General features: G+C 43.4%; 59 protein-coding genes, 1 tRNA gene and 1 pseudogene (2 of these 61 running past the window's edge). 39 read left to right on the forward strand and 22 right to left on the reverse strand.

Features of this window, described 5'->3' with window-relative positions:
* Both V6D41_RS13570 and V6D41_RS13575 read right to left on the reverse strand, forming a co-directional pair.
* Window positions 1–68 carry the beginning of a Na(+)/H(+) antiporter subunit B gene (locus V6D41_RS13570; RefSeq protein WP_148963957.1) on the reverse strand. The gene continues 364 nt to the left of window position 1, outside the view, so the window shows 68 of its 432 coding nt (coding positions 1–68); it begins with the start codon at window positions 66–68; its stop codon lies off the left edge, out of view.
* A complete protein-coding gene (locus tag V6D41_RS13575) occupies window positions 61–2,466 on the reverse strand; it encodes a Na+/H+ antiporter subunit A (protein WP_333518535.1) in 2,406 nt (801 codons plus the stop codon). Before V6D41_RS13575 ends, V6D41_RS13570 begins: the two co-directional genes overlap by 8 nt.
* Before the next feature lie 229 nt (window positions 2,467–2,695).
* Here V6D41_RS13575 and V6D41_RS13580 point away from each other — a divergent pair, with 229 nt between their 5' ends.
* Complete coding sequence (locus tag V6D41_RS13580; RefSeq protein WP_333518536.1) at window positions 2,696–2,911, forward strand: hypothetical protein; 216 nt, start codon at window positions 2,696–2,698, stop codon at window positions 2,909–2,911.
* 204 nt (window positions 2,912–3,115) lie between these two features.
* Here the strand turns inward: V6D41_RS13580 and maeN are convergent, their stop codons facing one another.
* The 3 genes from maeN to maeL all read right to left on the reverse strand — a co-directional run bounded on the left by maeN (window position 3,116) and on the right by maeL (window position 7,063).
* Window positions 3,116–4,462, reverse strand: a complete 1,347-nt coding sequence (maeN, locus tag V6D41_RS13585; protein WP_333518537.1) for a sodium/malate symporter MaeN — start codon at window positions 4,460–4,462, stop codon at window positions 3,116–3,118.
* Window positions 4,463–4,761: 299 nt separating this feature from the next.
* Window positions 4,762–5,469, reverse strand: a complete 708-nt coding sequence (gene maeM / locus V6D41_RS13590; RefSeq protein WP_087993397.1) for a two-component system response regulator MaeM — start codon at window positions 5,467–5,469, stop codon at window positions 4,762–4,764.
* The gene (gene maeL, locus V6D41_RS13595) at window positions 5,462–7,063 is read right to left on the reverse strand and encodes a two-component system sensor histidine kinase MaeL (protein ID WP_333518538.1); all 1,602 of its coding nucleotides are present in this window, start codon (window positions 7,061–7,063) and stop codon (window positions 5,462–5,464) included. Before maeL ends, maeM begins: the two co-directional genes overlap by 8 nt.
* 177 nt (window positions 7,064–7,240) lie before the next feature.
* Here maeL and V6D41_RS13600 point away from each other — a divergent pair, with 177 nt between their 5' ends.
* Window positions 7,241–7,798 carry a YufK family protein gene (locus V6D41_RS13600; protein WP_087993395.1) on the forward strand — a complete coding sequence of 186 codons (558 nt, stop codon included), beginning with the start codon at window positions 7,241–7,243 and terminating at the stop codon, window positions 7,796–7,798.
* A gap of 17 nt (window positions 7,799–7,815) precedes the next feature.
* Here the strand turns inward: V6D41_RS13600 and V6D41_RS13605 are convergent, their stop codons facing one another.
* From V6D41_RS13605 to V6D41_RS13615, 3 genes are all read right to left on the reverse strand, one after another.
* Window positions 7,816–8,229 (reverse strand): thiol-disulfide oxidoreductase DCC family protein, encoded by a 414-nt coding sequence (locus V6D41_RS13605; protein ID WP_333518539.1) that lies wholly within the window; start codon window positions 8,227–8,229, stop codon window positions 7,816–7,818.
* A gap of 20 nt (window positions 8,230–8,249) precedes the next feature.
* Window positions 8,250–10,124, reverse strand: coding sequence for a transglycosylase domain-containing protein (locus V6D41_RS13610; protein ID WP_333518540.1), 1,875 nt, complete (start codon window positions 10,122–10,124; stop codon window positions 8,250–8,252).
* 92 nt (window positions 10,125–10,216) lie between these two features.
* Window positions 10,217–11,425 (reverse strand): multidrug efflux MFS transporter, encoded by a 1,209-nt coding sequence (locus V6D41_RS13615; RefSeq protein WP_333518632.1) that lies wholly within the window; start codon window positions 11,423–11,425, stop codon window positions 10,217–10,219.
* Here V6D41_RS13615 and V6D41_RS13620 point away from each other — a divergent pair.
* Complete coding sequence (locus V6D41_RS13620; RefSeq protein ID WP_333518541.1) at window positions 11,328–11,531, forward strand: hypothetical protein; 204 nt, start codon at window positions 11,328–11,330, stop codon at window positions 11,529–11,531. The genes V6D41_RS13615 and V6D41_RS13620 overlap by 98 nt on opposite strands.
* 75 nt (window positions 11,532–11,606) lie before the next feature.
* Complete coding sequence (gene kapD / locus V6D41_RS13625; protein WP_333518542.1) at window positions 11,607–12,224, forward strand: 3'-5' exonuclease KapD; 618 nt, start codon at window positions 11,607–11,609, stop codon at window positions 12,222–12,224.
* A gap of 26 nt (window positions 12,225–12,250) precedes the next feature.
* Here kapD and kapB read toward each other — a convergent pair whose 3' ends face one another.
* The 3 genes from kapB to patB all read right to left on the reverse strand — a co-directional run bounded on the left by kapB (window position 12,251) and on the right by patB (window position 15,260).
* Window positions 12,251–12,637, reverse strand: coding sequence for a kinase-associated lipoprotein KapB (gene kapB, locus V6D41_RS13630; protein ID WP_333518543.1), 387 nt, complete (start codon window positions 12,635–12,637; stop codon window positions 12,251–12,253).
* A 45-nt stretch (window positions 12,638–12,682) separates the two neighbouring features.
* Window positions 12,683–13,969 carry a HAMP domain-containing sensor histidine kinase gene (locus V6D41_RS13635; protein WP_333518544.1) on the reverse strand — a complete coding sequence of 429 codons (1,287 nt, stop codon included), beginning with the start codon at window positions 13,967–13,969 and terminating at the stop codon, window positions 12,683–12,685.
* Window positions 13,970–14,096: 127 nt separating this feature from the next.
* Entirely contained in the window at window positions 14,097–15,260 is a 1,164-nt protein-coding gene (patB, locus tag V6D41_RS13640) for a cystathionine beta-lyase PatB (protein WP_333518545.1), read from the reverse strand.
* Between the two features lie 86 nt (window positions 15,261–15,346).
* On the opposite strand from patB, the gene V6D41_RS13645 reads away from it, so the two are divergent.
* Complete coding sequence (locus tag V6D41_RS13645; RefSeq protein WP_148963945.1) at window positions 15,347–15,607, forward strand: YugE family protein; 261 nt, start codon at window positions 15,347–15,349, stop codon at window positions 15,605–15,607.
* Window positions 15,608–15,633: 26 nt separating this feature from the next.
* Here V6D41_RS13645 and V6D41_RS13650 read toward each other — a convergent pair whose 3' ends face one another.
* Entirely contained in the window at window positions 15,634–16,455 is an 822-nt protein-coding gene (locus V6D41_RS13650; protein WP_333518546.1) for an alpha/beta fold hydrolase, read from the reverse strand.
* Between the two features lie 149 nt (window positions 16,456–16,604).
* On the opposite strand from V6D41_RS13650, the gene V6D41_RS13655 reads away from it, so the two are divergent.
* The 3 genes and pseudogenes from V6D41_RS13655 to yugI all read left to right on the forward strand — a co-directional run bounded on the left by V6D41_RS13655 (window position 16,605) and on the right by yugI (window position 18,798).
* Window positions 16,605–17,105, forward strand: a complete 501-nt coding sequence (locus V6D41_RS13655) for an Lrp/AsnC family transcriptional regulator (protein WP_148963943.1) — start codon at window positions 16,605–16,607, stop codon at window positions 17,103–17,105.
* Window positions 17,106–18,205, forward strand: a pseudogene (gene alaT, locus V6D41_RS13660) (alanine transaminase AlaT).
* Window positions 18,206–18,405: 200 nt separating this feature from the next.
* Entirely contained in the window at window positions 18,406–18,798 is a 393-nt protein-coding gene (gene yugI / locus V6D41_RS13665) for a S1 domain-containing post-transcriptional regulator GSP13 (RefSeq protein WP_087993383.1), read from the forward strand.
* Window positions 18,799–19,039: 241 nt separating this feature from the next.
* Here the strand turns inward: yugI and V6D41_RS13670 are convergent, their stop codons facing one another.
* Window positions 19,040–19,276, reverse strand: coding sequence for a DUF378 domain-containing protein (locus V6D41_RS13670; RefSeq protein ID WP_010329881.1), 237 nt, complete (start codon window positions 19,274–19,276; stop codon window positions 19,040–19,042).
* Window positions 19,277–19,506: 230 nt separating this feature from the next.
* On the opposite strand from V6D41_RS13670, the gene V6D41_RS13675 reads away from it, so the two are divergent.
* From V6D41_RS13675 to V6D41_RS13695, 5 genes are all read left to right on the forward strand, one after another.
* On the forward strand, window positions 19,507–20,670 hold the full coding sequence (locus tag V6D41_RS13675; RefSeq protein ID WP_333518547.1) for an iron-containing alcohol dehydrogenase: 1,164 nt from the start codon (window positions 19,507–19,509) through the stop codon (window positions 20,668–20,670).
* Between the two features lie 102 nt (window positions 20,671–20,772).
* Window positions 20,773–21,945, forward strand: coding sequence for an iron-containing alcohol dehydrogenase (locus V6D41_RS13680; protein WP_333518548.1), 1,173 nt, complete (start codon window positions 20,773–20,775; stop codon window positions 21,943–21,945).
* Between the two features lie 111 nt (window positions 21,946–22,056).
* Window positions 22,057–23,409, forward strand: a complete 1,353-nt coding sequence (locus V6D41_RS13685) for a glucose-6-phosphate isomerase (protein ID WP_148963938.1) — start codon at window positions 22,057–22,059, stop codon at window positions 23,407–23,409.
* Between the two features lie 58 nt (window positions 23,410–23,467).
* Complete coding sequence (locus V6D41_RS13690) at window positions 23,468–23,842, forward strand: hypothetical protein (RefSeq protein ID WP_333518633.1); 375 nt, start codon at window positions 23,468–23,470, stop codon at window positions 23,840–23,842.
* Window positions 23,843–23,902: 60 nt separating this feature from the next.
* Entirely contained in the window at window positions 23,903–24,307 is a 405-nt protein-coding gene (locus tag V6D41_RS13695) for a YugN-like family protein (RefSeq protein WP_333518549.1), read from the forward strand.
* On the opposite strand, the gene V6D41_RS13700 is transcribed toward V6D41_RS13695, so the two are convergent.
* Together V6D41_RS13700 and mstX are read right to left on the reverse strand one after the other, a co-directional pair.
* Window positions 24,304–25,287 (reverse strand): potassium channel family protein, encoded by a 984-nt coding sequence (locus V6D41_RS13700; protein WP_333518550.1) that lies wholly within the window; start codon window positions 25,285–25,287, stop codon window positions 24,304–24,306. The genes V6D41_RS13695 and V6D41_RS13700 overlap by 4 nt on opposite strands.
* Complete coding sequence (mstX, locus tag V6D41_RS13705) at window positions 25,284–25,616, reverse strand: biofilm formation protein MstX (protein WP_087993377.1); 333 nt, start codon at window positions 25,614–25,616, stop codon at window positions 25,284–25,286. The genes V6D41_RS13700 and mstX overlap by 4 nt, the downstream gene beginning before the upstream one ends.
* A gap of 46 nt (window positions 25,617–25,662) precedes the next feature.
* Between mstX and V6D41_RS13710 the strand changes: the two genes are divergently transcribed.
* The 7 genes from V6D41_RS13710 to V6D41_RS13740 all read left to right on the forward strand — a co-directional run bounded on the left by V6D41_RS13710 (window position 25,663) and on the right by V6D41_RS13740 (window position 31,616).
* On the forward strand, window positions 25,663–25,926 hold the full coding sequence (locus V6D41_RS13710; protein ID WP_087993376.1) for a hypothetical protein: 264 nt from the start codon (window positions 25,663–25,665) through the stop codon (window positions 25,924–25,926).
* Between the two features lie 44 nt (window positions 25,927–25,970).
* Complete coding sequence (locus tag V6D41_RS13715; RefSeq protein WP_148963934.1) at window positions 25,971–26,648, forward strand: zinc metallopeptidase; 678 nt, start codon at window positions 25,971–25,973, stop codon at window positions 26,646–26,648.
* Window positions 26,649–26,691: 43 nt separating this feature from the next.
* Window positions 26,692–27,984, forward strand: a complete 1,293-nt coding sequence (locus V6D41_RS13720; protein ID WP_148963933.1) for a hemolysin family protein — start codon at window positions 26,692–26,694, stop codon at window positions 27,982–27,984.
* 126 nt (window positions 27,985–28,110) lie between these two features.
* The gene (locus V6D41_RS13725; protein ID WP_333518551.1) at window positions 28,111–29,775 is read left to right on the forward strand and encodes a glycoside hydrolase family 13 protein; all 1,665 of its coding nucleotides are present in this window, start codon (window positions 28,111–28,113) and stop codon (window positions 29,773–29,775) included.
* Between the two features lie 118 nt (window positions 29,776–29,893).
* Window positions 29,894–30,292 carry a secondary thiamine-phosphate synthase enzyme YjbQ gene (locus tag V6D41_RS13730; RefSeq protein ID WP_087993372.1) on the forward strand — a complete coding sequence of 133 codons (399 nt, stop codon included), beginning with the start codon at window positions 29,894–29,896 and terminating at the stop codon, window positions 30,290–30,292.
* Between the two features lie 13 nt (window positions 30,293–30,305).
* The gene (locus V6D41_RS13735) at window positions 30,306–31,337 is read left to right on the forward strand and encodes a nitronate monooxygenase (RefSeq protein ID WP_333518553.1); all 1,032 of its coding nucleotides are present in this window, start codon (window positions 30,306–30,308) and stop codon (window positions 31,335–31,337) included.
* A 24-nt stretch (window positions 31,338–31,361) separates the two neighbouring features.
* Complete coding sequence (locus V6D41_RS13740) at window positions 31,362–31,616, forward strand: hypothetical protein (RefSeq protein ID WP_148963929.1); 255 nt, start codon at window positions 31,362–31,364, stop codon at window positions 31,614–31,616.
* Between the two features lie 13 nt (window positions 31,617–31,629).
* On the opposite strand, the gene V6D41_RS13745 is transcribed toward V6D41_RS13740, so the two are convergent.
* Entirely contained in the window at window positions 31,630–32,367 is a 738-nt protein-coding gene (locus tag V6D41_RS13745) for a protein-glutamine gamma-glutamyltransferase (RefSeq protein WP_333518554.1), read from the reverse strand.
* 156 nt (window positions 32,368–32,523) lie between these two features.
* Between V6D41_RS13745 and mcpB the strand changes: the two genes are divergently transcribed.
* The 9 genes from mcpB to rhaA all read left to right on the forward strand — a co-directional run bounded on the left by mcpB (window position 32,524) and on the right by rhaA (window position 47,027).
* Window positions 32,524–34,512 carry a methyl-accepting chemotaxis protein McpB gene (gene mcpB / locus V6D41_RS13750; protein ID WP_333518555.1) on the forward strand — a complete coding sequence of 663 codons (1,989 nt, stop codon included), beginning with the start codon at window positions 32,524–32,526 and terminating at the stop codon, window positions 34,510–34,512.
* Between the two features lie 177 nt (window positions 34,513–34,689).
* Window positions 34,690–36,687, forward strand: a complete 1,998-nt coding sequence (tlpB, locus tag V6D41_RS13755) for a methyl-accepting chemotaxis protein TlpB (protein ID WP_333518556.1) — start codon at window positions 34,690–34,692, stop codon at window positions 36,685–36,687.
* A 115-nt stretch (window positions 36,688–36,802) separates the two neighbouring features.
* Window positions 36,803–38,788 (forward strand): methyl-accepting chemotaxis protein, encoded by a 1,986-nt coding sequence (mcpA, locus tag V6D41_RS13760; protein ID WP_333518557.1) that lies wholly within the window; start codon window positions 36,803–36,805, stop codon window positions 38,786–38,788.
* 116 nt (window positions 38,789–38,904) lie between these two features.
* Window positions 38,905–40,890: a methyl-accepting chemotaxis protein TlpB gene (gene tlpB / locus V6D41_RS13765; RefSeq protein ID WP_333518558.1), complete on the forward strand. Its 1,986-nt coding sequence runs from the start codon at window positions 38,905–38,907 to the stop codon at window positions 40,888–40,890.
* Window positions 40,891–41,030: 140 nt separating this feature from the next.
* Complete coding sequence (locus tag V6D41_RS13770) at window positions 41,031–43,100, forward strand: bifunctional aldolase/short-chain dehydrogenase (protein WP_333518559.1); 2,070 nt, start codon at window positions 41,031–41,033, stop codon at window positions 43,098–43,100.
* 59 nt (window positions 43,101–43,159) lie between these two features.
* On the forward strand, window positions 43,160–43,936 hold the full coding sequence (gene rhaR, locus V6D41_RS13775; protein WP_333518560.1) for a rhamnose catabolism operon transcriptional regulator RhaR: 777 nt from the start codon (window positions 43,160–43,162) through the stop codon (window positions 43,934–43,936).
* A gap of 4 nt (window positions 43,937–43,940) precedes the next feature.
* On the forward strand, window positions 43,941–45,401 hold the full coding sequence (gene rhaB, locus V6D41_RS13780) for a rhamnulokinase (protein WP_333518561.1): 1,461 nt from the start codon (window positions 43,941–43,943) through the stop codon (window positions 45,399–45,401).
* Between the two features lie 14 nt (window positions 45,402–45,415).
* The gene (gene rhaM / locus V6D41_RS13785; RefSeq protein WP_333518562.1) at window positions 45,416–45,730 is read left to right on the forward strand and encodes an L-rhamnose mutarotase; all 315 of its coding nucleotides are present in this window, start codon (window positions 45,416–45,418) and stop codon (window positions 45,728–45,730) included.
* Between the two features lie 22 nt (window positions 45,731–45,752).
* Complete coding sequence (rhaA, locus tag V6D41_RS13790) at window positions 45,753–47,027, forward strand: L-rhamnose isomerase (protein WP_333518563.1); 1,275 nt, start codon at window positions 45,753–45,755, stop codon at window positions 47,025–47,027.
* A gap of 40 nt (window positions 47,028–47,067) precedes the next feature.
* On the opposite strand, the gene V6D41_RS13795 is transcribed toward rhaA, so the two are convergent.
* Window positions 47,068–48,054, reverse strand: a complete 987-nt coding sequence (locus V6D41_RS13795) for a Gfo/Idh/MocA family protein (protein ID WP_333518564.1) — start codon at window positions 48,052–48,054, stop codon at window positions 47,068–47,070.
* A gap of 180 nt (window positions 48,055–48,234) precedes the next feature.
* On the opposite strand from V6D41_RS13795, the gene V6D41_RS13800 reads away from it, so the two are divergent.
* The 3 genes from V6D41_RS13800 (at window position 48,235) to V6D41_RS13810 (ending at window position 50,503) form a co-directional block, all read left to right on the forward strand.
* Window positions 48,235–49,401 carry an AI-2E family transporter gene (locus tag V6D41_RS13800; RefSeq protein ID WP_333518565.1) on the forward strand — a complete coding sequence of 389 codons (1,167 nt, stop codon included), beginning with the start codon at window positions 48,235–48,237 and terminating at the stop codon, window positions 49,399–49,401.
* Window positions 49,402–49,492: 91 nt separating this feature from the next.
* Complete coding sequence (locus tag V6D41_RS13805; protein WP_333518566.1) at window positions 49,493–50,323, forward strand: undecaprenyl-diphosphate phosphatase; 831 nt, start codon at window positions 49,493–49,495, stop codon at window positions 50,321–50,323.
* 107 nt (window positions 50,324–50,430) lie between these two features.
* Window positions 50,431–50,503 (forward strand) — tRNA-Ala (locus V6D41_RS13810).
* Between the two features lie 112 nt (window positions 50,504–50,615).
* On the opposite strand, the gene V6D41_RS13815 is transcribed toward V6D41_RS13810, so the two are convergent.
* The 4 genes from V6D41_RS13815 to V6D41_RS13830 form a co-directional block, all read right to left on the reverse strand.
* The gene (locus tag V6D41_RS13815) at window positions 50,616–51,842 is read right to left on the reverse strand and encodes a tyrosine-type recombinase/integrase (protein WP_333518567.1); all 1,227 of its coding nucleotides are present in this window, start codon (window positions 51,840–51,842) and stop codon (window positions 50,616–50,618) included.
* A gap of 17 nt (window positions 51,843–51,859) precedes the next feature.
* Window positions 51,860–52,366 carry an ImmA/IrrE family metallo-endopeptidase gene (locus V6D41_RS13820; protein WP_333518568.1) on the reverse strand — a complete coding sequence of 169 codons (507 nt, stop codon included), beginning with the start codon at window positions 52,364–52,366 and terminating at the stop codon, window positions 51,860–51,862.
* Window positions 52,367–52,438: 72 nt separating this feature from the next.
* On the reverse strand, window positions 52,439–53,464 hold the full coding sequence (locus V6D41_RS13825; RefSeq protein ID WP_333518569.1) for an SHOCT domain-containing protein: 1,026 nt from the start codon (window positions 53,462–53,464) through the stop codon (window positions 52,439–52,441).
* Window positions 53,465–53,765: 301 nt separating this feature from the next.
* On the reverse strand, window positions 53,766–54,146 hold the full coding sequence (locus V6D41_RS13830; RefSeq protein WP_333518570.1) for a helix-turn-helix domain-containing protein: 381 nt from the start codon (window positions 54,144–54,146) through the stop codon (window positions 53,766–53,768).
* A gap of 153 nt (window positions 54,147–54,299) precedes the next feature.
* On the opposite strand from V6D41_RS13830, the gene V6D41_RS13835 reads away from it, so the two are divergent.
* Window positions 54,300–54,518, forward strand: a complete 219-nt coding sequence (locus tag V6D41_RS13835; RefSeq protein ID WP_024713922.1) for a helix-turn-helix transcriptional regulator — start codon at window positions 54,300–54,302, stop codon at window positions 54,516–54,518.
* 195 nt (window positions 54,519–54,713) lie between these two features.
* Here the strand turns inward: V6D41_RS13835 and V6D41_RS13840 are convergent, their stop codons facing one another.
* Window positions 54,714–55,097 (reverse strand): hypothetical protein, encoded by a 384-nt coding sequence (locus V6D41_RS13840; RefSeq protein WP_333518571.1) that lies wholly within the window; start codon window positions 55,095–55,097, stop codon window positions 54,714–54,716.
* A 78-nt stretch (window positions 55,098–55,175) separates the two neighbouring features.
* Here V6D41_RS13840 and V6D41_RS13845 point away from each other — a divergent pair, with 78 nt between their 5' ends.
* The 6 genes from V6D41_RS13845 to V6D41_RS13870 form a co-directional block, all read left to right on the forward strand.
* Window positions 55,176–55,367 (forward strand): helix-turn-helix domain-containing protein, encoded by a 192-nt coding sequence (locus tag V6D41_RS13845; protein ID WP_333518572.1) that lies wholly within the window; start codon window positions 55,176–55,178, stop codon window positions 55,365–55,367.
* A gap of 65 nt (window positions 55,368–55,432) precedes the next feature.
* Complete coding sequence (locus tag V6D41_RS13850) at window positions 55,433–56,206, forward strand: phage antirepressor (RefSeq protein ID WP_333518573.1); 774 nt, start codon at window positions 55,433–55,435, stop codon at window positions 56,204–56,206.
* Window positions 56,207–56,346: 140 nt separating this feature from the next.
* Window positions 56,347–56,916 carry a helix-turn-helix domain-containing protein gene (locus V6D41_RS13855; protein WP_333518574.1) on the forward strand — a complete coding sequence of 190 codons (570 nt, stop codon included), beginning with the start codon at window positions 56,347–56,349 and terminating at the stop codon, window positions 56,914–56,916.
* Window positions 56,913–57,170: a YqaH family protein gene (locus tag V6D41_RS13860; RefSeq protein ID WP_333518575.1), complete on the forward strand. Its 258-nt coding sequence runs from the start codon at window positions 56,913–56,915 to the stop codon at window positions 57,168–57,170. Before V6D41_RS13855 ends, V6D41_RS13860 begins: the two co-directional genes overlap by 4 nt.
* Before the next feature lie 129 nt (window positions 57,171–57,299).
* Entirely contained in the window at window positions 57,300–57,500 is a 201-nt protein-coding gene (locus V6D41_RS13865; protein ID WP_333518576.1) for a YqaI family protein, read from the forward strand.
* 102 nt (window positions 57,501–57,602) lie between these two features.
* Window positions 57,603–57,671, forward strand: the 5' portion of a protein-coding gene (locus tag V6D41_RS13870) for a hypothetical protein (protein WP_041339356.1). 123 nt of this gene lie beyond the right edge of the window; the window shows 69 of its 192 coding nt (coding positions 1–69); it begins with the start codon at window positions 57,603–57,605; the stop codon falls past the right edge of the window.

Genomic DNA, 57,671 nt, shown 5'->3' on the forward strand with positions numbered 1-57,671 from the left:
AAAATGATAAAGGATACAAGTTTTGTCACGGTTTGAAGAATTAAGTCATTTGTTTTTTGTTCATTCACCGCTTCTCCCCTCCTCTTTTACTTTTGTTTTAATCATGCTGTAGATGCCGAGAGCGGCAACGGCCAGCACCGTTATTTCAAACATTGTATCAAAGCCCCTGAAATCAACGAGGATGACGTTGACAACATTATCCCCTCCGCCGAGATCATGGCTGTGTTTTAAGAAGAAGGATGAAATGCTGTCTTTTGTCCGCTGGCTTGAAGATGCGATGCCAAGCAGAGTAACGATAATGCCGACTCCTAAAGCAATGATAAAGTTCGTCAATCGGAACGTTCTTGTTTTCCTTTTCAGCCTCAATTGCGGCAGATGGTAGAAACAAAGCAGGAACAGCGCCACAGAAATGGTTTCAATGACAAGCTGAGTCAATGCTAAGTCCGGCGCTCTGAAAATCACAAAAAACAATGCGAGCGTATAACCGACCACACCAAGAGAGATAATCGCTGTCAATCTTGAACGGGCAAAAACAGTCGCCGCTGTGGCGCTGATCATGACAAGCGTCAGAATCATTTCGTATCCGCCGATTTCAGCCATGCCTTCTGTTGTAAATGAAAATCCGCCTTTGATCATCATAACTCCGCCCATCAGAATGATGAAACCAGCGAAGATATACAGCAAATAATCCCTTAAAAACCCAGTCATATATTGTCTAGTGACTCGGTAAGAGCCTTTTTCCATGACGGCCAGAAGCTTATCGTATAACCGATTGAGTGTTAGTTTCGAAGGAAACAGTTTATAGAATCCTTTCCACTTATTCAATGTCACATATCCAAGGATGCCGAGAATAATGATGCCGGCTGTCATTTTCAATTCTGTTGTCGGCCCATGCCATTGTGTAATGTGCACATGGAATTTCTCGTGGCTGTCCAGCAGCGTCGGATAGATTGAGTTCATCGCCGGCTCAATCAAGCTGTACGACAATATATTCGGGAAAAAGAAGAGACTGACAACCAAAGCGGCAAGAATGACAGGTGCTACGAGCATGCCCGCAGGCGCTTCATGAGCCGGCTTTTTAAGCTGCTCAGGCTGGTATTTTCCCCTGAACGTTTTAAACAGCAATTTCATGCTGTAGATAAATGTAAAGACGCTTCCGACCCAGGCGAGAACAGGGAATAGAATGCCCCATGTCTGCACGTTGAACAGATCGAAATGTGTCACGCGAAGCATGCTTGTGAAAAACATTTCTTTACTCAAAAATCCGTTAAACGGCGGAAGGCCGGCCATTGAAAATGTCCCGATTAAGGAAATGGTAAACGTAATCGGCATAATCGCCATCAAGCCGCCGAGCTTCCGGATATCCCGTGTGCCTGTTTCGTGATCGATAATGCCGACTGCCATAAACAAGCTTCCTTTAAAGGTAGCGTGGTTGATTAAATGGAAAATGGCAGCCATGGCGGCAACTGTATAATATTCTGTATGGCCGTAATGAAGAGCCGCGGCACTGGCACCAAGCATGGAGATGATCATGCCGAGCTGGCTGACGGTTGAAAACGCCAAAATCGATTTTAAATCGGTTTGTTTCACGGCTTGGAAAGAACTCCAGACCATCGTAATGAGCCCGACGAGGGAAACGATCCAAAACCATTGAGCTGAAAAGGCGAAAATAGGACTGAACCTCGCAATGATATAAATGCCGGCTTTCACCATTGTAGCTGAATGAAGATAAGCGCTGACAGGCGTCGGAGCTTCCATTGCGTCAGGCAGCCAGATATAAAAAGGGAATTGCGCAGATTTCGTAAATGCCCCTAATAAAATGAGAATCATCGCCGGAATAAACAAGTCGTGGCCGGCAATTAATTGAACTTGATGGATCATCTCTCTAATACTGAAGGAATCCGTTATCAGATAGAGGAGAATAAATCCGCCGAGCATGCACAGCCCGCCGCTGACCGTAATCAAAAGTGATTTGGCTGCGCCGTAGCGCGACTTTTCACGCTTATACCAATAGCCGATCAGCAAAAAGGATGAAAGGCTGGTAAGCTCCCAAAACATATAGAGAACCATGACATTGTCTACAAGAACGACACCAAGCATAGCGCCCATGAACATCAATAAATAGACATAAAAGGGCCCAAGCTGTTCTGTTTCTTTCGATAAATAAAAAATGCTGTAAAGAGTGACCAAAGAGCCGATGCCTGTGATCAGCAAGGCGAATAACAATCCGAGACCGTCTATATAAACGGTGAAATTAATCCCAAGTGAAGGAATCCACTCCAATACCGACCGCAATGTTTCTCCCGATTGTGTCATCCTGATCATTGGGAGAAAGTATATAAACAGCAAGACGGGCAGGATCAACACAAACCAGCCCGTGTGCACTCTTTTTGCGTATTTTGCCAAGATGGGAATGAAAAGAGCAAATAAAAAAGGCGATAAAATAGCAAAATGTAAGAGCTGCAAAGATAAGACCTCCTTTTTCTTGTTCTCAATTAAAAAATGCGCTATGTATCAATATACGGTCAAACGACCTAGTCCAAATTATATCGCACTTTTCTGCAAGCCGCCATGCTTCGAACTGCAATATGGGATTTTATAAGTTCTTTTGACCTTAAAATAAGTCTAACAAAAATAAACCTATTTGTATATTTAAAATCATTCCTGCTCAAGCTGAATGTAAGGAGCTGGTCATGTGAAGAGAAAGGTTTTGATATGTTCGGGTTTATTCTGCACAGTATTTGCGGGTGCATTCATTTTAAATCAATATGACGGGCGCAACGGTACGGCGGTTAGTGATGAGTGGGAGCTGTATTTACTGGAGCACCACCTGTCAGCCAGAATGAGTGAGATGGAATCAAAGGATATGCCGTTTGCTCCCCGAGAGTATATTCGGATTGTGAACAGATAAAAATGACAAAGTCCTAAAACGGTTTTCGTTTTAGGACTTTGTCATCTTGTCAGCGTGATTGAAAACCCTTGAAGTCTAGGAAGGGCGAGCATCGGAGCACAGCGAATGTAGGGATTCGTGAGCACCGACGCGCAGGCCTGACAACGAATGCGAGGGGTTGTCGACACGCTGACAGTTCCGCATAGAACGGAACTCTTTCTCTGTTTATGAAGTGAAAAAACGAAGCAGAACTGTCGCGCAAATGACTGTGCCTGCACCGCCGAGACGGGTGGAAATTTGGGCGAACGGCATAAGGCCCATTCTTCCTGACGCTGATAAAATCGCAACATCACCCGTTCCGCCGAGACCGCTGTGGCAGCAGGTAACGATTGCGGATTCAACCGGGTACATGTTCATCAGCTTGCCCACAAAATATCCAGAAGCAATCATTGCGACAACAACTGAAATACATATGATGACAAACGGAACAGAAATCACAGCCGCCACGTCATCTAACGGAATAAAGAGGATCCCGAGACCGACCATCAGCGGCCATGTAAAGCTGGACGAAACAAATTTATAAAGCTGGTAAGCGCCATCTTCCATTTTTTTCGGAAGAATATTCGCATACTTGACAGCCGCAGCTGAAATAATCATCAAGATCGCGCCCGGAATGAAGATAAATTTCTCCAATAACCCGCCGAAAATAAAGAATGTACACGCGAGCAGAACACCGGCACCCATCAGTTTAAAATCAATTTTTGCTTCGGCTTCTTTTTGATTGAAAATTTCATTTGCTTTTTTAGATTTGACAAGCCGTCCGTTTCCATTTAGATCTGGACGTTTATCGCCAAGCTTTTTCATTAAAGCTGCGCAGATGATCGCAAAAACGTTTCCGATAATAGCGGCGGGAACCAGCTGAGACACATACACATCAGCGGATGAACCGAGTATTTGTGAATAGGCGATCGAGAGCGGCAAAATGCCTTCACCTATTCCCCCGGCAATAATCGGAACAACGACAAAGAAAAAGGAATCATAGGCGCTGTAGCCAAAAATAAATCCGACAAGAATACCGGCTGTAACCGCCGCGACCGTTCCCGCAACGAGTGGAACGAACATTCTGATAAAACCTTGTATTAAAACAGTTCTGTTCATTCCGAGAATACTTCCCACAACAAGACAAGCGATATAGAAATAAAGGAAGTTAGACGTTTTCATCAAATTGGTTACAGCGTCTAAAGATGTTGGATTCAGCACATTGTAAAAGACTAAAAATGAAGGGACAAACAAAGATAAAATGGCAGGGCCGCCAATATCCTTCAATATCGGAATGCGCTGGCCGATGTCTCCAAGAAACACACCCAGAATCATGATGATGGCAAACCCGCCAAGCATATTTGCGGGCAGCTCATTGTAATACGCTGAAAGAATAATAATAACAGCTAATACTGTGTATAATGGCAAAGGAATCACACCGATTTCCCAAGTCCATATTTTTTGAAACAGGTTTTTCTCCTGTAGGTCTTTTTGCTCAGGTGAATTTACTCCTGATTTTGGAATTGCTCCCATGTCATACACCCCCATGTATTGTTTGTTACAGTCTACAAGAAAGCGTTAACACTTCATATTTTTTTAAGTTAAAAAACTGATAAACAATTAAATTAATGAGGACGTTTGGATTAGAAAAAATCCCTGAGAAGCGTCTTCCCAGGGAGAATGTTTTATCGTTTTCCTTTTATGCGAGGCATGCCCGGCATTAGCCAAGCGAGAATTGTTAAGAGATCAGAGTCATAGATATGTCTTTAGAGTGAGCCGTTGCTTTTATAACTGTTTAGTTAACAGCGCTCCAGAGTGAACAGTGCGTTTTCTTATAGATATTGCTTAATTCCGTTAAAGTTTCCTGTGTTGACGTTGTACTGAAACACAGGTCTTCCGATTGTTCCGTACGCCATTTCTACATTCAGAACCTGTATATCTTCAAGAAATTTCAAGTATTTTCGTATGGATACTTGAGAGATTTCTGTATGCTTTGCTAAGTCTTCTGTTGTAAAAGATTCATTTTCAAATGATTGGATACTGGACCAAATCAGATTCAGCGTGCTTTTTGTCAGGCCTTTAGGAAGCTGTACTTTTTCTGTTGCTTCTTTCTTTTGAAAAAGCTCGGCGTCCAGTTCTTTTTGGCTCATGTTGCGATGGGTTGAATAAACCTTTTGTTTCCGCCTGTAATCAGACAGGGCTGTTTGGAAACGTTCAAATTCAAACGGTTTGATTAAATAATCGACAGCGCCGTAACGAAGTGTTTTCTTGATCACGTCAAGCTCGCTGGCCGCCGAGATCACAATCACGTCAACTGCTTCATTTTGTGCTCTCAGTTCCGTTAGCAGTTCCAGCCCGTTTTTACCAGGCATATAAATATCGAGCAAAATGAGGTCGATGTGATGCTCTCCTAAAATATGCAGAGCGCTTTGAAAGGAAGAGGCGATGCCTTTCAGCTGAAAGCCTTCTATTTGGCTTAAGTATCGTTTATTTAATTCACCCACCATGGGGTCATCTTCAACTATTAGTACATTAATCATGATTTTCCTCCTTCGGTTCGTATGGGACGCGAAGACTGAATGTCGTTCCTTCATTCTTTTCGCTTGTGAGAATCATTTGGCCCTTTAAATTTTCGACGCTTTGCTGTGTAAAAGAAAGGCCGAATCCCCGGTTCTTGCCCTTTGTTGAATAGCCTTGTTCAAATACTTTGGCTTGATCTTCTTCAGACATGCCTGCTCCTGTATCGGTAATTTCAATGTCCAGTATGCTGTTATGAAAACGCATGGACATGGTGATTTGTTTTTTCGGCATATTGGCAACGGCGTCCAGCCCGTTGTTGATGAGATTTCCGATGATTGTAATGAGTTCATGAATGACTGAAGGGTCTGCCGCGTTCGGGATGACTCCGCTGCATTCAATATCAAGATTTGCGCCCTGCTCCCGTATGAAGCTCTGTTTTCCGAGCAGAAAACCGGCCAGCACGGAGCTTTTGATATCATTTATAATTTCGCTTGTTTCTGACTTTTGCTGAATGGCAATATCTTTTATATAACCTTCAAGGTCGTCATACTCTTTCAGCTGGACGAGACCTAATATGACATGCAGTTTGTTCATAAATTCATGAGACTGGGCTCTTAGTGCGTTTGCATACATTTTAACACCGGAAAGCTGTTCAGCTAAGTGTTTTACCTCGGTTTTGTCCCGGAATGTCGCAATCGCTCCGACGGTTTGTCCTTTCAGCTGGATGGGAACTTCATTAAACACAAGCTCCAGTCCGTTAATGCGGATGTCTCTGTCTTGAAGAGGTTTTTTTGTCTCAATGACCTTTTTCAGGCGGCTTTTCGGCAGAATGTCATTGACATCCTGATCGAAAGGATTTGTGTTGATGCCCATTTTCACGAATAGGCGCTTTGCTTCCGCATTGGCGAGTTTAATTTTGCCGTGTTCATCGACAGCGAGTATTCCTTCCTTCGTCGATTCCAGCATCGCACTTCGTTCTTCGAGAAGAGTTGCAATTTCATAAGGTTCAAGACCGTACATGATATTTTTCACCGTACGGGCAACGATAACAGCTCCGATCACACCGACGAAAATGCTGACGCAGATAATAAAGTAGAGCGGACGTAAGCTGTGGCTGATCACTTCATCAATTTCATTTACGGTGATGCCGACTGCAACTGCACCGACTTGTTTTCCATTCCCCGCGTAGACAGGGACGAATGCCCTCTGTGATTTCCCGAGCGTGCCAGAGGCAGTGCTGATATGAACATGTCCTTTTAATGCTTCGGATTCATCGCCGCCCATGAATTTTTTTCCGATTTTGCTCGTGTCAGGATGGGTTTTGCGAATGCCGTTCATATCCATGACGACAACAAATTCCGTGCCGGTGATGTTCTGAACCCGTTTTGTGTAGCTTTGCAGTTCTTTCTGGTTTTCTCCGCTCTCCAAAGATTCTGCTGTAATCGGCGCTTCGGCCACCATTTCAGCAGTCTGCAACGCTGTGGTTTTTTCTTCATCTCTAATCCGTTGGGTGGTTTGGGCTCCAACTGTGAAAAATGTAATGAGCAGTGCGATTAACACAACGATACAAACAAATATGGTGAGTCTGGTTTGCAATTTTAATGTTTTTTTCATATAAAACTTCCTTACGTTTTATGATTCCTGCGTACTACTTTACCCTCAAAATGCTGCTTTGTGAAGATTTGGGATCTTAATTCGTAAAAAGGAGAAAAAATGGAATAATTTATCTTGTCAATGCGTTTTAAGTCCTCCATAATAAATGAGGTAGATTATAGAAAGGGACTTTTTTATATGAAAAATACTTATTTGACAGGATACTTTCCGCTGATTGCGATCCTGCTTTTTAGTTCGTCTTTATCGATTTCCACTTCACTTTACGCGTTGAAGCTGCTGTCTTCTTTCGGAATGTATGATGGAATGCTCGACTATTTTTCAGAGAAAGGGATCAGGCTTGCGTTATTTGCTGCCTTTGCACTTTTATATTTTATGGTTCTGTCCGCTCTGAAATTAATTGCGAATACCGTGACCGAACTGTCATTGCTGTTTTTTGCTAATGATCCGGAAGGGAACAACCTGAAAACAATCAGAATGGGTTCCATGGTTTATTTAGGCGGCGGGATTTTATCCTTTGTGCTCTTGCAAAATGTCATCTGGATTGTCATCTGGTTTGCGGTCGTTACGCTTGTTTACTTTGTTTTTATCGTATACCGGATTTATCCAACGCTTTCTCTCATGTCATTAGTCGGATTCATTCTATTGGAACTGCTGTTTTGGTTTACCTTTGTTATCGGTATTCTGTTCATATTTATCAAGCTTTATAATAGCATAATGGCTAGCTTACCTGTGTAAGCTAGCCATTTTTTCGTTTATGGTAAAAATCTTTTTTTAATAGAAGGGGAGGGGAGCATACATTCATTTTTTTTGCCAAACCACTTATAGCGGTTTTTGGCAATAAAAGAATAGATCATATCTCTGACAGGCTTCGGCACTGCGAAAAACAGGACGAAGAGCCGCCATGGGCCCCGCAGATGCCTGAAAACTTTAATGGCTGCAGTTGATTTTGTGTACACTTGGCCGTCTTCAATAAAGACAAAGCTGTCAAACTGATCAGTCGGGAGCCCGCTTTTTTTCAGCAGGCTCTGTCCTGTTTCCGACTGCAACGATGTAAAAGAGATCAATCCGTCTGGATCACGTTTAATGATAAATTGCACGGCGCCATTGCATAAATTGCACACGCCGTCAAACAGCAAAACGCGATTTGGAATTTGTTCTGATGCCACGCCATATCCCCTCCGATCCTTTAATAAGCCGCTTGCAGCGTTCCTTTCCAGATGGAAAGCTGAGGGCTGATGCTGTGAAGATATTCAACGCTTCTCGGTGTATCCTTTCCGACCCAGACACCCATTGTATACGTATCTGTCAGGCCGACGAACCACATATCGTGATAATCATTTGATGTTCCCGTTTTACCGCCAATGTAAGGCGCTTTAAAATATGCTTTTTTCCCTGTCCCGCTTTTCACAACGGAATTCATCAGTTTCTTCAGCTGCATATTCGTGCGAACGCTGAATATTTGAGTCGGTTTCTCATTCCATTTATAAAGCGTTTTTCCTTTTAAGTCTGTCACCTTTGTAATCGCATGGCTCGGCGTATAGCTTCCGCTGTTGCCAAATGTTGTATACGCTTTTGTCATCTCAAGAGGCGTCATGCCGTTTGTAAATCCGCCAAGCGCCGCCGGGAGAAGGTAGTCGCTGTCGACAAGTTTGGCGAAATGGTACGGCTCGATATAACTGAATGCTTTTTGGATGCCCACACGATCCAGCATTCTAATGGCCGGTGTATTGTATGAATTTTTAAACGCAGTATCGATCGTCACTGTGCCGTACGTGCGGTTATTGTAGTTTTGCGGACAATAATCTTTGCTGCAAAACTTGCTGGCATCAATGGTGCTGCTTCCTGTCGCGCCGGTCTGTTCAATATAAGGCCCGTAATCAAGCAGCGGCTTAATGGATGAACCCGGCTGCCTGTATGCCTGATAGGCGCGGTTAAAATCATATTTTTGATAGTTTTTCCCGCCGGATAGAGCGATGATTTGATGCGTCTGGTGATTAATCACAGCCGCTCCGCCCTGGACGTCCGCATACGCGAGTTTGGAATTCATTTGTGCTACCACTTGATTTTGCATGTACGGATCAAGTGCGGTATAAATTTTTACGCCGTCTTTCATCAGTGTACTGACTTTTGCGGACAGCTCGTTTTCTATCTTTTCTTTTTGTTTCCCTGACGCTTTTTGAAGCCGTTTATCAAAGCCTTCTGATTCAGACACCAGCTCAGTGAATTCATCACTGACGTAAGAAACGTAGTCCGGATATTTGTCTTCTCTCTTTTCAACATCCAGTTTGATTTTTTGTTTGACGGCTTTTTTGAGCTCTTTGTCCGTAATGACCCCGGCATCTTTTAACCCTTTAAGCAAACGTTCTTGACGGCTTTTCGTGTAGTCAAAATGCTTGAGAGGATCATATAATGTAGGGTTATTAGGTATAGAGCAGATAAAAGCCATTTCACCTACTGTGAGAGATTTCAGCGGTTTGCTGAAATAGAATTCAGCCGCTGAACCGACGCCGTAAACCCCATTGTTGAAATAAATGGTATTTAAGTAAGCTTCAAGTATTTCATTTTTCGTATACTTTTTCTCTAGCTGATAGGAATACGCGAGCTCAGTCAGCTTACGGCTGAAGGAGCGTTCGTGGCTCAAATACAAGTTTCTTGAAAGCTGCTGCGTGATGGTGCTGGCGCCTTGGTCAATTTTCTTGTCTTTTACATTAGAAGCGGTTGCCCGCACCATTCCCATAAAGTCAAAGCCTTTATGCTCGTAAAAATGCCGGTCCTCAGACGTTAAGAAAATCTGTTTGACTTCCTCGGGAATCTTGTCAAATGGAACGAGCACGCGGTTTTCATGATCGCTGACAATTTCCGAGACAAGGGAGCCGTCCCTGTCATACATGTAGCTGTTCTGAACGAGGCTGATATCTTTCAGATTAATATTTTTATCAAGCACCTGATCCAGGGACTTCATTTGTTTTACTTCTTTTCCGGAAGCGATAACTGTAAATGCAAACAATGGGATTATGCAAAGGAGCAAAATCCATCCGATTATTTTTCGTAACATGGTCACTCTCTTTTCTCCTAAATTCTAGCCATATCGTACCATTCTTTTGAGTTTACGAGAAGGTTAAATTTAGAAGATCCCTCAGTTTTTTCTGAGAATCAGCTTGCTTTGGCATAAGAATCCCTCCGGAACCTCTGCATCATCCAAAGCATGCACGCGCCGGCGAAAAAGAGAAACGCTGTGACATAAAAGACGGCCGAAATTGTAAAATGGCTCGATATGATTCCGCCGATAAGAGGCCCGAGCACGTTTCCTAAAAAGCGAAAGCTGACATTGTAGCCGAGGATTTCCCCTTGAATGCTGCCGGGAGCCTGAACGCGGATCGCTGCCGTAATGCATGGCAGCAAGCCGCCCATCGCCATTCCAAATAAAAATCTGAACACAAGGAGCACGCTGAGTGAGGACGCAAGCGCCTGCGGAATAAAAAAGAAAGAGGCAGCGAGTAAAAGTCCGATTAAAATGCGGCGGTGGCCGTAGCGGTCGCCCAGATCGCCCCATTTTCTAGCCAGCAGCAAACTTCCGAGTCCCGTTGCTGAAAATGCCATGCCGGAGAAAAAGGCCAGATTAACAGGTCCGTGCAGCTCATTTACATATAGAGCGAGCAACGGCTGGATACTGAAATTGCCTGTTTGAATCAGCATGGTTAACAGCATCATGACCCAAAGCGCCGGCTGGTGAAAAATATAGGAGAACACTTCTTTTCTCGTGTAAGTCTTACGTTTGGCTGTCTTCTCTGCAAGAGGCTGTTCTTTGACACCAAATAACACGAGAAGAACAGATGAAAAAATCACAAAGGATGTGATAAAAAAGGTATACGTAAAGCCGAAACGATCAGCAAGCAAGCCTCCCAAAAGCGGGCCGAACAAGCTTCCGGACACTTGCCCCATTTGCAGCGTGCCGAGTGTTTTGCCGGCTGAGTTCTTCGGAGTCTGTGCCGAAATCATCGCAAGAGAGGTCGGAATAAATCCGGTTACAAGCCCCATTGCCATACGCAGAAAAAACAATTGGTACACCGATGTAACAAAGCCCATGAATAAAATGCTGAGGGCAATGCCCGTTCCGGTTGCCATAAGGATTTTCTTGTATCCGTGTTTGTCTCCGAACCGCCCCCAAAACGGCGATACCAAAAACGCCATGAGAAATGTAATGCCGAACACATAGCCGCTCCACCTTTGCACAAAGCCGTTTGAAAAAGTGCTGAGCGTCTCAATGTATAAGGAGAGAAAAGGAACGATCATCGTTGTGCTGGCTGAGACAAAAAAGTTCGCCAGCCACACAATGACGAAGTTCTTCTTACGGATAGAAATAAAATCACCTTCTTATTATTTCGGGTTCCTTACCAATTATAAAGAAACGATTCACGATTTAAAAGAAACAAAGCGGCTGGGAAAATTCATTATTTTTAGAAAATGAAGAAAGGTCGAGAAGGTGAATTGATATACTATAAAGATAGTATTTTCTGATCGGAGGAAAGGCAGGTGTAAAAAGGTGACGACAAACAGCTTACTCATTATTGATTTCGAATTTACGATGCCTGAGGGGAAGTACAGTCCGCAAAACTTTTTCCCGGAAATCATTGAAGCCGGAATTGTAAAGTCGGTTGATGATGAAGTAGTTGAGACGTTTTCTAGCTATGTCAGGCCGAAAAAATTCCCGAAGCTTACGAAACGCTGCAAATCATTTTTAAATATAAGCCAAAAACAGGTAGATGAGGGGATGAGGTTCGAGGATTTCATCCGTAAACTAAACGAGCTGGACCCTGAGAAAAATAGCACAATTATTACGTGGGGGAACATGGACATGAAGGTACTGAAGCAAAACTGTATGTTTAACCATATTCCATTCCCTTTTAAGGGGGAAATGAGAGATTTATCGCTCGAATACAAAAACTTTTTTGGAGACCGGACACTGACGGGTTTGTGGAAAGCTGCCGAGGAGTATGGAGATGCCGGAACGGGCACCCATCATAAAGCGCTTGATGATGCCCTCACAGCACATAAGCTTTTTAAGCTTGTTGAACAGGATAAGCAGTATCTCGAAAAGCCAAAACCGCCGACAATCGGCGAAAGAATCGATTTATCCGAACTGTTCAAGCGTGCAACGTAAAAAACCCAATCTTTTGTCAGACTGGGTTAAGGCCGGTTAAAATACTCTTTTTCTAAAATATCCAGATTATTCAGGGAGCGCTTTGCCCACTCCGAACCATCCTCATTTAATTTGGCTCTCAGCTGTGCTGCCGCCTCCCGCAGAGACTCGTTATAATCTGGCACTTCACCGTCATAAGGCTTCACCATATGATGGGGGATGTTGGTCTGTTCACCGTATGCGAGCGCTTTTCTCTCATGAAAAAACGGCACATCCGCCTGTTTTGGATGATGAAGGTCTCCTTGAGCGGGATGGGTGAGAACCGCTTTGATTTTCACTAAATAATGTTGCGGCCTGCAAGCGGTGATTTCTCCTATGTATACACCTGTTTTATAAAATCCTTTAACGAAAGAGCCTGTCTCAAACGTGCTCATTTGTCATCACCTCGCCTTTATTCTATTAAAGTTCCTCTCGATTTGCTAGTGAGAAAGGTTGGCGGGAAGTTTAATTGTTACGGTGGTACCTCTTTGGAAACTGCTGTTAAACGAAATGGTCCCGTGATGATGTTCAATAATTGAAAAGGTTACGGAGAGCCCGAGCCCCGTTCCATTTGTTTTTAATGAATAATAAGGTTCGCCAAGTTTTTGCATCTGATGGTCTGTCATGCCGACCCCGTTATCTGAGATGTTTACCATAATCGTATGGCCGCTTCTTTTGGCTAATACGTGAATCATTCCCTTCCCATGGGGAACCGCTTCAATGCTGTTTTTTATCAGGTTGATGACTGCCTGCTTCAGCTTTGTTGCGTCTCCGTATATAAAAAGGCCCGGATCTGCTTCAGCCTCGACAGTTACAGACTTATAATTGGCATACGATACCATAAGGGAGCTTGTCTCTTTGATAAGCGCTGATAAATCAAAAACTTCTTTTTCGTACAATTGCTGTTTGGCCATATCGAGATAGTTTGTAATAATGCCTTGCGCCCGGTCAAGCTCTGACAGTACAAGCTTTTTGTAATCCGCACTCGATTGGTTTTGAAGGGTTTCGTCATTAAAAAGCAGCTGGACAAACCCGCGGACAACAGTCAGCGGATTTCTGACTTCATGAGCGACGCTCGCTGCCAGTTCACTCACAATCGTCATTTTTTCTGAATGGATCAGCTGTGAACGCAGGGCGATATTTTCGGCGATGCTTTCGATAATATAGATGCTTAAAAGAAGAACGCTGGAGCGGAACAGCCCTGAGACAGCCGCCTCATAAAGTAAAATTCCTGAATTTTGAAAATTTAAAATATTTAAGGCAGAAAAAATCAAGCTGGAGGCGTAAACCAAGAAGATCTCCGAGCAGCCGATCAATAAAGTCAGCATCAGCTTTCTCGCTTTGGACATGAATGGCCATTTTTTCTGAAATAAAATTGGGATGAGAATAAGAAAAGGCAGCAAAGTGAAAACAAACATTGCGGAAGGTTCATAAAACAGCAGTTCAAAACATAAGACAGATACGGCGACTGTAAGTCCGGAAGCAGTACTAATGTAAAATAAACAAATGATGATAGGAATCATCTGAAGGCCGTACTGTATGTAGTCCATTTCCCGAATAGGGAATATAATGCATAAAATGGAGGCGCCGCACGCGAATAACGTGACCAATACGCTGTTTATTTTTGGCACAAGGATCGCCGGCTTTTCGAGCCAAAACACTTGGTAAAGAAGAATAGGAAACAAAATAAAGCAAATATGCAGGAGGTAGTCTTTTAGAATTTCCATTCGTTGTGAAATCCTTTCGTATAAAATATGAATCTATTATAACACTAAATATTAGAAGGGAAAAATGAAATTCCTTTATTAAGAACACCTTTACGAATGAAGACGTAAAGGCGTTCAACAGTTATATTTACGCTAATGCCGCTTTGATGCGGCGCAGGCCGTCCTGCAAGGTTGCGAGAGAGCATCCCGCGTTCAGGCGCATAAACCCTTCTCCGCCAGGCCCGTATTTCGTCCCGGGCTCTAAAATGATTTTTCCCTTTTTCAGCATCCTTTGCTGAAGCTCCGCGTCGGACAAGCCGTAAGCGCTGAAATCGAGCCAGATCAGGTATGATGCATCCGGTCTCATCATTTTAACTTTTGGTAGCTCGGTGCTCAAAAAGGCTTCTGCTTCGTTCATGTTTTTCTCAAGGTAAGAGATCAATTCATCGAGCCATGGCCCGCCTTTTGAATAAGCGGCTTCGATCGCAGTGACGGCAAACGCGTTCAGCCCGCCTAAACCGTTGTGCAGCAGGTTTGCGGAAAACTTGGCGCGCTTCAGCCGATCCGGAATAATGATGGCCGACGCCTGTAATCCGGCGATATTAAATGTTTTGCTTGGCGCAGCACATGTCACGGAAATCTCGGCGAAATCGTCAGAGAGAGAAGCGAACGGCGTATGTTTGTGACCGTACAGCATTAAATCGGAATGGATTTCATCTGATACAATTGTGACGCCGTGCTCAATACACAATTCGCCGAGCTTCAGTAAATCTTCCCGTCCCCATGAACGTCCTGACGGGTTATGAGGATTGCATAAAATGAACAATTTGACGCTTGGATCACTAAGCTTCGCCTCCAAATCTTCAAAATCTATTTCATATGCGCCTTCTTTTTCGAGCAGCGGATTATGTAAAACATGCCGGCCGTTTTTCTCAATCATATGGTAAAAGGGCGTGTAAACAGGAGGCTGGACAACCACTTGATCTTCAGGTTCCGTGAAAGCTTGTACCGCCATGCTCAAAGCTGTGACAACGCCAGGGCTGAATGTAATGCTTTCCGGGTTTACCTTCCAGCCGTGCCTGCTTTGCATCCATCCGCACACAGCATCCTTCGTTTTTTGATCTGGAGCCGTATAACCGAAAATCCCGTGGCTGAGGCGCTCTTTTAATGCTTCAGTTATTGCTTCCGGCGCGCGGAAATCCATATCTGCCACCCACATCGGGAGTGCGTCTTCCACGCCGAATAATTCGCCTGTTTTGTCCCATTTGACCGATTGGGTGCCAAGGCGTTCTTCTCGTTTATCAAAGTTCATTCTGTTACCCCCTCATGTATGTTTATTCTTCTTAGCGTAACTATGATAAAATAAAACTGCAAATTTTATTATAAGCGGTGATCAATATGGAAGAAAGTCAAGCGGTCAGGGAAATGATCAAGATCATTGCCAAATGGGACCCGTTTAAATATGGAGAAGAGTTTTATGAAACCGAGGCTGTTGATGTCGTACAGGCGGTCTATGATGAAGACGATCCCAACGTGCTGGCGAAAAGCATTCAGGGTATATTTGAAGCTTCTTTTGAACAAACGCTGCCGATCGGCAGCTGCCGGGAAGTGGCTGGCCAGCTTTTATTCATTAAAAACAGCAGCTCCTGCACGCCTTAAAAAACCGGTATCAATCCGGTTTTTTGTTATTTGATAAACTCTGCAATGTGTTCTGAAACGAATTCAGGCTGTTCCTCAGGCACCAGATGCCCGGTCTGGCCAAGTGAGTACAGTACGGAATCAGGCAAATCCCTGTGCAGCCGTTTACCAATCTCCACAGGGACAATTCGGTCCTCCTCGCCCCAAATCAATAGAGCAGGCTTGTTCATTTTCTTTAATTGCTCGGATTCTAAGTCTCCTTCTCTATGGCGGATAAACTTTGTCATGGCTCTGAAAATCTCCTCGTCTTGAAACGGCCTGCCATAGCCGTCAATCATCTCCTCATCAATCAGCGATTTGTCATGCACAACATTCAATAAATTTTTCACCACGCCTTCTTTCGAAAGCCAGCGCTTAATATAAAGATGAAAATACGGGAGGTGGGTCCCGAAAATGATCGTCGGGTGTGAACGTTTTAAATACCCTGAACTGCAGAGCAGTACAACCTTTGAAAAAAGCTCCGGCTTTTGCAGCGCAGCAGCCAGCGATATCTGCCCGCCCATAGAATGGCCGACAAGCGCAGCTTGTTTTACTTGCAAGTGTTCCAAAATCCTAATGACAAGCTTAGCGAGATTTTGATATGTATAGATAAAGGTTCTTGATTTTTCAGATTGGCCGAAAGGAGGCAAATCAAGTGCGATGATGTCGTACTTGTCCCGAAGTAGAGGGATTACTTTTCTGAAGCTGAAGGCAGACGATAAAAAACCGTGTACGCAGACAAGTGTTTGCCTGCCCGGATTTTGATAATGTTCGTAGTATACATTTACCCCATCGACTGTAAGCCGCCTTATTGGTGAAATCGCCTCCATCCGTGTCACTCCCTTTCATGTGATGTCTGTATTATGCCCTGAAATTGTCAATTCTAGCGGAAGTTTCTCCTCGTTTTTTTCTTAGCATTCGTCAAAAAACGTGATATAATGTCATGAAGATTTCTTGACATTGCAAAGGTGTGAATTGAATGAAATTGACAGAAAAAGAAACAGAAATATTAGAAATTTTAGACGAAAACAGCCGCGCCGATTTAGAAACAATCGCAAAGATGGCGGGCATCCCTGTCAATGAAGTAAAAGCAATTATTGACAAACTGGAAAAAGAAAAGGTTATCATCGATTATTCTGCTATGATTGACTGGCGAAAAGTCGACGGACATGAAGGTGTCACAGCCATGATTGACGTCAAAGTAACGCCGAAGCGGGGAGTCGGTTTTGATGAAGTGGCGGAACGCATTTACCGATTCCAAGAGGTTGAATCAGTTTACCTGATGTCAGGCGTGTACGATTTATCTGTCGTGATTCGCGGTCATTCGATGTCTGACGTAGCGCGTTTTGTTTCAGATAAACTGTCAACCCTTGATTCAGTTGTATCGACAACCACTCATTTTATCCTGAAAAAATACAAGCATGACGGCAAAGTGTTTGAAGCAGGAGACGACGACAAAAGAATCGTGGTGTCACCGTAAATGACTTCGTATTTATCTGACTATGTACAACAAATAAAACCGTCCGGCATCCGCAAATTCTTTGATTTGGCGGCAACGATGGAAGGCGTGATTTCTTTAGGCGTCGGCGAACCTGATTTTGTTACTGCATGGAATGTCCGCGAAGCAAGCATTCTTTCTCTTGAACAAGGATATACGTCATACACTGCCAATGCCGGTTTATACTCATTGCGTGAGGAAATCAGCCGTTATTTGAGCAGCAGGTTTGACCTTCGCTATTCGCCAGACAATGAGCTCATTGTGACCGTAGGGGCGAGTCAGGCTTTGGATATTGCGATCCGCGCTATTGTGAATCCAGGTGAGGAAGTCATCATTCCTGAGCCGTGTTTTGTGGCGTACGATGCGCTCGTTTCTTTGGCAGGCGGCATTCCGGTTCAACTGAAAAAACAAAAGCCATTCTCATCTGCTCGCCATCGAATCCGACAGGTTCGGTTTATTCGAAGGAAGAGCTGAATGAAATTGCGGAGTTTGCCAAAAAACATGACGTAATCGTCTTAGCCGATGAGATCTACGCGGAGCTGACATATGATGAGGAGTTCACAAGCATAGCGGCATTACCGGAAATGAAGGAACGGACGGTTGTCATCTCGGGCTTTTCAAAAGCGTTTGCGATGACGGGCTGGAGGCTCGGTTTTGCAGCAGCGCCACCTGTGATTCGGGATGCAATGCTTAAAATTCACCAGTATGCCATGATGTGCGCGCCGGCAATGGCGCAGTTTGCCGCCTTGGAAGGCCTGAAGAACGGCATGGAAGATGTAGAAAAAATGAAAAAAAGTTATCGGAGAAGACGGAATTTGTTTGTGGAAACGCTCAATGAAATCGGCCTCAGCTGTCATCATCCAGGCGGCGCTTTCTATGCTTTTCCATCCATCAAAAGCACGGGGATGAGCTCGGAGCAGTTTGCCGAAGAGCTTCTGACACAGGAAAAAGTGGCTGTTGTTCCGGGAAGTGTGTTTGGTCCGAGTGGTGAAGGCTATATTCGCTGTTCATACGCAACCTCGATCGAGCAGCTTCAAGAAGCGTTAGTCAGAATGAAGCGCTTCCTGAACAAAACGACATAAAAAAAAGATACGAACCTTTTGTTCGCATCCAATAAAAGGGGGGAATACTAGAAAGCCTTTGGTATTTGCAGTTTACCCCCTTTTCGCTATGCTTAAACCTAATTTTTTATAAAAGTTTTCTTTGCGGAAATAAAACATCTGTGATATAATTTTAAATTGCGTATAAACAGATATTTAATTTAACTTAGGAGTTGTTATGAATGGCAGCAAAATTTGAAGTGGGCAGTGTTTACACTGGTAAAGTTACAGGATTACAAGCGTATGGTGCGTTTGTTGCATTAGATGAAGAAACTCAAGGTTTAGTACACATTTCTGAAGTCACTCATGGTTTCGTAAAAGATATCAATGAGCACCTTTCAATTGGCGACGAAGTACAAGTAAAAGTACTTGCTGTTGACGAAGAAAAAGGAAAAATCAGCCTTTCAATTCGTGCGACACAAGCTGCGCCTGAGAAAAAAGAAAGCAAACCAAGAAAACCTAAAGCTGCGCACGTAAGCGAAGAAGCTTCTGCACCACAAGGTTTCAACACATTAAAAGATAAGCTTGAAGAGTGGATTGAAATGTCCAACCGCAAAGACCTTATCAAAAAATAAGCATGAAAAAAGCACCGGACAGGAATGTTCGGTGCTTTTGATTTAATGCAAAGTCCCAAAACACTATATTTTGGGACTTTTTCTCCTTTTTCAGCGTGATTGAAAACCTTTGAAGTCTAGGAAGGGCGAGCATTGGAGCACAGCGAATGTACAATTCGTGAGCACCAACGCGCAGACCTGACAACGAATGCGAAGGTTTGTCAACTCGCTGAAGCACCGAAATGTCCGGTGATTTTTTATCCTATCGCATCTCAGGATTTGCTGCCTCTTCACGAGATGTTTGCTCGTTTGGCTTAAACAGCAGACCGAGGTTGATTAATCCGGCGATTCCGACAAGTCCGTAAATGATACGGGAAAGGGCTGACCCTTGACCGCCGAAGATGGCCGCTACTAAGTCAAATTGGAAAAATCCGATCAGTCCCCAGTTAATGGCGCCAATGATGGTTAAAACAAGACAAATTCTCTGGATAGTACTCATGTTTTGCAACCTCCTCCATGAATTATTAAAACAGTTATAGATTGTGACATATTGGAGAATCTATACATGCATTCTCCATATTGAGGGAAACTGTTCTGCCCTCGCCTATATGAGTTTCTTTCCCAGCATCTTGCAATATCAAACCATACGATATGCCGCCCGGTGAGAGCTGATTGCTTTACATACAGTAAGGACATTCTGCATAATAAATAATCTAAGGAGGAGATGTCATGCAAAACTTTACATACTGGAATCCGACCAAATTAATTTTCGGGCGCGGGGAAGTGGAAAGACTGCCGGAGGAACTTACACCTTACGGGAAAAACGTATTGCTTGTCTATGGAGGCGGAAGCATTAAACGCAGCGGCCTGTATGATCAAGTGATTGAACAGCTGAATAAAGCTGGAGTGACAGTGCATGAATTAGCGGGCGTAGAACCGAATCCGCGTGTGTCGACTGTTAATAAGGGTGTTGCCCTTTGTAAAGAACACAACATAGATTTCTTGCTGGCTGTCGGCGGCGGAAGTGTCATCGACTGTACAAAGGCGATTGCTGCAGGAGCGAAGTATGATGGTGATGCGTGGGATATCGTCACGAAAAAATATCAGCCGAAGGACGCTTTGCCATTCGGAACCGTATTGACTCTCGCTGCGACTGGTTCTGAAATGAACTCAGGCTCGGTTATTACAAACTGGGAAACAAAAGAAAAATACGGCTGGGGCAGCCCGCTTGTATTCCCTAAATTCTCGATTCTCGATCCGGTGAATACATTCACAGTCCCTAAAGATCACACGATCTACGGTATGGTTGACATGATGAGCCACGTATTCGAACAATACTTCCATCATGTATCAAACACGCCATATCAGGACCGTATGTGTGAATCACTTCTGCGCACAGTCATTGAAACTGCGCCTAAACTGATCAATGATCTCGAAAATTACGAATTGCGTGAGACAATCCTGTACACAGGAACAATTGCGTTAAACGGCATGCTTTCTATGGGTGCAAGAGGGGATTGGGCAACTCATAATATTGAACATGCGGTATCAGCCGTTTATGATATTCCGCATGCCGGCGGACTGGCGATTCTGTTCCCGAACTGGATGAGACACACATTGTCTGAGAACCCTGCCCGCATGAAACAGCTTGCAGTTCGTGTGTTTGATGTTGAAGAAGCTGGTAAAACAGATGAAGAAATTGCACGTGAAGGTATCGATAAGCTGTCTGCGTTCTGGACAAGCCTGGGCGCTCCGAACCGTCTTGCTGATTACGATATTAATGATGAGCAGCTTGATACAATCGCTGACAAGGCTATGGCTAATGGAACATTCGGCCAGTTTAAATCACTCAACAAAGAAGATGTGCTGGAAATTTTAAAAGCATCTCTATAAAACAAGGGGGAAGCAGCTGTTTGTCTGCTTCTCTTTTTCTTTTTATCAATTTATGCTAAAATGAAAAATCTTTTTTTACCAGCAACATTTGGAGGTTTTACAATGGAAAATTTCACTTATTATAATCCGACGAAGCTGATCTTCGGAAAAGGTCAGATTGAACAATTAAGAAAAGAATTAAAACAATATGGCAAGAATGTACTGCTTGTCTACGGCGGCGGCAGCATTAAACGCAACGGCCTGTATGATCAAGTTACAGGCATTTTAACAGAAGAAGGCGCATTTGTTCATGAGCTGTCAGGTGTAGAGCCGAACCCGCGTCTTGCGACAGTGGAGAAAGGCATAGACCTATGCAGAGAGCATGACATTGATTTTCTGCTTGCTGTCGGCGGCGGAAGTGTCATTGACTGCACAAAAGCGATTGCTGCCGGTGTCAAATACGACGGCGACGCTTGGGATATTTTCAGCAAAAAAGCAACAGCAGAGGATGCGCTGCCATTCGGCACTGTTTTAACTCTTGCTGCGACAGGCTCTGAAATGAACCCTGATTCCGTCATTACAAACTGGGAAACAAACGAGAAATATGTATGGGGCAGCAATGTGACTCATCCGCGTTTCTCTATATTAGATCCTAAAAATACGTTCACTGTCCCAGAAAATCAAACCGTATACGGCATGGTTGACATGATGAGCCACGTATTTGAACAATACTTCCATAATGTTGAAAATACGCCGCTTCAAGACAGAATGTGCTTTGCGGTTCTGCAGACGGTTATCGAAACAGCGCCTAAGCTTCTTGAAGATCTGGAGAACTACGAACATCGTGAAACGATTTTGTATGCAGGGACAATCGCTTTAAACGGCACGCTCCAGATGGGCTACTTCGGCGACTGGGCTTCTCATACAATGGAGCACGCCGTTTCAGCTGTGTATGATATTCCGCATGCGGGCGGACTGGCGATTCTGTTCCCAAACTGGATGAGATACACGCTTGATACAAATGTCGGCCGCTTTAAAAACCTTATGCTCAACATGTTTGCCATTGATACTGACGGCAAAACAGATAAAGAAATTGCGCTTGAAGGCATCGACAAGCTGTCTGCATTCTGGATAAGCCTCGGCGCGCCTTCCCGTCTTGCCGATTACAATATCGGAGAAGAAAAACTTGAGCTGATTGCTGATATCGCAGCCAAAGAAATGGAACACGGCGGCTTTGGCAACTTCCAAAAACTGAACAAAGATGACGTGCTCGCCATCCTTCGCGCGTCTCTATAAACCCAGAGGGCGGAATCCAATCATTCCGCCCTTTCTTCTTCACTTGATTTCACAGATAAGTTCATATAAAGTGAAAGATGAAAACATTATACCGTTATGGAGGGACAAGCAATGACGCATGTACGCTTTGACTACTCAAAAGCGTTGACTTTCTTCAACGAACATGAACTTACATATCTGCGGGACTTTGTAAAAACAGCACACCATAATATTCATGAAAAAACAGGCGCTGGCAGTGATTTTCTAGGCTGGGTGGACCTCCCTGAACATTATGATAAAGAAGAATTCGCGCGCATCAAAAAAAGCGCGGAAAAAATCAAATCTGACTCTGATGTATTGCTTGTTGTCGGAATCGGCGGTTCTTACCTTGGGGCGCGGGCTGCGATTGAAGCGCTTAATCACGCGTTTTATAACACTTTGCCAAAAGCAAAACGCGGCAATCCGCAAGTTATTTTCATCGGAAACAACATCAGTTCATCCTATATGAGAGATGTCATGGATCTTCTTAAAGATGTGGATTTCTCTATAAATGTGATTTCTAAATCAGGTACGACAACTGAACCTGCAATCGCTTTCCGTATTTTCCGCAAGCTTCTTGAAGAGAAATACGGCAAAGAAGAAGCGAAAGCGCGGATTTACGCGACAACTGATAAAGAGCGCGGCGCATTAAAAACCCTTTCTGATGAAGAAGGCTTTGAAACATTTGTCATTCCTGATGATGTCGGCGGCCGTTATTCTGTATTAACAGCTGTTGGCCTCTTGCCGATTGCTGTCAGCGGCGTCAACATTGACGACATGATGAAAGGCGCACTGGATGCGAGCAAAGATTTTGCAGCATCTGAATTGGAAGAAAACCCTGCATATCAATATGCGGTTGTTCGCAATGTACTTTATAATAAGGGCAAAACAATCGAAATGCTCATCAACTACGAGCCGGCGCTTCAATACTTTGCGGAATGGTGGAAGCAGCTGTTCGGAGAAAGTGAAGGGAAAGATGAGAAGGGCATTTATCCTTCTTCAGCTAACTATTCAACAGACCTTCATTCATTAGGCCAGTATGTACAAGAAGGCCGCAGAGATTTATTTGAAACGGTGCTGAATGTAGAGAAACCTAAACATGAGCTGACAATCGAAGAAGCGGATAACGATCTTGACGGCTTAAACTATTTAGCCGGAAAAACGGTCGATTTCGTTAACAAGAAAGCGTTCCAGGGCACAATGCTTGCCCATACAGACGGAAATGTTCCGAACTTAATCGTTAACATTCCTGAGCTTAACGCATATACTTTTGGATACCTTGTATATTTCTTCGAAAAAGCCTGCGCGATGAGCGGTTATCTCCTTGGCGTCAATCCATTTGACCAGCCTGGAGTAGAAGCGTATAAAGTCAATATGTTTGCGTTGCTTGGCAAACCTGGCTTTGAAGAGAAAAAAGCAGAGCTTGAAAAACGTCTGGAAGAGTAATGCGAGAAAGCTGACTGGCATGTGCCGGTCGGCTTTTTATAAAATCAGAAAGGTGCTGATGTTCATGAAACAAATGGTTAAACATCTCATCATTGCCGGTTTTTCTGCAGCTGTTCTAAGTCTCCTTATCTCCCTCGATTCCGTGTACACAGCGTTTTCTTCAAGCTATAGCGGTACACTATTACACTTTTTCATCTACGCCTTACTTCTTATTGGTTTGCCGCTTGCCCTTTTTACCGATGCGGTACACCGGATGATGCAATTAAAACGATCCCATACCCTGTTCACTAAATTAGGACTCTATGCCGCAGTTGTTTATCTTTCATGGGAATCGGCTGCAGGACTTGCAGCGGCAATGGCTGTTTACTTTTTAATTGAATGCGCTTTCTTTTCTGTTGGCCGTAAGAAAGAAACAACAACGATTTCCATGTAGTTCGCCTTTGAATGAAGTCTTGTTCGGCAGGACAGGATAAGTGAAAAAAGGGGCATTTTGATGATTACAATACCTTCCGCGATAGATGGGCAGTCTTTTCTGCTTCAAGAACTGGAACAAGTCATGAAGCCGCTCGGTTATGGAATAAACGGCGGCTGGGAATACGATCACGGCTACTTTGATTATAAAATTGATGATCAAGACGGCTATTTGTTTTTAAGGATACCCGTCAATGCGGTACAGGGCAGTCTCGATGAACGAGGGGCGGCCGTTCGGATCGGCACGCCATTTATGCTGAGGCAGGTGTTTCAGTCGGGTCTTGACGACAATGCCGAGGGAGGTCCGTTTCAATCACTGTTTAATCAATTTTCCGAGCCGGAAAGGCGTGACGCGGAAATTGACCCTGCGTATTTAGATATCGGCGCCTCTCTTGTAAAAGAGTTGGAGGATGTTCTGCTGCATTAGATCGCAAGAAATTGGTCTGTTTCGAGCACTTTATATGTAAGAGGAGGGGAAATCACCAGCCCTTCCTCTTTTTGTACGCCGATAATTGTAGTGTTGTGATCAAGGAAATAGATGACACACGTTTTGTAAGCGGCTCCCTTTAGATGATCAGGAACAGAAAGAAGCTTTACATGTTGATCGAGTGTCAGATTGATTCCATTCTGCTTAGACGGCTGTAATTTGACTTGGTAATGCTGCAGTATCGCTCGGCTGATAAATTCTGAAGTTCCGATGATTTGATTAGCGCCTGCCCGCTCCGCATTGGTGACAAAACGGTCAGTCAAAATCTCGACGATGCAGTAAGCAAGGGGGTTAAGCCCTTTAACAGATAAAAGAATCAACACTGACAGCATATCTGCTTCAGTTTCACTTTTATACTGATCGGCTGTAATCATGACGGATTCAGCTTCAGTAATATTGGCCCGTTTCAGTGTCTCATCATCTGCAGCATGGCCCCGTATGAAATGAAGGTTTTCGATAAGCGGGCCTTCTTTCAAAGATTCATCAATCAGCACTACCGTCTTGGAAGGATTCGCAAGCTGCAGCGCCTTCAGCAGCCGGTTAGTTTTTTCGTTCCATCCAATCAGAATAATGTGGCCCCGCCCTTTGTAAGCAACTTTTCCTTCAATGTAGCGGTGCTGTCTGCTGAATGCGGCCGCTGATAACGTGGCGAAATAGGCGGTGACAAAGCTTGCTCCAGTCAAAATCAGCAGTATTCCGGCTGCCTGTCCCAGCGGCGTGTGCGGCACATAGTCTCCATAGCCGACTGTCGAAACGGTAACAACAGCCCACCAAATACCTTCAAATACCGAAGTGAACTGTTTCGGCTCAAGTATATAAATGATTTGGCCGAACAAAAGAATCAGAAATAAAATAATAACCCCGATTCGGATAAATAACGGCCACCTGAGCCACGAAATAAATATCCGATTTGATTTCATTCTTTTTCTCCTTCTTCAGATAATGAGATGGATAAAATCTGTTTAATAATCGTATTTAATTTCTCATTTAGCTTTTCCTGGCCGTACATATCCCGGGCCTGTTTCATCAAATCGGCTGTATCATCTTCAAGCTGAATAAGTGGTTCATCGATTTCCGAGTCATTATAAAGCTGGATAAATGCATCCAGCCCTTCATTCATTCGGTCGATTGCTGTGCTCAGCTGTTCCTTTTCCTCACTCGTCACTTTCATGGCTTCCATCACACCCGTGCTTTTTTCTAACAGTATGTCCCACTTCAGGTGATGTTTTTCAAAAAATGAACAAAACATATAAAAACGGGTTTCTCCATAAACTAAAGCAAAAAGGATGAAAAAGATGACGATCATTCAAAGAACGATCGTGGTTTTGATCGGAACCCAGTTGGCGGCATCCGCGGTGATTTTGTTTATTTTTGATTTGAATTCATATAATCACTTTTCCGGCGGCTTCTCCTGGCTTCATTTTTTGAAGAAGAATGTCGGCGGCTTTGCCTTTTATTTGTTTTCAGCAGGACTGTTCTTTCTGCTGATCGGAATGTGTGTCCCGAGCCGGAAGAAGAAGCGCATTTCTGTACACGAGAAAGAAAACTCATTAAAATAATCGTAACAAAGAAAGATTTGATCATAGAAAAAGGATGATGAAAAATGCTGTTTATATTTTTAACAATAGCCGCATTGGGATTGTCGTTTTGGGCACAATTTAAAGTGAAGAGCAACTTTCAAAAATATTCAAAAGTGGAAGCCTCAAGCGGACGTACAGGGGCAGAAACGGCAAGACGGATTTTAGATATAAACGGTCTTTACGACGTGCCGGTCGAACCGGTAAGAGGCACTTTAACAGACCATTACGACCCGACAAGACGGGTGGTGCGTTTATCTGAGCCGGTCTATTACGGCCGCTCAATTTCCGCCATATCCGTTGCTTCCCATGAAGTCGGACATGCCTTGCAGCATCAGGAATCATATGGTGCGCTTGTGCTGAGACATAAAATCTTCCCAGTCGTGAATTTTGCATCAGGTGTAGCTCCTTTTCTTTTCTTAGGCGGCATGCTTCTCGGCAGCCTGAATCTGATCGGGCTTGGCATCATTCTGTTTTCAGCCGCTGTCTTTTTCCAGCTGATTACACTGCCTGTCGAATTCAATGCGAGTTCACGCGCGAAGCAAATTATTGTGTCAGAAGGATTCATCCGAAACAATGAAGAGAATGGGGTAAATAAAGTGCTGAGCGCCGCCGCCTTAACGTATGTGGCCGCCGCCCTGGTATCCCTGTTTGAGCTTCTTCGCTTTGTGATGATCTTCTTAAACGGTCGTAATGAGAACTAACGTTAAGGAGGTGGCCCCTTACCATTTATGGTAAGGGCTTTTTTTGCTTATTTTACAATTGGTCGCCATTTTGGTTTTGATTGGCATTACGGCTTTTTTCGTTGCTGCGGAATTTGCAATCGTCAAAATCAGAGGTTCAAAAATCAATCAGCTTATCGAAAGCGGTGATAGCCGGGCGCTTGCCGCACACAAAATTATCTCCAATCTTGACGAGTATTTATCAGCCTGCCAGCTCGGGATTACCATTACAGCTCTCGGCCTTGGCTGGCTTGGTGAACCGACATTTGAACGCATTCTTCATCCTTTGTTTGAGATGACAGGCATGCCGGAACCGATTAACCACATTGTCACATTTGTAATTGCATTTATCATCGTCACTTTTTTGCATGTGGTGCTGGGGGAGCTTGCCCCGAAAACGGTTTCCATTCAAAAGGCTGAAGCTGTCAGCTTATCGATTGCAAAGCCCTTGATCTGGTTTTATAAAATCATGTTTCCGTTTATTAAAGCATTGAACGGCTCTGCAAGTTTTTTTGTGAAATTATTTGGCTTTCATTCTGTGAAGGAGCATGAGGTTGTCGTCAGCGAGGAGGAACTGAGGCTGATCCTTTCAGAAAGCTATGAAAAAGGAGAAATCAATCAGTCTGAGTTTCGCTATGTGAATAAGATTTTTGAATTTGACAACCGGGTAGCGAGAGAGATCATGATCCCGCGGACAGAAATTGCGGTCATCTCGCTGGAGCAGTCGCTTGAAGAAGCGATTCATCACATCATTAATGAACGGTATACACGCTACCCTGTCATCAAAGAAGACAAGGATCATATTTTAGGAATCATCAACAGCAAAGATATGTTTAAAGCCTATTTTCTCGGCAAGCCGATAAAGTTAAAGCAGATCATGAGGCCCGTCATCAGGGTCATCGAAAGCATCCCTGTTCAGCAGCTTTTGATCCGCATGCAGAAGGAGCGGATTCACATGGCGATTCTCGTAGACGAATACGGAGGAACGGCGGGGCTTGTCACTGTCGAGGATATTATCGAGGAAATCGTCGGGGACATCCGCGATGAATATGATCAGGATGAAACGCCGCACATTTTGAAAAAAGGCGAGCACCATTATGTGATGGATGGAAAAGCGCTAATAGACGAAGTGAACGATCTGCTCGACATTGCCATTGAAAATGAAGAAATTGATACGATCGCAGGCTGGCTTCTGACGCAAAAAATGGAACTGAAAGCAGGGGATGTGATACACGCGGAGGGCTGCGAATTTAAAATCCGCGATGCAGAAGATCATCACATCCGTTTTGTAGAAATTAAAAAAACTGACTTTTTATAAAAAGCAGCCGAAGATTGAACGGCTGTTTTTTTATAATGGCTGGCGGTTTTCTGAAAAAGCAATGCTGTAAAGCCTTTTGTCTACATAAGATATATAGACCGGGACACTGAGGAAGGGAGTGGCTGTATGAAAAAGGCTTGGTGGAAGGAAGCGGTTGTGTACCAAATTTATCCCCGCAGTTTTAAAGATTCAAATGGCGACGGAATCGGGGATATTCAAGGTATCAGATCAAAGCTTCCCTACATAAAAGAGCTGGGCGCCGATGTCATCTGGATTTGCCCTTTGTATGATTCGCCCAATGCGGATAACGGCTATGATATCAGGGATTATAAAAACATATTAAGCGATTTCGGCACCATGGCTGATTTCGACGAGCTGCTCCATGACATTCATAAGCTGGGCATGAAGATGATAATGGATCTTGTCGTGAACCATACTAGCGACGAACACCCATGGTTCATTGAATCCCGTTCATCCATACACTCGGAAAAACGCGACTGGTATATTTGGAAGGACGGCAAAAACGGAAAAGCGCCAAATAATTGGGAAAGTATTTTCGGTGGGGCGGCTTGGGAGTATGATCAAAAGACAAGCCAGTATTATCTTCATCTTTTTGATCAAAAACAGCCTGATTTGAACTGGGAGAATGAAAAGGTGAGAAATGCCGTTTATGACATGGTGAATTGGTGGCTTGACAAAGGTATTGATGGATTTCGGGTCGATGCCATTACTCATATTAAGAAAAAAGAAGGGCTTCCCGATATGCCGAATCCAAAAGGACTGGATGTCGTTCCTTCTTTCCCCTATCACATGAATGCTGACGGCATAATGGATTTGTTAACAGAGCTGAAAGAAAACACATTTTCCCGCTATCCGATTATGACAGTCGGTGAGGCAAATGGTGTCTCTGCAAAGGAAGCGGATGATTGGGCTGGAGAAAAAAACGGCATCTTCAGCATGATTTTTCAATTTGAGCATCTCGGGCTGTGGGATGTAGAGGTCAGTGAGAGCATTGATATCGTTTCCTTCAAACGAATTTTAACAGACTGGCAGGACAGTCTTGAAGGGATCGGCTGGAATGCTTTGTTTATGGAGAATCACGATCAGCCCCGTTCAGTTTCTGTGTGGGGAGACGACGGCGTGTACCTAAAAGAAAGTGCAAAAGCGCTTGCTGCTGTTTATTTTCTTATGAAGGGCACACCGTTTATTTATCAGGGACAGGAACTCGGCATGACGAACGTGGCGTTTCCGTCTATTGCTGACTATGATGATGTCGCAATGAAGCGCCTGTATGAAATAGAAAGGGCGAAAGGCGCTTCACACGAGGACGTGATGAAGATGGTCTGGAAAAAGGGACGGGACAATTCACGAACGCCGATGCAATGGAATGCTGATCCACACGCCGGATTCTCTGATGCCAAACCGTGGCTCGGAATCAATAAAAATTACAAATGGCTGAATGCCGAGGCGCAAAAAATCGACCAAACATCCGTATACCACTTTTACAAAAGCTTGATCAAGCTGCGTCGAACATACGATGTTTTTATCAACGGGATATACGAGCTCATTTTATCCGAAGATCAGCAAATCTTTGCGTATCTTCGGAAAAATGAGAGCGATACTGCCCTGATTACGGCCAACCTGACAGGAACGCCGGCCTTTTTCAAGCACGCCGGGTTGCCGTTGTCATCAGACGTACTAGCATTGTCAAATGTTGAAACAGAGCCGCATCAGCACATGACATCCGTCCTGTTAAAACCGTATGAAGCAAGAATATATGTATGGCGCTAAACTCCAGCGTGAGACTGGAGTTTTTTGTTTTTTATCGCGTTTATGAGAGCGGTTTAACAGGAAAAAAAGAACACAGAACGAATTAGCAAATAGAGCGGATAAATGAAAGGAGAAACAAATGTTGAAAACATTGCAAATCAAAACGACCAAACGAGATGAAATGATTGAGATCACACGCGAGGCGGAAGCGTTTCTGCAAGAAACTGGTGTAACCAGCGGCGCGGCGCTGATTTATTGTCCGCATACGACCGCGGGCATTACAATTAACGAAAACGCCGATCCAGACGTCAAAAAAGATATGCTCAGAAGGTTTGATGAGGTGTATCCGTGGGAACACGAGCTGGACCGCCATATGGAGGGCAATACAGCTGCGCACATGAAATCGAGTACGGTCGGAGCCTCACAGCATGTCATTATTGAAAATGGGCGGCTGATTCTTGGAACGTGGCAGGGCATCTATTTCTGCGAATTCGACGGCCCTCGCCATCGAACATGCTATATCAAAATCATGGGGTAACAGGAGGGTTTTCATGACCGAATGGATGAAATCATTATCGCTGACAAAACCTGTCATCCAGGCACCGATGGCAGGCGGGCTTGTCACGCCTGTCCTGGCAGCTGCTGTGTCGAATGAAGGCGCGCTTGGCAGCTTGGCATCCGGATATCTCAGTTCCGACATGCTCGAAAAGCAAATCGTTGACATGCAGCAGCTGACTGACGGAGCATTTCAGGTAAATGTGTTTGTTCCAGAAAGCAGAAAAGAACCGGATGAGGGCAATATTCAAACTTGGAAAAACAGAATTCCGTTTGCCGAACAGGCCTCTCTATTTTCTTCAGAGGAAGAAGAATGGGAGGATTTCCATAAAAAAATTAGCATCATTCTCAAACACAATATAAGAGCCTGTTCATTTACGTTCGGCATTCCGCCGGATGAAACCATTCAAGCGTTAAAGGAAAATGGCTGCTGTCTCATTGGTACGGCTACTGTCCCGCAGGAAGCCATCATGCTTGAAGAACGCGGAATGGACATCATCGTACTGCAAGGAAGCGAAGCGGGCGGCCATCGCGGTTCCTTTCTGCCGGTCAGCGGGGAAGCCGCACTTGGCCTTATGTCGCTGATTCCCCAGGCGACAGATGCCGTTTCCGTTCCGGTTATCGCGGCAGGCGGAATTGCCGACCGGCGCGGCGTTCAAGCCGCTCATTGTCTCGGAGCCCAAGGCGTACAGGTTGGGACGCCATTTCTCATGTGTGAGGAATGCGAAGCATCAGAAACATACAGACGCGAGTTAAAAAGAGCGCAGGGAACAGACACGCGCCTCACCTCATTGTTTTCAGGTAAGCCTGCAAGGGGGATAGTCAATCAATGGATGAAAGAGCAGCAAGCTGAGGAGGCAAACACGCTTCCATATCCATTGCAAAACACGTTAACAAAGCCGATGAGAAAACAAGCAGCCAGAGAAAAAGATTCCAGGTACATGTCTCTGTGGGCCGGGCAATCTGTCGGCATGCTTAACGGGCCCGCTGATGTCAAGTCACTGTTAGCCGAGCTTTGCCGAACGTAACTCGATAAACAGAGGTGACAGATGATGAACATTCTTCAATCTTCTTATAAAAAAAGAGGGAAAATTGAGTTTGTATTTGAAGACTGGCCTCACTCAAAAGTTACAATGGCCCCTATCAAAGGCTACTATTTTGTCCGCTTTATCAAATGGAGCAGTCTAGATCCAATCGTGACAAGAAATGACCTTGAAAAAATGGAGTGGGCTGCGAACCAGTATTTAGGCACAGCCCCTTTTTATCGAAAACGAAAAGCGTTTGAAACCCCATCGTCCTGGAAATAGGCGATGGGGCTTTTTAGCGGACGATGCGGTAAAGAGACGGTACATCCAGTCTCGTCGCCTGAGACAGAAGATAAGCTGACTGTACGGCTCCTTTTTTTCGAAAAGAATTCAGCTTCTCGATAATTTGCTGTCCGCTTAAGATTCCAAGGCCATGGGCAAAAAATTTATCCTCTTCCAGTAAAATCACATTTTCGCCTCTCCATTGCGCTTTTTGCGGATCAAATTCAGGGTTTTTAAAATACAGACAATCTCCAAGGAAATAGTGATGGCCTGTTTCTGTGTATATCGGCAATTTCTCATAATGCCAGTCATATAAAATAATTCTGTCAAAGCTGGCATCAAATTTTTCCTCTCCGATTGTATCGATCAAGGCCAAATAATAAATAACAACAATTGCGGTTGCACATTCAAACGCGTAAAACGGACCGTTTTCAGCAATGTCCCGAATCGCTTTTGAAGGCGGCATTCTATATTTCAGCTCCAAGGCGCCTTCCGGTGAAACCCTCCAATACGCTGTATTTCCGTATGTTTTTAAAAAAGTGGCAAACTTCGCTCCGCTTTTGTGCAGCGTTTTTGCCGCTGCAACGATATTCATCCGCAGGTTCAGCTCAAACATCAGTTCGGCAATTGAATGATAATCAAACTGGATAGGCGTCTCAAGCATCTCTTTTAACAGCGGATTCAACTTCTCATCTATCTGCCAGTTTTCAATATCTTGGGGACGGAGCAATTGTCCGGATACAATAATCATCTTTAGCCCCCCTTGTTTTTTATAAGATATGCAAAGGGCTTGGGCAATGAAAGCGAAAAACAGAAGACAGCTGAAAAAGAACTTCTTCCATTTTTATTTTAAAACTTTTTTAAGCAGCCGATATATACTGTATCAAACCCGAAGGAGAAACTGGACATGAAGACTTTTATCAATTGGCTGAAAAAACCGTCTATCTCAAGAAAATTAATCGTGTCATTTATTGCGATTCTTATTATCCCTATCCTAATATTGGAATTCAGTTCTTATCGAAGCGCCAGCGGAAAGCTTGATCAGGAAATTATGGGAAATGCGAAAAACAGTGTCGATACATTTAATACAACTGTTACAAATGATCTGGGAGCAAAAGCGAAAGGAGTCACATTTTTTAGTGAATCTCTTAAAAGCTCCGTATTTAAAGGAAAGACTAATCAAGAAGAGCTCAAAGCGAAGTTTTCACAATATATCTCTATCAATGAAGGGGTAGCCAGAATTTATGGAGGCGCGGAAAACGGCACCTACATCCAAGCGCCCAATGAAAAATTGCCGGAAGGATACGATCCAAGACAGCGCCCTTGGTACCAAGATGCGATGAAGGCCGGCGGTGAAATTGTCGTGACGGATCCTTACGTGGCAGCGAGTGACGGAAGCATGGTTATTACCATTGCCCAGGAGCTGAAGGATGGATCTGGCGTTGTCGCCATGGATATCACCATTGACAAACTGTTAGAACAGATGAAACAAATCAAGGTCGGTAAAGAAGGCTATGTTTTCATTGCGACGAAAAACAAAACCTATGTCGCCCACCAGAAACACAAGGCGGGGGAAAAGCTGTCAGGCGATTGGGTTGCCAAAATGTACGCCGATAACAGCGGTGATTTCAAGTACACTCTGAATAACGAAGATAAAAAGATGACCTATACAACAAATGAACTGACTGGGTGGAAAATAGCCGGCACAATGTATATGGATGAAATCAAGGGTGCCTCAAAATCTGTGCTGATCACAGGCATGATCGTGCTGATTGCTTCCATTGCAATAGGCGGGTTTTTAATTCTGTTTATCGTTCGTTCGATTACAAAACCGTTAAAACGTCTCGTCCAATCATCGAAAACGATCAGCAGCGGGGATCTGACAGAAACGATCGACATCCGTTCGAAGGATGAGCTTGGAGAGCTTGGGGAAAGTTTCAATGAAATGGGACAATCTCTCCGCTCACTGATCAGCGCTATTCAAGACTCGGTGAACAATGTGGCCGCATCGTCCGAACAGCTTACCGCATCTGCCGGACAGACAAGTAAAGCCACCGAGCATATCACAATGGCGATTGAGCAGTTCTCAAACGGAAACGAGGAGCAAAGCGAAAAGGTTGAATCTAGCTCTCACCAGCTGAACTTAATGAATGGGGACCTTCAGCATGTCTCAGAAACATCATCAGACATTACAAAGGCGTCTATCCAATCAACAGAAATCGCCGGAACGGGTGAAAAGTTTGTACAGCAGACAGTCGGACAAATGAACTCGATTAATCAATCGGTTCAGCAGGCTGAAGCTGTGGTCAAAGGCTTAGAAGGAAAATCAAAAGACATCACAAGCATTTTGAGAGTCATCAACGGCATCGCTGACCAAACAAACCTGCTGGCATTAAATGCAGCCATTGAAGCGGCGCGTGCCGGGGAGTCAGGACGCGGCTTCTCTGTCGTAGCGGAGGAAGTGCGCAAACTGGCTGTTCAATCAGCCGATTCAGCAAAAGAAATCGAAAAGCTGATCCAAGAAATCGTAGCAGAAATCGAAACCTCCCTTCACATGTTTAAAGAGGTCAATCAGGAAGTGCAGTCCGGACTTGTCGTCACAGACAATACAAAAGAAAGCTTTCAGAGCATTTTCAGCATGACAAACGAAATCGCGGGTAAATTGCAGACGATGAATTCCACCGTCGAACAGCTGTCGGACCGTTCACAGCATGTTTCAACTGCCGTCAGCGGCATTGCTGATGTGTCGAAAGAAAGCTCGGCAAGCATCCAAGACATTGCCGCCTCAGCTGAGGAGCAGCTTGCTTCTATGGAAGAAATCAGTTCATCAGCGACCACTCTAGCGCAGATGGCAGAAGAGCTTCGTGATCTGACAAAGCAATTCAAAATCGAATAAAAGAAGAAAAACAGCGCTTATTCAGGCGCTGTTTTTTCGTGTGGTAAATAATAAAAAAGTACTAGTTAACACGGTGAATTTAGAACTATTTTTCACTTTTTCCTTCATTTTCAATGTAATATAAAGGAATTTCATCCGATATAATTTGTAAATTATTGAAAGAAGGTTCAAAAGGAAATGAAAAAAACACTCACTACGATTCGCAGGTCATCAATTGCCAGGAGACTTATTATTTCTTTCCTGCTGATCTTAATTGTTCCTATTACCGCCCTTTCGGTAAGCGCTTATCAATCAGCAGTTGCCTCTCTTGATATCCAGATGACGCAAAGCGCAAAGGAAAACGTTCAAATTTTAGATCATATTATTGATGATAAAATCAGCACGACTGAAAAAAGCCTCGCGTTTTTCAGCGATTGGGCCACAGCAGATAAGTTCAAGGATAAAAAGAAAACAGAGCTGAAACAGGAATTTAAACAATTTATCCAAATGAATGACAATGTCGCTGCGGTATTTTCTAGCAGCAAAGACGGGGAATTCACTCGTTATCCGTACGCAGACATGCCGAGTGACTTTAATGCTTTGGAACGAGAGTGGTACAAAGAAGCAATAGCCAATAAAGGCAAAACAATCGTCACTGAACCTTATGAATCAATTTCATCAGGAAAAATGGTCGTCACCATCGCCCGCCAGACGGAGGATGGATCAGGCGTTGTTGCCATTGATATGAAAATTGATGATCTGGTCACAACAGCGAAAGAAATCAATATTGGAAAAGAAGGCTATGCTTTTATCTTAAGCCAAAACAAAAAAGTCATCGCCTACTCCGGAGAAAAAGCGGGAACAGAGTTAAAAGGGGACTGGGTTGATAAACTCTACACGAATAAAAGCGGCGACTTTGAGTATACGTACAAAGGCAAAGAGAAGAAAATGGTGTTTGCCACAAGCGAAACAACAGGCTGGAAAATCAGCGGCACGATGTATGCGGACGAGATCCACGATGCTGCAAGCAGAGTTCTGATTATGGCTTCAATCGTACTGGCGATTGCCATCGCAGCTGGAATGACGGCGATTTATTTTGTGATTCGGTCCATTACAAAGCCATTGAGACACATTGTCGCATCAGCTGAAAAAATAAGTAAAGGCGATCTAACCGAGACAATTGAAATCAAGTCAAAAGATGAACTTGGCGTTCTGAGCCAGAGCTTCAATCATATGGCCTACTCGCTCCGCTCACTCATTCAAGGCATCAAAGACTCGGTAGATCACGTTGCTTCATCATCAGAGGAACTGACTGCATCCGCCGACCAGACTAGCAGGGCAACTGAGCATATTACGATGGCCATCGAGCAATTTTCAAACGGAAGCGAAAGCCAAAGCGACAGAATCGAGACGACAACCGAACAAATTAATGAAATGAACGACGGATTAGCTGAACTGGCGCGGGCTGCTACAGTGATGACAGAAACATCCGCAGATTCAACGGAAGTATCAAGCAAGGGTGAGACGCTCGTACAGCAAACAGTCGGACAAATGAATACGATTGACCATTCCGTAAAAGAAGCGGAACAAGTGGTGAAGGGGCTGGAAATCAAATCAAAGGATATCACGAATATTTTGCGTGTCATCAACGGCATTGCGGATCAAACCAATCTTCTGGCTTTAAATGCCGCCATTGAAGCCGCCAGAGCGGGAGAATACGGACTGGGCTTCTCCGTCGTCGCTGAGGAAGTGAGAAAGCTCGCGGTACAGTCGGCTGACTCGGCAAAAGAAATTGAATCGCTGATCAGCGACATTGTAAAAGAAATTCACACATCATTGAACGTGCTTCAGTCCGTAAACAAAGAAGTTGAAACAGGGCTTGTCATGACGGGGGAAACAAAACAAAGCTTCAATGAGATATCGCACATGACCAATCAAATGGCTTCCGAACTGCAAAACATGAATGCGACGGTTGAGGAGCTGTCAGCGGGAGCTCAAGAAATTTCCGCTGCTTCAAATGATATCACAGCAATTTCTAAAGAAAGCTCAGACGGCATTCAGGATATCGCTGCTTCAGCCGAGGAACAGCTGGCATCCATGGAGGAGATCAGTTCATCAGCACAGACGCTTGAAAGAATGTCTGAAGAACTCCGTAACCTGACAAAACGATTTAAGGTGGATGGAAAACAGGTCTAAATAACTATATGATGATGGGTGATTAGTTACTTTTGTTAAATTTCTTCTTTTTTACTGTATATATTTACCCATTCCTGCCGATATGAAGGGTAGCATAAAAAAGGAGAAATGAATGATGAAAAAAATACTCCAACTCATAAAACAAAGATCAATTACACGGAAGCTTCTCGTTTCCTTTCTGTCAATCCTCATTATACCGGTTGTCATATTGGCGGCGATTGCGTATCAAACGGCAAGCAGCTCACTCGACAGACAGATGATGGGGAGCGCATTAGAAAATGTACAGCAGTTAAACGAAATTATCAACACCAGTATCGGAGAAAAAGAAGACAGCTCCCTTTACTTCAGCGAATGGCTGACAAAAAAGAAATACGATGCAAAAAGCAATGCAAACATTAAAGAGAAATTCTCACAGTATATCAAAATCAATAAAGATGTAGAATCTATTTATACGAGTGACAAAGACGGTCACTTTACCCGTTATCCGGATCTGCAGATGCCGAGCGATTATAATCCGGTTGAACGTGACTGGTACAAAAAAGCGGTTGCGAATAAAGGAAAAGTTGTTGTGACGGATCCTTATAAAACAGCCTCTACGAACACAATGGTTGTGACAATCGCACAGCAGACAAAAGATGGTTCAGGCGTTATCGCAATCAACATGACGATTGAAAATCTGCTGAAAACAACCGAAAAAGTCAACATCGGCAAACATGGCTACGCATTTATTATGTCAAAGGACAAAACAGTTGTCGCCCATCCCAATAAAACCTCGGGAGCTGAATTGAAAGGCGACTATCTTGAGAAGATGCTGAATGCCGATAAAGGCGATTTTCAATACACCATGGACGGCGATAAGAAAAAAATGGCCTTTGATACGAATAAGTTAACGGGATGGAAAATCGGGGGCACCATGTATTTGGATGAAATTCATGAGGCAGCCCAGCCCGTCCTTCACCTTGCTTTAATTGTCTTGGCTGCAGCTATTATCATAGGGGTTATCGTCATGACATTTGTCATTCGGTCAATTACAACGCCTCTGAAACAGCTTGTGGGTTCCTCTAAGCGGATAAGCGAGGGAGATTTGACGGAAACCATTGATATCCGTTCAAAAGATGAATTGGGGGAACTCGGCAAAAGCTTTAACAATATGGCGTCGTCACTTCGTTCTCTCATACACGCCATCCAGGATTCAGTAGATAACGTTGCCGCTTCCTCTGAGGAGCTGACTGCATCAGCCGGACAAACGAGCAAAGCAACAGAGCATATTACATTGGCAATTGAACAATTTTCTAACGGCAATGAAAAACAAAACGAAAACATTGAAACGGCAGCAGAGCACATTTATCAAATGAATGACGGTTTGATAAATATGGCCCAAGCTTCTGAAGTCATCACAGATTCATCTGTTCAATCGACAGAAATCGCAAGCGAAGGCGGCAAGCTTGTTCATCAAACTGTCGGCCAAATGAACGTCATTGATAAGTCCGTTAAAGAAGCCGAACAAGTCGTACGCGGATTGGAAACGAAATCGAAAGATATCACCAATATTTTGCGCGTGATTAACGGTATCGCTGACCAGACGAACCTGCTGGCATTAAACGCAGCGATTGAAGCGGCGCGCGCAGGGGAATACGGCCGCGGCTTCTCCGTTGTAGCGGAAGAAGTGAGAAAACTGGCAGTTCAGTCAGCAGATTCAGCAAAAGAGATTGAAGGATTAATCATCGAAATTGTGAAGGAAATCAATACATCTCTCGGCATGTTCCAATCTGTCAATCAAGAGGTGCAGACAGGTCTGGATATTACAGATAAAACAGAAATGAGCTTTACTCGTATTTCTGAAATGACGAACCAAATCGCCGGCGAACTACAAAACATGAGTGCGACGGTGCAGCAGCTTTCTGCCAGCTCCGAGGAAGTCTCGGGAGCGTCCGAGCACATTGCATCGATTTCAAAAGAAAGCTCAGCTCATATCCAAGATATCGCGGCGTCAGCCGAAGAGCAGCTTGCTTCGATGGAAGAAATCAGCTCGTCAGCAGAAACCCTTTCGTCTATGGCGGAAGAGCTTCGCGATATGACCAAACGCTTCAAAATCGAATAATAAATAAGACAAAACACCCAAGTCTATGCACTTGGGTGTTTTTTTTAGTTTTTTTTATTAAACCTTTATCCTAGTTTGACGATATTAGTTTTAGCTTAAAGGAGGAGTCAACGATAATGGGGAAAATTGTACAGTGGATCAAACAGCCATCAATCAGCAAACCGCTTGTCGCTGCGTTTCTGGCAGTGCTTATTTTGCCGGTTGGGGTATTAGCATATTTCAGTTATCAATCAGCTTGGAACGCACTAGACAGAGAACTGACGAATAGTGCAATGGGAAACGTTGAAGAACTCAACAGCACCCTGCAGAACAAATTGAATACTAAAGTAAAAGCAATTGATTATTACAGTGAGACGATCAATAAAGATTTATTACAAGACAAAAACAAAACCTCACTGAGTGAGAAATTTAAACAGTATACAACATTGAATGCCGATGTAGGCGCTATCTATGCGGCTTCAGAAAATAAAAAGCTTTATAAATATCCTGAAGGCGGTGTGCCAAAGGGCTTTGATCCGACAGAGCGTGACTGGTACAAACAAGCCGTTGCGAAAAAAGGACAGGCTGTTTTCTCCGAGCCGTACATTGACGAAGCAACAGGGGGTACCGTTGTTACCATCTCAAAGCAAACAAAAGATGGTTCAGGGGTCATAGCACTTGATTTAAATCTGGATGAAGTGCTATCCGCTTCACAGAGAATCAAAATCGGTGCAAAAGGCTACGCATTTATTACAACAGGCAACAAAAAATATATCGCCCATCCGACGATTAAACCTGGGACAACTGGATCCGGCGATTGGACGAACCAAGTTTATTCCAAAAAAGAAGGCTCATTTGAATATACTTTCGAAGGCAAAGAAAAGAAAATGGCCTTTACGACAAATAAACTGACAGGCTGGAAAATCGCGGGCACATACTTTATCAGTGAATTGGAAGATGCGTCAAGCCCGGTTCTGAACACAGCGATCATCGTCCTATGCGTATCACTTGTTATCGGCGGCATACTTATTCTCTTTATTATCAGCGCCATTACCAAGCCGTTAAGAAAACTGGTTTCTACATCCGCGAAAATCAGCAGCGGAGATCTGACAGAAGTCATTGATATTCACTCGAAAAATGAGTTTGGCCAGCTTGGCGAAAGCTTTAACGAAATGTCTGCCTCATTGCGTACTGTCATTGGTGTCATTCAAACATCTGTAGAAAACGTGGCATCTTCTTCTGAGGAGCTGACGGCAAGCGCAGCCCAAACGAGCAAGGCAACTGAACACATTACACTCGCCATCGAACAGTTCTCAGATGGCAACGAGGCGCAAAGCGAGAAACTGGAAACAAGTTCAGATCATCTTTCTCAAATGAACCACGGGATTTCAAAAGTGGCTCAGGCCTCTTCAACCATTACGAAGTCATCGATACAGTCCTCTGAGGCGGCGGGCAGCGGAGAAAAACTGGTCGAGCATACAGTCGGCCAAATGAAAACAATCGACCAATCCGTTCAAAAAGCGGAAGCGGTTGTGAAGGGTCTTGAAACAAAATCGCAAGACATCACAAGCATCTTGAATGTGATTAACGGCATTGCTGATCAAACCAATTTGCTGGCATTAAATGCTGCGATTGAAGCGGCAAGAGCAGGTGAATACGGAAGAGGCTTCTCAGTAGTTGCGGAAGAGGTCAGAAAACTTGCCGTACAATCAGCAGACTCCGCCAAGGAAATTGAAGGGTTAATTCAAGAGATTGTCAGAGAAATCAGCACTTCGCTGTCGATGTTCCAATCTGTGAATCATGAAGTGAAGGAAGGCTTGCAGATTACTGATCAAACAGCGGAAAGCTTTAAACAAATTTACGAAATGACAACCCAAATTTCCGGAGAATTGCAAAACCTGAACGCGACGGTTGAACAGCTGTCAGCAGGATCACAGGAAGTGTCAAGTGCGGTTGAAGACATTTCCGGAGTGGCGAAAGAAAGCTCAGCAGGCATTCAAGACATCGCAGCTTCGGCGGAAGAACAGCTTGCGTCCATGGAAGAAATCAGCTCATCAGCTGAGACATTGGCAAACATGGCGGAAGAACTTCAGGACATCACGAAGAAATTTAAAATTGAATGATAATAATGGAAAGAGAAAGCGGCATCAGCTGCTTTCTTTTTTATTGAAAAACAAAAATAAACAAAAATAATTCAAAAATAAACAAAGATCATATATAATGAAAACGGATACAAATAAAAGGGGACGGAGGAATATCAAATATGGTGAAACATGTATGGGATTCAGAACATGCTGCACAGCTGCCGAAAGGTGTAGAAGAATTGGTGTACAGGTCCAATCTAATCGGATCCGATCGCACTGTCTGCAACTGGGGCGGCGGAAATACGTCTATGAAAACAACGGAAAAGGATTTCAGAGGCCGTGAAACAGAAGTGATGTGGGTGAAAGGAAGCGGCTCGGATTTGGCCACAATGAAAGCGTATAACTTTACCGGTTTGAAATTAGATGACATCCGCCCGCTGATTGAAAGGGACCAAATGTCAGATGAAGAAATGGTAGACTACTTGTCTCACTGTATGATAGACAGCAAACATCCCCGCCCTTCAATTGAAACGCTGTTACACGCTTTTCTGCCATACACTCATGTTGACCATACCCACCCCGATGCGATTATCAGCATATGCTGCGCTGATAATGGAAAACAAATCGCTGAAGACATATACGGAAACCGGTTTGTATGGGTGCCCTACGTACGCCCCGGATTTACTTTATCTAAAATGATCGCTGAAGGCGTAGCGAACAATTCCAACGCTGAGCTTGTGTTAATGGAGAAACACGGCTTAGTCACTTGGGGAGAGACGTCTGAACAATGTTATGAAAAAACGATATCTATCATCCAAGAAGCCAAGCAGTACATTAATGGCTGTGTCAATCAACATGAGATATTCGGAGGCAAAAGATATCAGCCGCTGCCGGAAGATCAAAGAAAACAAATCTTGGCAGGCATCATGCCTGTAATCAGAGGCGCTGTAAGTGAAGAGAAGAAAATGATCCTTTCCTATGATGATCATGACGATATCTTAGAATTTGTAAACAGTGTTCAAGCGCCAGCGCTCTCGCAAATCGGTGCGGCATGCCCGGATCACCTTGTTCATACAAAGCGGGTTCCGTTGTACATTGAGTGGAATCCGGAAACTCAAGATGTGCATAAGCTGGCGGATCTGATCAAGTCAGGAGTCGAGCGTTTTTCATCAGATTATCAGGCTTACTTTACACGCCATCAGCAGGATGGAGATCAAATCTTCGAATCAGCCCCGCGGGTGATATTGATTCCTGGCATCGGAATGGTGAACACGGGAAAAAGTTATGCCATGTCTAAAGTGAGCGGCGCTTTATACCGAAGGGCTATCGCCGTTATGAAAGGATCAACAGCACTGGGACACTTTGTTTCTTTAAATGAAAGTGAATCCTACCATGTCGAATATTGGCCGCTCGAATTATATAAGCTCACGCTGGCTCCGCCGGAAGCAGAATTTTCCCGTAAAGTAGCGTTCGTAACAGGAGGAGCCGGCGGAATCGGAAGTGTAGCATGCCGCCGCTTTGCAGCTGAAGGAGGGCACGTGATTGCCGCTGACCTTAATATAGAAGGCGCGCAGAAAATTGCCGGGGAAATAAACGAGGCATACGGAGAAGGAAGGGCAATGGCTGTCAAAATGGACGTGACAAAGGAAGAGGAAGTACGGTCAGCCTTTGAACAAGCGGCTCTTGCTTACGGCGGAATTGATATCGTCGTCAATAATGCCGGGCTGGCCACATCAAGCCCATTTGACGAAACAAGTTTAAAAGAATGGAATCTTAATATGAATGTATTAGGAACAGGCTACTTCCTTGTGGCACGTGAAGCGTTTAAGCAAATGAAACAGCAAAACAGAGACGGAAGCATGGTGTTTGTCGGATCAAAAAATTCTGTTTATGCGGGCAAAAACGCCGCTGCCTATAGCTCGGTAAAAGCGCTTGAAACCCATTTGGCAAGGTGTATCGCAGCAGAAGGCGGAGAATATGGCATTCGGGTCAACTCCGTTTTGCCTGATGCGGTTCTTCAAGGATCGGCAATCTGGGGGTCAAGCTGGCGGGAGGAACGGGCCGCGGCGTATGGGATTGAACCAGAGCAGCTTGAGGAACATTATCGGAAACGCACAGCTCTGCTCGTCAATATTTACCCGCAGGACATTGCCGAAGCCATCGCATTCTTCGCTTCTTCTAAAGCCGAAAAAACCACGGGCTGCATGATCACGGTAGACGGCGGCGTCCCTGCTGCGTTCACGCGTTAGAAGTATGCTATCATAGAAAAACAATAAGACGGATTACGATATGAGGAAGGGCGTTACCAATGCTAGTAGCAGAACGGCAGCAAAAAATAGTGGAAATAGTGAATATGCGTTCAAGTATCCGCGTATCCGAATTAAGTGACATATTTTCTGTCACAGAAGAAACCATTCGGCGCGATCTTGAGAAGCTTGAGAAAGAACATAAACTGAGCCGGAGCCACGGAGGAGCGGTCAGTATTGAGCAGCAGAAATCAGAAGTTCATTTTTCTGAACGGGAAATCACAAATGTCATAGAAAAAAAAGCCATTGCTCACGAAGCGGTCAAATATGTAAACAGCGGAGACCGAATCATTCTTGATGCAAGCACTACCGCCTGGTACATGGCGAAAATACTCCCGGATATTGAGCTCACCGTCATTACAAACTCAATGAAGGCAGCCATTGAACTCAGCAATAAAGAAAACATCTCAGTCATTTCAACAGGAGGGATTTTGCTGGAAAAATCATTATCGTTTGCCGGGCCGTTGGCTGAGCGTTCGCTTGAGACCTATCATGTCAATAAAACCTTTCTGTCCTGTAAAGGCTTTGATATCAACAACGGGATGAGTGACTCAAACGAGTGGCAGGCGCTGCTCAAAAAACGGATGATCGAAAGGTCTGATCAGACCATTTTGATGGCCGATTCAAGCAAATGGGGGAACCGTGAGTTTTCACATATTGCCTCGCTGCAGGATATCAGCCGCCTTATTACTGATTCTGGACTTGATCCGGTATCGGTAAAAGCGCTTGAAGATAAAGAGGTGAAAGTAACAGCTGTTCCCCTTCCGAAGAGAGGGTGAAAGAATGATTTATACTGCCATTGATATAGGCGCGTCAAGCGGGAGGGTCATGGTAGGCGAGCTGAAGGAAGGAAAGCTTGAAGTACAAGAGATTCACAGATTCGCTAACGGCTTCATTCAAAGAGACGGACATTGCTTTTGGGATATTGACCGTTTGCTAAAACAAATCCTGCAAGGGCTGCAAAAGGTGAAAGAGCTAGGGTATGAACGATGCACCGTCGGAATTGACACATGGGCGGTTGATTATGTCTTACTGGACGAAAAAGGAAATCGTTTGCGGGAAGTGATGTCCTACCGGGATAGAAGGACAGATCACACGATAGGCAAACTGGAACAAACCCTGTCAAAAGACACAATCTATCGAAAAACAGGAATACAATTTCAGCCTTTTAACACGATTTATCAATTGTTTGAAGAAGACCGCGAGCTGATGAAAACGACAGACAAAATGATGCTGGTTCCCGATTATTTAGGCTATTGTCTAACCGGAAAAGCGGTGACAGAAATCACAAATGCGTCGACAACACAGCTTCTTAATGTTTCAACCGGAAAGCTTGACCTTGAATTGCTCAAAGCCGTGTCTGTTCACGAACATCAATTTGCGCCGCTGACTGAACCGGGGTGTGAGCTCGGGATGCTGAGAAATGATTGGTTCCCGGATTATGACCTGCCGGCTTGCAAGGTGATAACAGTCGCAACGCATGACACAGCCTCGGCCGTCATCGCGGCGCCAGGCGTAAGCGATAGCTGGGCGTATATCAGCAGCGGAACATGGTCGTTAATCGGGGTTGAAAACAAAACGCCGATATTAACTCAACAGGCTTTGAAAAACAACTATACAAATGAACGCGGCGCAAACAGCACCATTCGCTTTCTCAAAAACATTATCGGCATGTGGGTGATACAGGAAGTAAAACAGCAGTTACAAACGAATTACTCTTTTCAGCAGCTTGCAGAGGAAGCCCTAAAAACAGAACCATTCCAGCAGTTTATCAACTTAAATGATGAACGTTTCCTGAATCCAGACAGCATGATAGAGGAAATCCAACATTATTGCAGAGAAACCGGCCAAAAGATCCCCCGCACTGCAGGTGAACTTGCCTGCTGCATCTACACCAATTTAGCCATCATCTATGCCATAGCCATCAAAGAGCTGGAAACGATCACGGAAAAACCGATTCAGCAGCTCCATATCATCGGCGGCGGAGCCCGGAATGATTTCTTAAATCAATTAACGGCAAACATGAGCGGAAAAGCGGTATACGCAGGTCCCATAGAGGCAACCGCCATCGGAAATCTGCTGATGCAAATGATTGCTGCCAAAGAAGTCAAAGACATAACAGCAGCTCGGCAAGCTGTCAGAAATTCCTTTCCGATCAAAGTGTTTACACCTAAAGATATTGACAGAAGCGCGATCATTCAGTCATTTCAGCAAACTGTTTTGAAAGCGTTATCTAAAAGGTGAAGAGGTGATCAGGTTTGAAACGAAAAGCCAGTATCATGTTTGTCCGCCAAGACAAGTACGAGGAATACAAACAGCGGCATGATGACATTTGGCCAGAAATGGCAGAAGCACTCAAAGCTCACGGAGCGCACCATTATTCCATTTTTTTAGACGAGGAAACAGGCCGGTTATTTGCTTATTTAGAAATAGAAGATGAAGAAAAGTGGAGAAAGATGGCGGATACAGAAGTTTGCCGGAGATGGTGGAAATCGATGGCGCCATTCATGAAAACAAATCCAGATTTCAGTCCTGTTTCGATAGATCTTAAGGAAGTTTTTTATTTGGATTAAAAAACTAAAGGGAGAGAGCCGCATGACCATAAAAGCCAATTATAACAATGCAAAACAGGCATACGAAAAATGGGGAAGTGATGTTGAAGAGGCGCTTAGGCAATTAAAGCAAGTGCCCATTTCAATCCACTGCTGGCAGGGTGACGATATTGAAGGCTTTGAAGTAAATAAAGGCGAGCTATCAGGCGGAATTGACGTGACCGGCAATTATCCCGGAAAAGCACAAACCCCTGAAGAATTAAGAAAAGATTTGGAGAAGGCTCTTTCTCTCATTCCGGGAAAGCACCGCGTGAACCTGCATGCGATATACGCAGAAACAAACGGGGAAGCGGTAGAACGGGATGAATTGAAGCCGCATCATTTTGAAAACTGGGTGAAATGGGCGAAAGATCTCGGTCTCGGTTTAGATTTTAATCCGACCTTGTTTTCGCATGAGAAAGCGGCTGACGGACTCACCCTTTCACACCCCGACCCGAACGTCAGGGAATTTTGGATCAGGCATTGCATCGCGTGCCGCCGTATTGGGGAATCCTTCGGGAAAGAACTAGGAACACCTTGCTTGACGAATATTTGGATTCCTGACGGATATAAGGATATCCCGAGTGACAGGCTGACACCGCGTATAAGATTAAAAGAATCACTGGATCGGATCTTCGCAGTGGAGATCAGTGAACAACACAATCTTGATTCAGTCGAAAGCAAGCTGTTCGGACTTGGTTCCGAATCATATGTTGTCGGCTCTCATGAATTTTATTTGGCTTACGCTTTGACGAATCAAAAGCTGTGTTTGCTGGATACAGGCCATTATCACCCGACTGAAACGGTGTCAAACAAGATTTCGTCCATGCTGCTTTACACAGACAAACTCGCCTTGCACGTATCCCGGCCCGTTCGCTGGGATAGCGACCATGTTGTGATTTTAGATGATGAATTGAGGGAAATCGCGCTTGAAATTGTACGCAATCAGGCTCTCGAGAAGGTCGCTATCGGCCTGGACTTTTTCGATGCCAGCATTAACCGTGTTGCCGCCTGGACCATCGGAACGAGAAATATGATCAAAGCTTTATTGTATGCATTGCTTCTCCCGAACGACTATTTAAAACAATTACAGGAAGAGGGCCGATTTACAGAAAGACTGGCGCTGATGGAGGAATTTAAAACATATCCTTTCGGGGCCGTCTGGGATTCCTACTGTGAGCAAATGGGCGTGCCGGTAAAAGAGGAATGGCTCCATGACATAAAAAATTATGAACAACAGGTGCTTTTAAAAAGGAAGGCGTCTTCTCCGATTGTCTAATAAAAAATCCGCCGCGGCATTGGCACGCGGGCGGATTTTTTTACGCTTGATCAGCAGGGTATACAATCCCCATCTGCTTTCTTGCTTCTTCCATGATTTTGGCGGTGATCAAAGACCGTTCAAATGTATTGTCTTCAGATTCCGGCTTGTTCTCTTTTATGAGCGTGACAAATTCTTCTATTTCGTAGAACATCGCCGGTTTAGGATCATGAATCGAAATGTTTTCCAGACGGCCGTCTCGATAGCGGATTTCCACTCGTTCAGGCTGCTGAATTGTATCGATTACAATCGTCCCGTCTTCACCCTGAATTTCCGCCGGAGCATAGGAAGTAGAGATTTTAGAATGCATCAGAACGGCTTCGAACCCGTCGTATGATAGAATGACGGTCCCCTCTCCATCTACTCCGGAAGATAAAGCATATCCGTTCGCCTTCACGTCCTGCGGCTCGCCAAATAGCACGACAGCAGGATAAATACAATAAACGCCGATATCCATTAATGACCCGTTGGAAAGCTCAGGCTGAAATGCGTTCAAGACGGTTCCGTTTCTAAACGCGTCATACCGTGAGGAGTACTGGCAGTAGCTTGCGGTAAATCTGCGGACGGTTCCGATTTTATGTAAGTGTTTCTTCAGCTCTTTGAAGTTTGGCAGGAAAGTGGTCTTCAGCGCTTCCATGAGGACAACGCCGTTTTCCTGAGCCGCTGAAATCATCTGTTCCGTTTCTTTCGTATTTGAAGCAAACGGCTTCTCGCAAAGCACATGCTTGCCATGGTTCATAAAGAGAACGGCCTGCTCCTTGTGAAGAGCATTGGGACTGGCTATGTATACAGCATCAAAGCAATCACTTGCCGCCATTTCCTGAAGGTTTGAGAAGATGTGCTCAGCACCGTGTTTAGCGGCAAACTCGGCAGCGCGTTCAGCCGATCTCGAGTAAACAGCTGTCAGCTGAACATCTTTTATTTCCGCTGCTGACTCAAGAAAGCGGTCTGTAATCCAGTTGGTTCCTATTATGGCAAAACGTATCATTCTTATCGCTCCTTTTGCATGATATAGCTAAATTATAGCTCAAAAAGGAGAAAAGCACATGATAGAACAAACCACATGCTGAAAACAAGGAAGTTTTTCCAGCGATTAACGGTTTTTATTTTTCATTATAGGGACGATAGTGTACAATTTAATTAAACTATGTATGACGGAGGAACGATAGTGGAGATGTTGCAAACATGGAGCGGCAGATTTAAACAATTCTTCTTGGACAATAAGTTTGTTTTATTTTTGCTTGTGCTGCTGCTGATTGGTTTAAATATTCTCGTTTTTACAAAAACATCATTTATTTTCACCCCGATTATAGTTCTTCTCAAAACAATTTCACTGCCGATTATTTTAACAGGGATTGTTTTCTACTTGTTAAATCCAGTCGTCGATTTCCTTGAGAGAAGAAGAATTAGAAGGATGTATTCTATTTTGCTGCTATATCTATTGATTATCGGACTGATCACGATCACAATCGTGTCCATCATTCCCTTTTTAAAAGAACAAATTATGAGTTTGATTGACAACATCCCGAGATATGTGGATGTTGTTGAAAGTCAGACGAAACAGCTAATCGGCAGCAATTTCGTCAATCAGGCCCAGCAAACAATGAACATCAATATATCTGATCTTGCAACAAAGATTTCAGACCAGGCAGCTACGATTGTGAACAGTACTTTCACCGGCGTTGGGAATTTTATCGGCGCTCTGACTGATGTTATTATTTCGATCATCACCGTTCCGTTTATTCTTTTCTACTTATTAAAAGATGGAAAGAAATTGCCGGTCTATATACTGAAGTTTGTGCCGACACGATTAAAAGAACAGACATACACAGTCTTAAGCGAAATGAATCATCGGTTAAGCTCTTATATCAGAGGCCAGATCATTGTCAGTTTCTGTATCGGGTTTTTACTGTTTATCGGATATTTGATTATCGGGCTTGATTATGCTTCATTGCTTGCCTTCATTGCGGCCTGCACAAGCATTGTTCCATATTTGGGGCCGACGATTGCCATTACGCCAGCGATTATCATCGCCATAGTGACATCACCGCTCATGCTGCTTAAGTTGGTGATCGTATGGACCATTGTTCAGCTGATCGAAGGGAAGCTGATTTCCCCGCAAATTATGGGGAAAAACCTTCACATCCACCCCATTACAATTATTTTTCTGCTGTTAACAGCCGGTAAGCTGTTTGGTGTGGTTGGAATCATTCTCGCCATTCCGGGCTATGCAGTTGCTAAAGTCATTACAACACATTTATTTGACTGGTTTAAAATGCGGTCACATTTATACGACGAAGAAAAAAATGAAAACACGTCAGGGCATAAAGTGTGATTTTCGTTTATAGTTATATAAGACGGGCTTTCCATTTTTGGAAAGCTCCCGTTATGTAAAAAATAAATGTCTAATGGGGAGAATCAAAATCATGACTCTATGGGAATTGTTTGTAGCTGCCATCTTAGGGATCGTAGAAGGATTAACAGAGTACGCGCCGGTTTCTTCGACAGGACATATGATCATAGTAGACGATATCTGGCTTAAATCAAGCAATCTGATGTCAGAAGAAGCTGCCAACTCATTCAAAGTGGTGATTCAGCTTGGCTCTATTTTAGCAGTGGTTATCGTGTTTAAAGACCGGATTTTGAATTTGCTCGGCTTGAAAAAGAATATTACCAGCGACCAGAAGCAGGGACATAAATTAAGCATTGCGCAAATTGCAGTCGGACTTGTGCCTGCAGCTATTCTCGGCTTTTTGTTTGAGGATTACATTGATGAATATTTATTTTCCGTTCAAACTGTAGCCGTTGGGTTAATCGCCGGGGCAGTCCTGATGCTTTTTGCCGATTGGGTAAATAAACGAAAAGCGGCAACAGACACTCTCGACCGCATTTCCTATAAGCAGGCGATAGGGGTCGGCTTATTCCAATGCCTTGCCCTTTGGCCGGGTTTCTCGCGTTCGGGATCAACCATTTCCGGAGGCGTTATTCTTGGATTGAACCACCGCGCGGCAGCCGACTTTACGTTTATTATGGCGATGCCGATCATGATGGGAGCAAGCTTTTTAAGCCTTGTGAAGCACTGGGATAGCTTAAGCTCGGATCTGTTGCCGTTTTTCATCGTCGGCTTTATCTGCGCCTTTGTTGTCGCGCTGTTTGTCGTCCGATTCTTCTTAAAATTGATTAACAAAATCAAACTCGTCCCATTTGCAATCTATCGAATTATTCTCGGTGTGATTTTACTTTTGATCATGATGTAAGTCCATAAATAAGGCTCTTTCCGGAGCCTTATTTTTTCTGTCAATTGAAGAGGAAACAGCTTGTTTTTCAAAAAAAAATCCTCTATAATAAATATGACGTTACATGCGGGGCCATAGCTCAGCTGGGAGAGCGCTACGCTGGCAGTGTAGAGGTCAGGGGTTCGAGCCCCCTTGGCTCCATACCTTTGAACCCTTATTCTATAAGGGTTTTTTTGTTTGTCAGGAACAGAGCCAATTACCCAAAAAAGCAATTGGGGACAAATTGGGGACCAAAATTTTATTTTGGGGTCATTTAGTTGCTTTTCACCTTCAAATTAGGGTTAAATTGATCAAAATATTGAGCTGTCTCATTTTCAAGTTTTTCGGTAACATGGCCGTAAATATCAGATGTTATTCTTCTACTTGCGTGACCGGCACGTTTTTGAATTGCACTCATATTTTCACCGGCTTCTATAAGGAGAGCCACCATCGTATGCCGCAGGTCATGGAGCCTAATATCTTTTAGTCCATACTTCTTTTTTATTTTTGCCCACTTTGCAGTGGGGGTAGTGTAGTAATATGGCTTTCCTATTCCATTATGAAAGATGTATTGATTGTCCTCACCTTCCCAGGCATCACCGAGCATAAGTTTTTCCTTCTTCCACATGCGATAATAATTTGCTAAATCCTCCATATAGAAATCTGGCATTTTAACAAAACGTTTTGAGCTGCGAGATTTAGGTGCTTTTACAAGCGGCTGCCCGTTGACTGTTTTAGAGATTGAGCGATTTACATAGAAGCCGCCTCTGTTCCAATCCACATCCAAGTGCCATTGAAAGGCAAGTCCTTCACCACGCCGTAAACCGCCGATCATTGCACCCAAAAAGTACAAACGCCATTTTATATCAATTTCGTATAAAACCCGGATACATTCTTCTGCTTCATCAGTCTGAAAATATTGCATTTCTTTTGGTTCCACATGTGGCTGACTTAATCCCTCCATAGGATTGTCTTTAATGAGTTTCCATTCTTCTGTGGCTGTCTTGAAGATTGCCTGTAACGTTTGAAATACATCAAGAATTGTTCTATCACCAAGCCCGCCAGACTTTCCATCTTTTCGAGCCCCATCTTTAGATAAATCATCTATAAAATCAACAATGTGTAAGGTTTTTATTTTATCTATTTGTTTATGTCCAAATGCAGGGAGGATGTGGTTGTGTAAGTGAGTTGAGTATTTCTCGGATGCTTTATAAGAGTAAGGTTTTCCACTTTTATTAAAGAGTTTCTTTTCAACCCATTTCCCTGCAAATGATTCGAATGTAGCTTTTTCAGGAGCAATATACTCGCCGGCCTCTACTTCAATTCTGAAACGGTGCAGCTGATCCTCGAGGTACTCCTGTAATTTCCGTTTAGACTTTAATATTTTTGGATCTTCGATACGAATCGATTTCTTTCTTCTATCCCTTTTTCCGTTTGCGTCATAACCATTTTCGACAATTAACCTAAAAGATTTTTCACTGCGTCTTTCAATACTAGCCATGTGGCTACCTCCTTGTTCTAATAATTTAGTTGATAGAGCTTTTGATGCCAGAGAATAGAAAACTGTTTTCTTTTGTACATTTCAAGCCGTTTAGCTGCGAAAGGATATGTGACGTTAAAGGTATCCCCAATTAACTTTATAGCCTCCGATTGCATGCGCGGCAACGAAATCTTTTCGAGCATAAATGTCGGTATACAAAAGTGATACATGAAACTATTAGCTTGGTACTCTTGCAGTTGGCGGAACATACGATTCATATTGAATTGGTTTCCGCAATGTTTAATCACATGCCCGAGTTCATGAACAAAGTCCTCCCATTGCTGTTGACGAGAAGCCCTTGAATCCAAAACCATGCTATAAAGACCATTTATACAAAACATGCTGCTGCCTTTTCTTTCATAGTGAATCCAAATCTGAAAAGCAGCTGCAATCCGTTTCATGTCAATCTCTTCAGGAGTAAGCATATTTAATTTTGTATAAATCTTTTTTACTTCTTCTTCAAGATGCGATAACTGGATTACCATAATAAACACCTCTATAAAGGGAATGTATGTTCTGTTTTTGGTGTGAAAGAAAAGCCCATGGAAAAAGGGCCATTATAAATTAAGTAATTGTTTCTTCTTGATTTCATATTCTTCTTGAGTTATAGCATCCATGTCTAATAATTCTTTGTATTTTTTTAACTCATCAGCTACAGAGATACTTGGTGCAGGCGTAGGTGCCAGGGCTGCTGCAGATTGCGTTGGCGCAGACTGATGCTCCTCGATATACTTTTGAATTTCTAGAACCATTGGTAGCTCATCTGGCCCGAAGTTAAAAGTGTTGTCATCTTGTGTAGCTTCCCAAAGTCCCTTAGTCTCGTTAGCCGATGGAGTAAGGAACTGAAAATAACCTGAGGTGACTAGTCCGGGTTTTTTGATTTGAACGCCTGATAATTCATTTATTCGATAAGATTTTTCTCCACTAAAACCCCGAGTTACAGCGTTGATAACACCTTTACGAGTCATTCTTACGAAGTTACCGTCAAGAGTAATTGTGGTTTTGTTCGTTTTAAAATAATACTCTTTTTTATCAGCTTTGTTTTCCTGTCTAAGTTGAGGTTCGTTCATAGTTTTGTTTTCTGTCAAAACTGGTTCATTCGAAGTAGGTACCTCAGTTTTGATTTCTTCAGTTGCTTTTTCTTTTTGGGCGGTAAATCTCTCTTCATTGCCTTCAATTCTTGGTTTTAAGTATTTAACAAATGCTTCAGGGTCACCAAATGAGATATTGGCAACGGTGAAATCAACGTCTGAAGCTTTGCAGTCGATGCGGTATCCTGTAAGTGCTTTTTTAGTCGAATCAATCTCAAAAATTGAATCAAACGACCATTCTTTCAATATTGGTTCTTTCTTTTTTAAAAAGCCGAAATAAACCATATCTTCCGTGAGAATAAATAAACCAAATGGTTGTGAAGGAGTCTCGGGGTGTCTTAAGTGCCCAGTAGCAACTTCAATAATACTTTTGTTTTTTTCATCAAGCAGAGGTTTTACTGCCTCATAAGTTTTGACGAAATTTTTAGGAGCCTTCGATTGTTTCTTTAATAAACAATTATAAACCTCACCATTTTCAAATAAAAATGCCAACTGTAATTTCCCCTTTTTATAAAAAAATGTCATTGAAAAATTAAAAGAAGATACCCGTTTTTTTGGTACACCAATGGGATACGGTTGGGAAACCAGCGGCACACCATTGGGAGACGGGCATTTCTTCAAACCCTTGATACATAAGGGTTTGAACACTTGTAATTATTTACATTGGTACACGAATGAGATTACATTAGTTACCATTAGACTTTTTTGGGAAACTTCTATTAATAACTAAATAACTAAAGAATAACTAAATCAATATAGATTAATCATTGCAATACTTTTGTTTGAAGCAATATCAATCGTTCTCCGTATTCGGAGATTTACGACCTTTCGCTTTTTCTTTCTCCTTCAGATAGTTGATAAAATCAATTGCTTGTCTGCGAGCTTCTTCAGAAAAATCAGCAGCATCTCTAAAGGCAATTTGTAAATCGGGATCATTTAAAGCAGTATAAGGAGTTTTCTCCTCGCGTATAATCGGTTCAGATTCTTGATCTAACAAATAGTCAATTGTTACTTCAAAGAAATCGGCAATTTTTTTTAAGGTGTCATAATCGGGTTGCCGGTGTCCTCTTTCATAATTTGCATATGTACCTCTATGTACTCCGATTTTATTAGCCATTTCTTCTTGTGTTAGTTTTTTTGATTTTCTAAGGGTTATCAGTTTTTTATTAAACATGTGGACACACCTCTTCAAAAGCAATTATAACGTGTCAAAATGAAACATAGAAGTAATGTGTCAAAACGACGAAAAAAGTATTGACAATGCGTCTTATCGACGATATTATAATAAACAAGTGATTCGATATGACACACCAAGGAGTTGATAATATTGAGAAAATGGTTAATTAACCGACGGGGTAAGCAAAGCCAAGAATCTGTTGCTGACAAAGTACAGCTTTCCCGTGGGGCATATGCCAATATCGAATTAGGAAAGAGAAATCCTTCGGTGCAAGTTGCTAAAAGGATTGCAAATGAGTTGGGTTTCGAATGGACGCTTTTTTTTGAAGAAGAAGTCGTCGATACGAAACAAAAATCATATACAGCATAGGAGTGAGAAAATGAAACAAATTAACGAAAAAGCCACCGCAGTAACGGCGGCTAGTGATTCGGATAATGCATGTACTGATTGTGGTAGAGCATGGAGTGGGAAATTAAACTTTTGTGGAGTGTGCGGGAATCGACTAATTCCTTACTCACAGTTAAAACAATTTTTCCCTAACAGACGTTTTGTGAGAGTAAATTATTAAGATAATTCATCCAATTTTCGTCGGTTTCTCCAATCATCTTTTCGGGATATATCAAGTTCGGCAAAAAAAGAAGTAATATCTTGAAAAGTATTTTCAATTGTACCGCCTTTAGTGTCTAACTGAATTTGTTTAAGAGCGGTACTAAACAAATGTATTTTAGTTTGTCCATCCTCATCTTGAAATGAAAGATCGCCGGCAAGATGATAAACATTATTCTCATCAGGAATATAAATTCCAATCATTTGGGATGAAACATGAATGCTAAGAATTATTTTGTTTGGAAAATCAATTAACATGGTACCTGATTTTCCATTAGCGAATCTAAACCATTTACCTGAGATTGTCTCTACCAATGTACTTCCATCTTGAAAATCTGACATAGTCAACACCACCTTTCTATCAAGATTTTACCACATAAGAGATTGGAAGATTATTTAGACAGAATAGGAGGTTACGAAATGACACGCAACACAATGACTGTCCAAGAAGCAGCTGAATACCTTGGTGTTCACCACGACACGATTTACGCAATGGTTCGAGAAAAGCAAATTCCTCACTTCAGAGTGCGCACACGCATTTTCTTCACTAAACACAACATAGATGCGTGGATCGAAGCACAAGAACAAGCAAATATGAAACAAGCGCAATAGCAAGGGACCTACTGAACGAAAATTTCCGTTTAGTGAATGACAACTCTTTCTAAGGAGGTTCATGAATGAACGAATTACAAAAAGTATTCAATTATCAAGATCAGCAGGTTCGGACAGTTGTAAAGGATGGACAACCTTGGTTTGTCGCAAAGGACGTCTGCAATGTACTAAATCATTCAAATCACAAAGTAGCGGCGTCCCGGCTCGACGAAGACGAGGTAAGTAAAGTTTACCTCACCGATTCATTAGGCCGTAATCAAAAAACAACCGTTGTCAATGAAGCTGGTTTGTATTCACTGATTTTAACAAGCAACAAACCAGAGGCTAAACAATTCAAAAGATGGATCACTCATGAAGTCATCCCGACAATCAGAAAAACGGGCGGCTACGTTGCAAATGATGATTTATTCATACAAACATACCTGCCGCAAGCTGATGAAAATACAAGGCTGTTCTTCAAAGCAACTCTTCACACTATGAAAGAGCAAAGCAAGCAAATTGAAACCATGAAACCGAAAGTGATTTTCGCTGAGGCGGTTGAATCGTCCGAGTCCTCTGTGCTTGTTGGTGAATTAGCGAAAATCATCCAGCAAAACGGTGTAGATATTGGGCCGAACAAATTATTTCAATGGCTGCGCGACAATGGATATCTGATTCGAAAAAAGGGTGAATCATTTAATCTCCCAACCCAACGCAGTATGGATATGGGACTGTTCGAAATCAAGAAAAGAACTGTAAGCAACCTTGACGGTTCAATCAGGACCACACGCACACCAAAGGTAACCGGTAAAGGTCAGATTTATTTTGTAAATAAATTCATGTCATCTCAATCGGCTTAATCGCCTTCACTCCACAACTTTGAGGAGCGAGGTGCTGATCTCCGCAATGTTGGGGAGATTGAAATAGCCAAAGGGACAACCCCATTCCTTCATTAATTAAATTTTACCAAATAATTCCCCGTGAAACAGGAGGAGAACATATGTCGAACAACCCGTATAAACTCGATAATTTACCAAATATTATGCGTGAAGTGAGAAAGGCAATAGGATTCACGCAATATCAGCTTGGGCAACTACTCGGCGGCAAAGATCAGCAGTATGTTTCAAATGTCGAAAAGGGCCTGAGCACACTAACGCCTGAACTCTGTATCAAGTGGTTTGAGGTATGTGGAGCATATGAACACATTGATCTTGTACATTACTTGTTCCGGCTCCATCCAAGGGCGACAGCGCCAGTTGATCCGGCTTTGAATGTAAGCCCCAGCAAAGCCCTCATCAATTTTATGAAACAAACAAAAGAATCACTTGAGGCGGCTGAAAATATCGCACTCTGGTTGGCGAATGAGCGGCCAGGCAGAGTCGAGGCTCTTCCCATGAGTGATCTAAAAGAGATTCTTGATCTCGGACCAGCTATTGATACTCTCTTTTACGCCCTATCTAGAAGTCATGGTCTAAAGATGCAGGAGCTGGCGGAAAAGTGGACACGCAAAGCGTTAATGGATCAAGTTGCAATGTCAAAACATGAAGAAAGGCAGGCTATGCTCGTATGAAACTCAATCAATTCTTGAAATCCGATGTGGAAGTTGTAAAACGAAAATCAGAATCAGTTGAAAGTATGGCTGATCTATTACTGGCCTCTTTAAAAGATGGTGATTATGAAGAAGCTTTAGATATTCTTGGCAGTATTAAAGCAAATATTGAAGATTTGAAACGCATTTCGAATAAAGGGTTGTTATATGATACTGCATTAAAAATGCAACAACGAGGCATTGATTTGTCATTGGTACGCAGGAGCTTAGGATGATGGTTCACTTTGTCCACAAACCAGCAACAGCGTTGGAGGTCAGAGCATGGTGTGAAAGAATTCGAAATCATAGTGAACTGCACCTGATTTGGGATGAACGCACAGCAAATTACAGAAAGGAGAATATGAATGATCGAAAATCCAATGATTCTAAACAACTGGCACGATAGGCTGACTGAGCCGGAAACACAAAAGGATTTTTTCGGGGATGAAGTAACGCCTTTCGATGATTATGTGATAGATAGCGCTGAGGATGAAGTCATCTTGAGGGAAAATCTTGAGCGGTATCTAAAGGAGCATCTTGGTTTTGAATTTAAAAATGAGCAATAAAAAAGCCCACTCTGGCAAGTGGACTTAATTAAAGGCTATCTGAAAACTCATATAACAATATTCTACCAGATAGCCTCAAGAAAATCAATGGAGGTTTTATACATGGCTAAAGCAGTAAAAGTGGCATTCAGCGAGCGTGCGGAGGATCAGCAACGTTTAAGACAGGTCGGC

Origin of the sequence: Bacillus sp. 0102A, from assembly GCF_036765155.1 — a bacterium.
In the GTDB taxonomy this organism is placed as follows: domain Bacteria; phylum Bacillota; class Bacilli; order Bacillales; family Bacillaceae; genus Bacillus; species Bacillus subtilis_G.

Coding starts and splice junctions, on each gene's coding strand:
- maeN (WP_333518537.1), bottom strand. CDS start 4,462: ATGGGAGCAATTCCAAAATCAGGAGTAAATTCACCTGAGCAAAAAGAC.
- maeM (WP_087993397.1), bottom strand. CDS start 5,469: ATGATTAATGTACTAATAGTTGAAGATGACCCCATGGTGGGTGAATTA.
- maeL (WP_333518538.1), bottom strand. CDS start 7,063: ATGAAAAAAACATTAAAATTGCAAACCAGACTCACCATATTTGTTTGT.
- V6D41_RS13600 (WP_087993395.1), top strand. CDS start 7,241: ATGAAAAATACTTATTTGACAGGATACTTTCCGCTGATTGCGATCCTG.
- V6D41_RS13620 (WP_333518541.1), top strand. CDS start 11,328: ATGTATAAGGAGAGAAAAGGAACGATCATCGTTGTGCTGGCTGAGACA.
- kapB (WP_333518543.1), bottom strand. CDS start 12,637: ATGAGCACGTTTGAGACAGGCTCTTTCGTTAAAGGATTTTATAAAACA.
- V6D41_RS13635 (WP_333518544.1), bottom strand. CDS start 13,969: ATGGAAATTCTAAAAGACTACCTCCTGCATATTTGCTTTATTTTGTTT.
- patB (WP_333518545.1), bottom strand. CDS start 15,260: ATGAACTTTGATAAACGAGAAGAACGCCTTGGCACCCAATCGGTCAAA.
- V6D41_RS13645 (WP_148963945.1), top strand. CDS start 15,347: ATGGAAGAAAGTCAAGCGGTCAGGGAAATGATCAAGATCATTGCCAAA.
- V6D41_RS13650 (WP_333518546.1), bottom strand. CDS start 16,455: ATGGAGGCGATTTCACCAATAAGGCGGCTTACAGTCGATGGGGTAAAT.
- V6D41_RS13655 (WP_148963943.1), top strand. CDS start 16,605: ATGAAATTGACAGAAAAAGAAACAGAAATATTAGAAATTTTAGACGAA.
- yugI (WP_087993383.1), top strand. CDS start 18,406: ATGGCAGCAAAATTTGAAGTGGGCAGTGTTTACACTGGTAAAGTTACA.
- V6D41_RS13670 (WP_010329881.1), bottom strand. CDS start 19,276: ATGAGTACTATCCAGAGAATTTGTCTTGTTTTAACCATCATTGGCGCC.
- V6D41_RS13675 (WP_333518547.1), top strand. CDS start 19,507: ATGCAAAACTTTACATACTGGAATCCGACCAAATTAATTTTCGGGCGC.
- V6D41_RS13680 (WP_333518548.1), top strand. CDS start 20,773: ATGGAAAATTTCACTTATTATAATCCGACGAAGCTGATCTTCGGAAAA.
- V6D41_RS13685 (WP_148963938.1), top strand. CDS start 22,057: ATGACGCATGTACGCTTTGACTACTCAAAAGCGTTGACTTTCTTCAAC.
- V6D41_RS13690 (WP_333518633.1), top strand. CDS start 23,468: ATGTTCATGAAACAAATGGTTAAACATCTCATCATTGCCGGTTTTTCT.
- V6D41_RS13695 (WP_333518549.1), top strand. CDS start 23,903: ATGATTACAATACCTTCCGCGATAGATGGGCAGTCTTTTCTGCTTCAA.
- V6D41_RS13700 (WP_333518550.1), bottom strand. CDS start 25,287: ATGAAATCAAATCGGATATTTATTTCGTGGCTCAGGTGGCCGTTATTT.
- mstX (WP_087993377.1), bottom strand. CDS start 25,616: ATGTTTTGTTCATTTTTTGAAAAACATCACCTGAAGTGGGACATACTG.
- V6D41_RS13710 (WP_087993376.1), top strand. CDS start 25,663: ATGACGATCATTCAAAGAACGATCGTGGTTTTGATCGGAACCCAGTTG.
- V6D41_RS13715 (WP_148963934.1), top strand. CDS start 25,971: ATGCTGTTTATATTTTTAACAATAGCCGCATTGGGATTGTCGTTTTGG.
- V6D41_RS13725 (WP_333518551.1), top strand. CDS start 28,111: ATGAAAAAGGCTTGGTGGAAGGAAGCGGTTGTGTACCAAATTTATCCC.
- V6D41_RS13730 (WP_087993372.1), top strand. CDS start 29,894: ATGTTGAAAACATTGCAAATCAAAACGACCAAACGAGATGAAATGATT.
- V6D41_RS13735 (WP_333518553.1), top strand. CDS start 30,306: ATGACCGAATGGATGAAATCATTATCGCTGACAAAACCTGTCATCCAG.
- V6D41_RS13740 (WP_148963929.1), top strand. CDS start 31,362: ATGAACATTCTTCAATCTTCTTATAAAAAAAGAGGGAAAATTGAGTTT.
- V6D41_RS13745 (WP_333518554.1), bottom strand. CDS start 32,367: ATGATTATTGTATCCGGACAATTGCTCCGTCCCCAAGATATTGAAAAC.
- mcpB (WP_333518555.1), top strand. CDS start 32,524: ATGAAGACTTTTATCAATTGGCTGAAAAAACCGTCTATCTCAAGAAAA.
- tlpB (WP_333518556.1), top strand. CDS start 34,690: ATGAAAAAAACACTCACTACGATTCGCAGGTCATCAATTGCCAGGAGA.
- mcpA (WP_333518557.1), top strand. CDS start 36,803: ATGAAAAAAATACTCCAACTCATAAAACAAAGATCAATTACACGGAAG.
- tlpB (WP_333518558.1), top strand. CDS start 38,905: ATGGGGAAAATTGTACAGTGGATCAAACAGCCATCAATCAGCAAACCG.
- V6D41_RS13770 (WP_333518559.1), top strand. CDS start 41,031: ATGGTGAAACATGTATGGGATTCAGAACATGCTGCACAGCTGCCGAAA.
- rhaR (WP_333518560.1), top strand. CDS start 43,160: ATGCTAGTAGCAGAACGGCAGCAAAAAATAGTGGAAATAGTGAATATG.
- rhaB (WP_333518561.1), top strand. CDS start 43,941: ATGATTTATACTGCCATTGATATAGGCGCGTCAAGCGGGAGGGTCATG.
- rhaA (WP_333518563.1), top strand. CDS start 45,753: ATGACCATAAAAGCCAATTATAACAATGCAAAACAGGCATACGAAAAA.
- V6D41_RS13795 (WP_333518564.1), bottom strand. CDS start 48,054: ATGATACGTTTTGCCATAATAGGAACCAACTGGATTACAGACCGCTTT.
- V6D41_RS13805 (WP_333518566.1), top strand. CDS start 49,493: ATGACTCTATGGGAATTGTTTGTAGCTGCCATCTTAGGGATCGTAGAA.
- V6D41_RS13815 (WP_333518567.1), bottom strand. CDS start 51,842: ATGGCTAGTATTGAAAGACGCAGTGAAAAATCTTTTAGGTTAATTGTC.
- V6D41_RS13820 (WP_333518568.1), bottom strand. CDS start 52,366: ATGGTAATCCAGTTATCGCATCTTGAAGAAGAAGTAAAAAAGATTTAT.
- V6D41_RS13830 (WP_333518570.1), bottom strand. CDS start 54,146: ATGTTTAATAAAAAACTGATAACCCTTAGAAAATCAAAAAAACTAACA.
- V6D41_RS13840 (WP_333518571.1), bottom strand. CDS start 55,097: ATGTCAGATTTTCAAGATGGAAGTACATTGGTAGAGACAATCTCAGGT.
- V6D41_RS13845 (WP_333518572.1), top strand. CDS start 55,176: ATGACACGCAACACAATGACTGTCCAAGAAGCAGCTGAATACCTTGGT.
- V6D41_RS13850 (WP_333518573.1), top strand. CDS start 55,433: ATGAACGAATTACAAAAAGTATTCAATTATCAAGATCAGCAGGTTCGG.
- V6D41_RS13855 (WP_333518574.1), top strand. CDS start 56,347: ATGTCGAACAACCCGTATAAACTCGATAATTTACCAAATATTATGCGT.
- V6D41_RS13860 (WP_333518575.1), top strand. CDS start 56,913: ATGAAACTCAATCAATTCTTGAAATCCGATGTGGAAGTTGTAAAACGA.
- V6D41_RS13865 (WP_333518576.1), top strand. CDS start 57,300: ATGATCGAAAATCCAATGATTCTAAACAACTGGCACGATAGGCTGACT.